Annotated in this window: 38 protein-coding genes and 1 riboswitch; of the genes, 24 read left to right on the forward strand and 14 right to left on the reverse strand. The window is 61.8% G+C overall.

The features are described from left to right. Positions 1-223: 223 nt before the first annotated feature. Positions 224-934: an HAD family hydrolase gene (locus CO670_RS28230; protein WP_097593279.1), complete on the reverse strand. Its 711-nt coding sequence runs from the start codon at positions 932-934 to the stop codon at positions 224-226. A gap of 229 nt (positions 935-1,163) precedes the next feature. Here CO670_RS28230 and rpiA point away from each other — a divergent pair, with 229 nt between their 5' ends. From rpiA to CO670_RS28245, 3 genes are all read left to right on the forward strand, one after another. Then, positions 1,164-1,862, forward strand: a complete 699-nt coding sequence (gene rpiA, locus CO670_RS28235) for a ribose-5-phosphate isomerase RpiA (RefSeq protein WP_097593281.1) — start codon at positions 1,164-1,166, stop codon at positions 1,860-1,862. 15 nt (positions 1,863-1,877) lie between these two features. Further along, a complete protein-coding gene (locus CO670_RS28240; RefSeq protein WP_097593283.1) occupies positions 1,878-2,435 on the forward strand; it encodes a DUF2059 domain-containing protein in 558 nt (185 codons plus the stop codon). An 85-nt stretch (positions 2,436-2,520) separates the two neighbouring features. Beyond that, positions 2,521-2,805: an acylphosphatase gene (locus CO670_RS28245; protein WP_097593331.1), complete on the forward strand. Its 285-nt coding sequence runs from the start codon at positions 2,521-2,523 to the stop codon at positions 2,803-2,805. 11 nt (positions 2,806-2,816) lie between these two features. Here CO670_RS28245 and CO670_RS28250 read toward each other — a convergent pair whose 3' ends face one another. Further along, positions 2,817-3,035 (reverse strand): hypothetical protein, encoded by a 219-nt coding sequence (locus tag CO670_RS28250; protein WP_097593332.1) that lies wholly within the window; start codon positions 3,033-3,035, stop codon positions 2,817-2,819. Positions 3,036-3,284: 249 nt separating this feature from the next. Here CO670_RS28250 and gor point away from each other — a divergent pair, with 249 nt between their 5' ends. After that, positions 3,285-4,670 (forward strand): glutathione-disulfide reductase, encoded by a 1,386-nt coding sequence (gene gor, locus CO670_RS28255; RefSeq protein ID WP_097593285.1) that lies wholly within the window; start codon positions 3,285-3,287, stop codon positions 4,668-4,670. A 113-nt stretch (positions 4,671-4,783) separates the two neighbouring features. Here the strand turns inward: gor and CO670_RS28260 are convergent, their stop codons facing one another. Next, complete coding sequence (locus tag CO670_RS28260; protein WP_097593287.1) at positions 4,784-6,073, reverse strand: vWA domain-containing protein; 1,290 nt, start codon at positions 6,071-6,073, stop codon at positions 4,784-4,786. A gap of 221 nt (positions 6,074-6,294) precedes the next feature. Here CO670_RS28260 and CO670_RS28270 point away from each other — a divergent pair, with 221 nt between their 5' ends. Beyond that, positions 6,295-7,668 (forward strand): 3-deoxy-7-phosphoheptulonate synthase class II, encoded by a 1,374-nt coding sequence (locus CO670_RS28270; protein ID WP_097593288.1) that lies wholly within the window; start codon positions 6,295-6,297, stop codon positions 7,666-7,668. Between the two features lie 58 nt (positions 7,669-7,726). Here the strand turns inward: CO670_RS28270 and CO670_RS28275 are convergent, their stop codons facing one another. Further along, entirely contained in the window at positions 7,727-9,565 is a 1,839-nt protein-coding gene (locus CO670_RS28275) for an ABC transporter ATP-binding protein (protein WP_097593289.1), read from the reverse strand. Between the two features lie 284 nt (positions 9,566-9,849). On the opposite strand from CO670_RS28275, the gene CO670_RS28285 reads away from it, so the two are divergent. Then, positions 9,850-10,248 carry a GFA family protein gene (locus CO670_RS28285; RefSeq protein ID WP_097593290.1) on the forward strand — a complete coding sequence of 133 codons (399 nt, stop codon included), beginning with the start codon at positions 9,850-9,852 and terminating at the stop codon, positions 10,246-10,248. Here CO670_RS28285 and CO670_RS28290 read toward each other — a convergent pair. Continuing rightward, positions 10,245-10,775, reverse strand: a complete 531-nt coding sequence (locus tag CO670_RS28290) for a DUF1003 domain-containing protein (protein ID WP_097593291.1) — start codon at positions 10,773-10,775, stop codon at positions 10,245-10,247. The two genes, CO670_RS28285 and CO670_RS28290, sit on opposite strands and share 4 nt — an antisense overlap. A 176-nt stretch (positions 10,776-10,951) precedes the next feature. On the opposite strand from CO670_RS28290, the gene CO670_RS28295 reads away from it, so the two are divergent. The 5 genes from CO670_RS28295 (at position 10,952) to CO670_RS28320 (ending at position 15,521) form a co-directional block, all read left to right on the forward strand. After that, positions 10,952-12,634, forward strand: coding sequence for an NAD+ synthase (locus tag CO670_RS28295; protein ID WP_097593292.1), 1,683 nt, complete (start codon positions 10,952-10,954; stop codon positions 12,632-12,634). A 61-nt stretch (positions 12,635-12,695) separates the two neighbouring features. After that, positions 12,696-13,526, forward strand: coding sequence for a TolB family protein (locus CO670_RS28300; protein WP_097593294.1), 831 nt, complete (start codon positions 12,696-12,698; stop codon positions 13,524-13,526). 93 nt (positions 13,527-13,619) lie between these two features. Then, entirely contained in the window at positions 13,620-14,030 is a 411-nt protein-coding gene (locus tag CO670_RS28305; RefSeq protein WP_245426050.1) for a hypothetical protein, read from the forward strand. A 988-nt stretch (positions 14,031-15,018) separates the two neighbouring features. Next, on the forward strand, positions 15,019-15,207 hold the full coding sequence (locus CO670_RS33485; protein ID WP_245426053.1) for a hypothetical protein: 189 nt from the start codon (positions 15,019-15,021) through the stop codon (positions 15,205-15,207). A 107-nt stretch (positions 15,208-15,314) separates the two neighbouring features. Then, the gene (locus tag CO670_RS28320; protein ID WP_097593297.1) at positions 15,315-15,521 is read left to right on the forward strand and encodes a hypothetical protein; all 207 of its coding nucleotides are present in this window, start codon (positions 15,315-15,317) and stop codon (positions 15,519-15,521) included. Positions 15,522-15,569: 48 nt separating this feature from the next. Here CO670_RS28320 and CO670_RS28325 read toward each other — a convergent pair whose 3' ends face one another. The 3 genes from CO670_RS28325 to CO670_RS28335 all read right to left on the reverse strand — a co-directional run bounded on the left by CO670_RS28325 (position 15,570) and on the right by CO670_RS28335 (position 19,490). After that, positions 15,570-16,637: a 3-deoxy-7-phosphoheptulonate synthase gene (locus CO670_RS28325; protein WP_097593299.1), complete on the reverse strand. Its 1,068-nt coding sequence runs from the start codon at positions 16,635-16,637 to the stop codon at positions 15,570-15,572. Positions 16,638-16,972: 335 nt separating this feature from the next. Beyond that, on the reverse strand, positions 16,973-17,557 hold the full coding sequence (locus CO670_RS28330) for a hypothetical protein (RefSeq protein WP_097593301.1): 585 nt from the start codon (positions 17,555-17,557) through the stop codon (positions 16,973-16,975). Between the two features lie 58 nt (positions 17,558-17,615). Further along, complete coding sequence (locus CO670_RS28335) at positions 17,616-19,490, reverse strand: methyl-accepting chemotaxis protein (protein ID WP_097593303.1); 1,875 nt, start codon at positions 19,488-19,490, stop codon at positions 17,616-17,618. A gap of 276 nt (positions 19,491-19,766) precedes the next feature. Beyond that, a riboswitch (cobalamin riboswitch) is annotated at positions 19,767-19,955 on the forward strand. 41 nt (positions 19,956-19,996) lie between these two features. On the opposite strand from CO670_RS28335, the gene bluB reads away from it, so the two are divergent. After that, positions 19,997-20,698: a 5,6-dimethylbenzimidazole synthase gene (gene bluB / locus CO670_RS28340; RefSeq protein ID WP_097593305.1), complete on the forward strand. Its 702-nt coding sequence runs from the start codon at positions 19,997-19,999 to the stop codon at positions 20,696-20,698. Here the strand turns inward: bluB and CO670_RS28345 are convergent, their stop codons facing one another. Next, on the reverse strand, positions 20,699-21,784 hold the full coding sequence (locus CO670_RS28345; protein ID WP_097593306.1) for a DUF2865 domain-containing protein: 1,086 nt from the start codon (positions 21,782-21,784) through the stop codon (positions 20,699-20,701). 216 nt (positions 21,785-22,000) lie between these two features. Between CO670_RS28345 and CO670_RS28350 the strand changes: the two genes are divergently transcribed. After that, positions 22,001-22,321, forward strand: coding sequence for a low molecular weight protein tyrosine phosphatase family protein (locus tag CO670_RS28350; RefSeq protein WP_097593308.1), 321 nt, complete (start codon positions 22,001-22,003; stop codon positions 22,319-22,321). Between the two features lie 31 nt (positions 22,322-22,352). Here CO670_RS28350 and CO670_RS28355 read toward each other — a convergent pair whose 3' ends face one another. Then, entirely contained in the window at positions 22,353-24,665 is a 2,313-nt protein-coding gene (locus CO670_RS28355) for an NADP-dependent malic enzyme (RefSeq protein WP_097593310.1), read from the reverse strand. A gap of 308 nt (positions 24,666-24,973) precedes the next feature. On the opposite strand from CO670_RS28355, the gene CO670_RS28360 reads away from it, so the two are divergent. Beyond that, positions 24,974-25,492 carry an AAA family ATPase gene (locus CO670_RS28360; RefSeq protein ID WP_280951379.1) on the forward strand — a complete coding sequence of 173 codons (519 nt, stop codon included), beginning with the start codon at positions 24,974-24,976 and terminating at the stop codon, positions 25,490-25,492. 134 nt (positions 25,493-25,626) lie between these two features. Here CO670_RS28360 and CO670_RS28365 read toward each other — a convergent pair whose 3' ends face one another. After that, on the reverse strand, positions 25,627-26,133 hold the full coding sequence (locus CO670_RS28365; RefSeq protein ID WP_176539041.1) for a tetratricopeptide repeat protein: 507 nt from the start codon (positions 26,131-26,133) through the stop codon (positions 25,627-25,629). Between the two features lie 258 nt (positions 26,134-26,391). Between CO670_RS28365 and CO670_RS28370 the strand changes: the two genes are divergently transcribed. After that, entirely contained in the window at positions 26,392-27,831 is a 1,440-nt protein-coding gene (locus CO670_RS28370; protein ID WP_097593333.1) for an FAD-binding oxidoreductase, read from the forward strand. 92 nt (positions 27,832-27,923) lie between these two features. On the opposite strand, the gene CO670_RS28375 is transcribed toward CO670_RS28370, so the two are convergent. Beyond that, positions 27,924-28,484 (reverse strand): TetR/AcrR family transcriptional regulator, encoded by a 561-nt coding sequence (locus CO670_RS28375; RefSeq protein ID WP_097593316.1) that lies wholly within the window; start codon positions 28,482-28,484, stop codon positions 27,924-27,926. Positions 28,485-28,712: 228 nt separating this feature from the next. Between CO670_RS28375 and CO670_RS28380 the strand changes: the two genes are divergently transcribed. Together CO670_RS28380 and CO670_RS28385 are read left to right on the forward strand one after the other, a co-directional pair. Next, on the forward strand, positions 28,713-29,891 hold the full coding sequence (locus CO670_RS28380; protein ID WP_176539042.1) for an efflux RND transporter periplasmic adaptor subunit: 1,179 nt from the start codon (positions 28,713-28,715) through the stop codon (positions 29,889-29,891). A gap of 5 nt (positions 29,892-29,896) precedes the next feature. After that, positions 29,897-33,049 carry an efflux RND transporter permease subunit gene (locus CO670_RS28385; RefSeq protein WP_097593317.1) on the forward strand — a complete coding sequence of 1,051 codons (3,153 nt, stop codon included), beginning with the start codon at positions 29,897-29,899 and terminating at the stop codon, positions 33,047-33,049. Positions 33,050-33,076: 27 nt separating this feature from the next. Here the strand turns inward: CO670_RS28385 and CO670_RS28390 are convergent, their stop codons facing one another. After that, positions 33,077-33,826: a phosphoglycerate mutase family protein gene (locus tag CO670_RS28390; protein WP_097593319.1), complete on the reverse strand. Its 750-nt coding sequence runs from the start codon at positions 33,824-33,826 to the stop codon at positions 33,077-33,079. Between the two features lie 183 nt (positions 33,827-34,009). Here CO670_RS28390 and CO670_RS28395 point away from each other — a divergent pair, with 183 nt between their 5' ends. Both CO670_RS28395 and CO670_RS28400 read left to right on the forward strand, forming a co-directional pair. After that, positions 34,010-34,822, forward strand: a complete 813-nt coding sequence (locus CO670_RS28395; RefSeq protein ID WP_097593335.1) for a UDP-2,3-diacylglucosamine diphosphatase — start codon at positions 34,010-34,012, stop codon at positions 34,820-34,822. A 165-nt stretch (positions 34,823-34,987) separates the two neighbouring features. Next, positions 34,988-36,205, forward strand: coding sequence for an MFS transporter (locus CO670_RS28400; protein WP_097593320.1), 1,218 nt, complete (start codon positions 34,988-34,990; stop codon positions 36,203-36,205). Here CO670_RS28400 and dgcA read toward each other — a convergent pair. Next, positions 36,157-37,140, reverse strand: coding sequence for an N-acetyl-D-Glu racemase DgcA (dgcA, locus tag CO670_RS28405; RefSeq protein ID WP_097593322.1), 984 nt, complete (start codon positions 37,138-37,140; stop codon positions 36,157-36,159). The two genes, CO670_RS28400 and dgcA, sit on opposite strands and share 49 nt — an antisense overlap. A 100-nt stretch (positions 37,141-37,240) precedes the next feature. On the opposite strand from dgcA, the gene CO670_RS28410 reads away from it, so the two are divergent. The 5 genes from CO670_RS28410 (at position 37,241) to CO670_RS28430 (ending at position 42,671) form a co-directional block, all read left to right on the forward strand. Further along, positions 37,241-38,410: an MlaE family lipid ABC transporter permease subunit gene (locus CO670_RS28410; protein ID WP_176539043.1), complete on the forward strand. Its 1,170-nt coding sequence runs from the start codon at positions 37,241-37,243 to the stop codon at positions 38,408-38,410. Position 38,411: 1 nt separating this feature from the next. Beyond that, the gene (locus CO670_RS28415) at positions 38,412-39,257 is read left to right on the forward strand and encodes an ABC transporter ATP-binding protein (protein ID WP_097593325.1); all 846 of its coding nucleotides are present in this window, start codon (positions 38,412-38,414) and stop codon (positions 39,255-39,257) included. 8 nt (positions 39,258-39,265) lie between these two features. Next, on the forward strand, positions 39,266-40,636 hold the full coding sequence (locus tag CO670_RS28420) for an MlaD family protein (RefSeq protein ID WP_097593327.1): 1,371 nt from the start codon (positions 39,266-39,268) through the stop codon (positions 40,634-40,636). A gap of 21 nt (positions 40,637-40,657) precedes the next feature. Beyond that, complete coding sequence (locus CO670_RS28425) at positions 40,658-41,269, forward strand: ABC-type transport auxiliary lipoprotein family protein (protein WP_097593328.1); 612 nt, start codon at positions 40,658-40,660, stop codon at positions 41,267-41,269. A 148-nt stretch (positions 41,270-41,417) separates the two neighbouring features. Beyond that, positions 41,418-42,671 carry a sensor domain-containing diguanylate cyclase gene (locus CO670_RS28430; protein WP_097593329.1) on the forward strand — a complete coding sequence of 418 codons (1,254 nt, stop codon included), beginning with the start codon at positions 41,418-41,420 and terminating at the stop codon, positions 42,669-42,671. Positions 42,672-42,750: the final 79 nt, after the last annotated feature.

The following is a 42,750-nucleotide window of genomic DNA, read 5'->3' on the forward strand; positions in this document are numbered from 1 at the left end:
CAAATCCACCTTGACAGCCAACACAGATTCTCATCCGGCCCTGCGGGCCACCTTCTCCCCGATGGGTAGAAGGGGGAGCAAGCGGCGCGCGCCTTGTAAAATCTGAGACGTTTTAATGGGAGCAGAGCATCGGAGGCTTGTCCCTTCTACCCAGCGGGGAGAAGGTGCCGGCAGGCGGATGAGGGGGCCGTAACCGCAGAGGCATCGGCTTGATCGCCAAGCCTCAAACCGCAACCTTCGCTGCAGAACCCTTCAGCAAATCTTCCACCAGTTCCGGCGTCAGTTCGTCGTAATGGGTGATGATGACATCCGGATCGAGGGTCGAGACGGGCACGTCCGAATAGCCGAAGGGCACGGCGATCGATGGGACGCCGGCGTTCTTCGCCACGGCGATATCGTTGATGCTGTCGCCGATCATCACGGCTCGGGAGAGATTGCCGCCGGCGCGCTCGATGGTGCCGGTGAGATGGCGGGCGTCGGGTTTGCGGTGTTCGAACGTGTCGCCGCCGGTGATGGCGGCGAAATAGTTGGTGAGGTCGAGCTTATCGAGCAGACCGCGCGCGAGGCTCTCCATCTTGTTGGTGCAGACGGCGAGGCGATAGCCGGCGGATTTCAGCCGGTCCATCGCGGCGACCAGGCCAGGATAGGGTTCGGTATGGCCGGGCATATTGCCGGCATAATGGGCGACGAAGCGCTCCACCAGCGGCGACAGGGCGTCTGCGGCGAGCGGATGACCGCGCAGGCGGCAGGCGCGTTCGATCATGACCCGCGCGCCCTGGCCGACGAGATGGGTGAGATCGTCATAGCTGACCGGTTCGAGGCCGAGCGCCGCAATCGTATGGTTCAGGCTTTCGACGAGATCGGCATGGGTATCGAGAAGCGTTCCGTCGAGATCGAAGACGACAAGCGCCTGATGAGCGGGGGCAGGGGTCAAGGGTTTGCCTCTTGAAGCGATGGGTCGTCATGGCGAGGGTCGCCTTCGGGAGCGACCAAGTCGCTCCTGAGGTATGTTATCGCGCGGCGGAAAGCAACGGCCTGGGGATGAGCAGGGAGGCCGCAGGCATTTGTTTCGGCTTTTCATTTTCCGTGATGATTTTGACTTTCGTTTGCCTGGCGAGGCGTGTAAACAGCACATCCAACGCAATATCAGGAGCTGGCGGCGCATGGATGCGCGCGAAATGAAGATCAAGGCCGCCGAGGCCGCACTTACCCATGTCGAAAGCGGGATGCGCCTTGGGATCGGCACCGGCAGCACGGCCGAAGAATTCGTCCGGCTGCTGGCGGAGAAGGTCGCCGGCGGCTTCAAGGTCGAGGGCGTCCCGACGTCCGAAAGGACCGCGCGGCTCTGCGTCGAACTGGGCGTGCCGCTGAAGTCGCTCGACGAGCTGCCGGCGCTGGATCTGACGATCGACGGCGCCGATGAGGTCGACGGGGCGCTGAGACTCATCAAGGGCGGCGGCGGCGCGCTGCTGCGCGAAAAGATCGTTGCCGCCGCTTCGCAGCGGATGATCGTCATCGCCGACGAGAGCAAGCTGGTCGACACGCTCGGCGCCTACGCGCTGCCGATCGAGGTCAATCCGTTCGGCCTCGTCTCGACCCGGATGGCGATCGAAAAGGTTGCGGCCCGGCTCGGCCTTTCCGGTGAGCTCAGCCTGCGCCAATCGGGTGACGGAGAGTTTACCACGGATGGCGGCCATCACATCATCGATGCATCTTTTGGCCGCATTCCTGATGCAGAGGCGCTTTCGAGCGAGCTGAATTCCATACCCGGCGTCGTCGAACACGGGCTCTTTATCAATATGGCGGCACTTGCGATCATTGCCGGTCCTGCGGGTGCGCGCACGCTGCAGGCAAACAGATAACAGGAGCATACACTCATGATGAACATTGCAGGTCTTGGCCGTTTCGCCGCTGCGACCATCGTTCTTTCCGGGCTTGCCTTCGGCTCCGCCGTCAAGGCGCAGGAAGTCTCCGATGAGCAGCTGAAGGCTGCGCGCGCGGCGATCGACGCCATCGGCGCCACGGCCCAGTTCGACAACATCCTGCCGGGCCTTGCCGAACGCCTGAAGGCCGGTCTCATTCAGGATTCGCCGAACTACCAGGATCTCATCTCCTCGACGGTCGATGCGCAGGCGCTGGCACTTGCGCCGCGCCGCGGCGATCTCGAGAAGGAAGCCGCACTCACCTATGCCAAGGCCTTCACGGTCGACGAGCTGAAGGCGATCGCCGCCTTCTACACCTCCGACGTCGGCAAGAAGCTGCTGCGCGACGGCCCGGTCGCTTCGCGCGAAACGGCGAAGGCCGCTGATATCTGGGCGCAGGGCATTTCCCGCGATCTGGAAAAGCAGAGCAATGCCGAGCTTTCCAAGGTCATCAAGGCACCGCCGCCGGCAACCGACAGCCCGGTCGCTCCGGCACCGGCCGCCCAGCAGTAAGGTCTGCCCGTCAGAATTCGCGAAAGCCCGGCATCGTCCGGGCTTTTTTGTTATGATGGATGCCGCAACGACCGGCGAGGGCAACATGTCCGATCAATACGAAGCTGTACGAGCGCGGATATCAGGCAAGGTCCAAGGTGTGGGATTTCGCATGTGGACGCGCGATGAAGCGTTGCGGCTCGGGGTGACAGGCTGGGTGCGCAACGACGCGGACGGATCGGTCGCTGCCCTGATCGCCGGACCGGATGGCGCGATTTCGGCGATGATCGAGCGGTTGAAGCGCGGCCCCGCGAGCGCATCTGTTTCAGGCGTTGAGACGGAAGTGACCCGGCTTGAGAAGATGCCAACGGATTTCCGCATCACCGGCTGACGACAAATGTCTCAGTCCCAATCCTTCGAACTCTTGGCCAATTGCCATACGCCCGTCTCATCCGGCTCCACGCGCTTATTGCCGCGGTAGAAGATCGGCTGTCCGGTTTTCTTGTCCATGGCGAAGCGGCTCGGCGTGAATTTCTCGTCCTCGTGGCCCTGAATGGCGAGGTTGAGCGCTTCCTTGAATTTGCCGGCCTTGCACAGGTTGGCGAAGAGAGTTTGATCCATGGTCTGCTCCGGCATGCTTTTCCGTTTCCCTGCATTGCCCTGCCAGCCTCGGCCGGCTGGGTCAACCGTAAACGGTAGCCCGGGTCAACCGTAAACGGTAGCCCGGGTCAACCGTAAACGGCGACCGGGTCGACTCCGAGCAAGATTCGGCAATGGAGAACGGGAAGACGCGGGAGCGGGCTTTTGTTTTGAAGAGGATCGCCCCTATATCAGGGACGTCCTTCCTGCGATTCCCTTCCGGAGCTTCTCATGTCTTCCTATGATTACGACCTCTTCGTCATCGGCGGCGGTTCCGGGGGCGTGCGCGGCGCCCGTGTCGCCGCCTCGCTCGGCAAGAAGGTGGCGATCGCCGAGGAGTACCGCTACGGCGGCACCTGCGTCATTCGCGGCTGTGTCCCGAAGAAGCTCTTCGTCTATGCCTCTCAGTTCCACGAGCATTTCGAGGATGCGGCGGGCTTTGGCTGGACGGTCGGCGAAAGCAGCTTCGACTGGAAGAAACTGGTGGCGGCCAAGGATGCCGAGATCGCCCGGCTGGAAGGCCTCTACAAGAAGGGCCTCGCCGGCGCCAATGCCGAGATCCTGGAAACGCGCGCCGAGCTCGTCGATGCCCATACGGTGCGACTCGTGAAAACCGGGCAGACGGTGACGGCGAAGACCATCATGATCGCGACCGGCGGCCGGCCGAACCCGCATGTCGCGCTCCCCGGTCACGAGCTTTGCATCTCCTCCAACGAGGCTTTTCATCTCGAGGAGCTGCCGAAATCGATCGTCATCGCCGGCGGCGGCTATATCGCCGTCGAATTCGCCAATATCTTCCACGGTCTCGGCGTCGAGACGACGCTGATCTATCGCGGCGCCGAAATCCTGTCGCGCTTCGACGAGGATCTGAGGCGCGGGCTGCACGAGGCGATGGTCGCCAAGGGCATCCGCATTCTCTGCCATGACACGTTGCAGCAGGTTTCGAAGGGCGAGGACGGGCTCGTTCTGGAGACGCTGAACAACGGTGCGCTGCAGGCCGACGTCGTCATGCTGGCGCTCGGACGCGATCCGAACACGGAGGGCCTCGGCCTCGAAGCGGCCGGCGTCGCCGTCGATGAGCGCGGCGCCATCATCGTCGACGATTATTCCCGCACCAACGTCGAAAACATCTATGCGCTCGGCGATGTCACCAACCGGGTACAGCTGACGCCGGTGGCGATCCACGAGGCGATGTGCTTCATCGAGACCGAATACAAGAACAATCCCACCCGGCCGGATTACGAGCTGATCCCGACCGCCGTCTTCTCGCAGCCGGAGATCGGCACCGTCGGCCTGTCGGAGGAGGAGGCGGGCAAGCGGTACGGCGAGCTCGAAGTGTACCGCGCCCAGTTCCGGCCGCTGAAGGCCACGCTTTCCGGCCGGCCCGAGCGGATGATCATGAAGCTGATCGTCGATGCGGCGAGCCGCAAGGTGGTGGGCGCCCATATCCTCGGCCATGATGCCGGCGAGATGGCGCAGCTGCTCGGCATCACGCTGAAGGCCGGCTGCACCAAGGACGATTTCGACCGGACGATGGCGCTGCATCCGACCGCGGCCGAAGAGCTCGTCACCATGTATGCGCCGAGCTATCGCATCCGCGACGGCCAGCGCGTCTAAAGCGCGTCGCGATCTTTCAGATTCGCTCCCTACGCTTTAGCTCTTTGTTTTTACGCATGTCGTTGCCGCAAAACCGCTGCACACTTTTGCGCGGCATGCTGTAGGCAAAATCCTTAACTGGTGATGCGCGGCGCGCGGATGACCTTCAGGAACAGCGCCTTCATCGCATCGGCGATACCTTCGGTCGGCGTCACCTCGAAATAGAGACCTGGCGAGGCGCATTCCTGCATCTTCGTCGGGATCTGGCTCTGGAAGGGGCTGATCCAGGTATTGTACCAGCTGTTTTTCGGCAGAGGCAGGTAGGTGGTGTAGAGCACGGCGATCCTGATGCCCTTATCCTTCAGCGGCTTGCAGAAGGAGGTGTCGATCGGCTCCTGGCATCGTTTGCCGGTGAGTCTCTTGGTGCAGCCCTTCGGCTTCTCGCTGTCGCCGACGCCGTCCGAAACGAAGAACAGGATCTTCTGCCGCGTCGTGGAGGTGCTGCCGTCGCCGGGGTTGGTGATGATGTCGTTCATCTGCGTCAGAGCGTTGTCGAAGCTTGTCTGCTGGTCGTTGTTGTAGCCCTGATACGGAATGGTCATCAGATCAACGGCGTCGGTATAGGTGCGTACCTGATCGAGATTGTCGGTCGGATCGGAGATGGTGGTGAGCTTGGCGTCTTCGGCCTTGGTGCCGAAGGTGTAGACGCCCATTTGGAATTGATTGGTGGAAACCCGCGTCGCTTTTGCGGTCTGCGTCAGTTCCTTGGTCGCCTGGCGCACGACGTCGATGCGCATGCTGACGCCGAGCTTCTTGGCGAGATTGTAGTAGTTGTTTTTGTTTTGCGTTTCGTGACAGGCGAAGGCGCAGCTGTCACTGGTGTTCTTTTCCATCGTTGAGACGTCGTTGGCGGTGGCACCGACGCCCATCGAGGGCGTGTTGTCGAGCAGGATGTAGAAATCCATGAAGGAGGCGGTCTGATATTCGGCCGTCGCCGTGCCCGAGATAGTGATCGAATCCCGGCCGAGAACGCGCATGAAGGTAGTCGGCACGGTCGCCGTGAAGGAAACTTGCGAGTTCAGCTTGTTGGCGGCCTTGGTGACGTCGATGCCGAGATCGACTTGAATATCGGTGAGCTCGCCCGACATCTGAGACATGAAGATGTTGCGGGCATCGGTTTTGCCAAGCGAGATCGTGCCGTTGCCACTCATCGTCATCGCGGCGGCGACCGCTCCGGATTTTTCGGCGATCGAACCGACGGCGGCGGCATCGGCGGCGGCGTAAAGCTGCGTCCTCAGGCTCAATGCATGGGCGAAATCCACAGCCATGCCGGCGGCGCCAAGCAGCGGCAGCATCAGCAGCGCAGTCATGATGCCAAAATTGCCCGAGCGGTCCGATATGAAACCGGGCGGAAGGATCGCCATCACATGTCCCCAATGTTGAAACTCTTTCCGCTTCTACATGCAAAGTCTAAAATATGGGGAAAGCGACATGGTATATTCCGGTTTAACCAGTGAATGCGGACTGCAGAGGCGAGGCTATAAGCTTGCGGCGATTGGCCTTTGCAAGGCTGATCTAAAAGTCTATAAGCCGCCAAATATTAAGACAGGGCATCCCGGCGATGGATGTGAGTGAGGTGAGTGTGATGGCAGAGAATTGGACCCCGAGCAGCTGGCGGCAGAAACCGATCCTGCAGGTTCCCGAATATCCTGATGCGGCCGCTTTGGCGGCAACGGAAGCCCAGCTCGCCAGCTATCCGCCGCTCGTCTTCGCAGGCGAGGCGCGCCGCCTGAAGAAGCATCTTGCCAATGTCGCAGAAGGCAACGGCTTCCTGCTTCAGGGCGGCGACTGCGCCGAGAGCTTCGCCGAACACGGCGCCGACAATATTCGCGACTTCTTCCGCGCCTTCCTGCAGATGGCCGTCGTCCTGACCTTCGGCGCACAGCTGCCGGTCGTCAAGGTCGGCCGCATCGCCGGCCAGTTCGCCAAGCCGCGGTCGTCGAACGTCGAGAATCAGGGCGACGTGACGCTGCCGGCCTATCGCGGCGATATCATCAATGGCATCGAGTTCACCGAAGAGTCGCGCATTCCGAACCCGGAACGCCAGGCCATGGCCTACCGCCAGTCGGCCGCGACGCTGAACCTTCTGCGCGCCTTCGCGATGGGCGGCTATGCCAACCTCGAAAACGTGCATCAGTGGATGCTGGGTTTCGTCAAGGACAGCCCGCAGGGTGAGCGCTATCGCAAGCTTGCCGACCGCATCAGCGAAACCATGGATTTCATGAAGGCGATCGGCATCACCTCGGAAAACCAGCCGAGCCTGCGCGAGACCGATTTCTTCACCAGCCACGAGGCGCTGCTGCTCGGCTACGAGGAGGCGCTGACCCGCGTCGACTCCACCTCGGGCGACTGGTACGCCACATCGGGACATATGATCTGGATCGGCGACCGCACGCGCCAGGCCGACCATGCGCATATCGAATATTGCCGCGGCATCAAGAACCCGATCGGCCTGAAATGCGGCCCGTCGCTGCAGGCCGACGATCTGCTGCAGCTGATCGATATCCTGAACCCGGCCAATGAAGCCGGCCGCCTGACGCTGATCTGCCGCTTCGGCCATGAGAAGGTCGCTGAAAACCTGCCGCGCCTCATCCGCGCCGTCGAGCGCGAAGGCCGCAAGGTCGTCTGGTCCTGCGATCCGATGCACGGCAACACGATCACGCTCAACAACTACAAGACCCGTCCCTTCGAGCGGATCCTGTCGGAAGTCGAAAGCTTCTTCCAGATCCACCGCGCCGAAGGCACGCATCCCGGCGGCATCCATGTCGAAATGACCGGCAAGGACGTGACGGAATGCACCGGCGGCGCCCGCGCCGTCACCGCCGACGATCTGCAGGACCGCTACCACACCCATTGCGATCCGCGCCTCAACTCCGACCAGGCACTCGAGCTCGCCTTCCTGCTTGCCGAGCGCATGAAGGGCGGCCGCGACGAGAAGCGTATGGTCGTCAACGGCTGAGACCAGGCTGAAACGAATAACGGAAAAACCCGGCGTGATGCCGGGTTTTTTATTGCCTTCAGATGCTCGCCTGGACACTGTGCAAGCTGGCGTAAACGCCGCCTTGCGTCATCAGATCGTCATGCGTGCCCTGTTCGACGATGCCGTCGCCCGTCAGCACCAGGATGCGGTCGGCATGACGGACGGTCGACAGGCGATGGGCGATGACCAGGGTGGTCCGGCCGTTCGCGAGACTGAGCAGCGCCTGCTGCACCGCCCGTTCGCTCTCATTGTCGAGCGCGCTGGTCGCCTCGTCGAAGATCAGGATCTCCGGATCCTTGAGGAAAGCGCGGGCGATGGTGACGCGCTGGCGCTGGCCGCCCGAAAGCTTGACGCCCCGCTGGCCGATATCGGTGTCATAGCCATTGGGCAAGGCCATGATGAAGTCGTGCGCATTGGCGGCGCGGGCAGCCGCTTCGAGTTCGGCATCGCCGGCGTCCGGCCTGCCGTAGCGCAGGTTTTCCGCAACCGTGCCGGCGAAGAGATAGACATCCTGCTGCACCACGCCGACATGGCGCCGGAGCGAGGCGAGCGTCACGTCTCTTACATCGGTGCCGTCGATGCTGATCGCCCCGGCCTCGACATCGTAGAAGCGCGGAATGAGGGCACAGAGCGTGCTCTTGCCGACGCCGGAGGGGCCGACCAAGGCGACGAACTCTCCAGGCGCGATTGTCAGCGACAGCCGCTCCAGCACGCTGGGGCCATCTGCCTCATAGCCGAAGGCGACGTCGGAAAAGCTGATCTCGCCTCTCGGCGCCGGCATCGGGCGGGCGCCCGGCCGATCGGTGATATCAGGCGCGATCTCCAGGATTTCCATGGCCCTGACGAAGCCGGTATAGCCTTCCTGCCAGAGCCGCACGAAGTTGGCGAGCCGCTGCACCGGATCGACCAGCACGGCGACGCAGAGCAGGAAGGTCAGCATGTCGGGAACGGTGAGATCCGCTGACAGGATACGCAAGCCCCCGACGATGATCACCAATATGGTAACCAGCTGGGCGAAGGTTTCGGTGCCGACCGAAAACCAGGCCTCGCTGCGGTAGCCATCGGCGCGGCTTTGCAGGAAGCGCTGGTTCTGCGCGTCGAAGCGCTGCCTCTCCAGCGCCTCGTTGGCGAAGGACTGGACGACACGGATGCCTGCCAGAGCATCCTCCACCCGCTCGTTGACGGCTGCAATCTGCTGTTTGCTGGCTTCAAGGGCGCGGTTCATGCGCCGGTTGAAATAGAGCGCATAGGCCACCGCGACCGGCGTGAGCAGCAGGATCAGGGTTGCCAAGGGCGGGTCGATGAAAAACAGCACCAGCATGGCGCCGCCATATTTCAGCACCGCGATGGAAAGATCCTCGGGACCGTGGTGGAAGAGTTCGCCGAGCCAGAGGGAGTCATTGGTGATGCGGCTCATCAGCTGCCCGGTGCGCTGGCGGTCGTAGAAGCTGAAGGAGAGTTTCTGGCAATGCTCGAAGAGCTCCTGCCGCACCGTCGCTTCAATGCGGGCGCCCATGACGTGGCCGCGATAATCGACGAAGAAGATCGCGGCGATCTGGACCGCCAGCACGGCCAGCATCACGCCGCCCATCGCCAGGATCTGGGTGAATGCCTGGGGCGCATCGGGCAGGGCCAGAAGACGGCTGGTGACGATATTGGCGCAAAGCGGCAGGGCCACCGCCGTGCCAGCGACGAGGATGGCGCAAAGCAGATCCGCCAGCAGCAAGGGCAGATGCGGGCGGTAGTAAGAGAGGAACTTGCGCATGCGCGACCAGCGCCGCTCGCGGTCGGCGGCATTCCAATCGTCGCGGAAGAAGTTCAGGAAGAGGTTATGACGTCGCGAGCTTTTCCTCGCGCGGGAGAACGGAGTGTGCATGAAGCAGAATGTCCTTGTGGGCGATGTTTCCTTTCTGTTCGGACAGGGTCGCTCTCATGTCAGTCTCCCAAGGTTGAATGAATTGAGCCGTCAGTATCACCGAGAACCGCCATCAATTCAACGCGGGGACGGGAGGAGATCGGCGAGTGTTGTCGACGGGCAACAGCGGAAGGTTGTCCCGCGGAGTGAGCGAGCTTCAAGATTTCTGATCTTTCGTTGAACGGAATGGATTTGACGCATGGTCCGAACGGCGGCAACCTTCTGAAAAAAATGGAGGAGTGGTCATGACCGAACGCCATACAGGCGGCTGCCTTTGCGGCGCCGTGCGATATTCGATTGCGGGCAAACCCGGCCCCGTCGTCGGCTGCCACTGCTCGCAATGCCGCCGGCAGACGGGGTTTTATTATGCCGCCGTCAACGTGCCGCGCACGGCTCTTTCGGTCGAAGGTGCGGAGGTGGTCCGCTGGTATCGGTCCAGCGGTGAGGCGCAGCGCGGCTTCTGTTCGAATTGCGGCTCGGCGCTGTTCTGGCAGGGCGACGAAGCGGTGGAGGTTTCGGTCATGGCCGGAAGCTTCGACGAACCGACCGGCCTTGCCTTCAGTCACCACATCTACTGCGCCGACAAGGGCGATTTCTACGAGATATCAGACGGGCTGCCGCAATACGACCGGTATCCCGTCTAGCTCTTGGCAGAAAGCGCGGCGGTGAGGCGAGCGACATCCTCGCGCAGCGCCGTCAGTTCGGTCAGCACGCTCATATCGATCTTCTGGTGCAGGGAGAGCACTTCGAGCTCGGCCTTCAGATTGACTTCATAATCCTTTGCAGCCTCGAAGCGGTCGCGCTCGGCCTGACGGTTCTGCGACATCATGATGATCGGCGCCTGGATGGCCGCGAGCATCGACAGGATCAGATTGAGGAAGACGAAGGGGTAGGGGTCGAAGGCGCCGGTTGCCAGAACGATGGTGTTGATCACGGTCCAGACGGCGAGGAAGGCCAGGAAGGCGAGGATGAAAGACCAAGAGCCGCCGACACGGGCGATGCCGTCGGCGATGCGCTGGCCGAACGAGGCTTCGGCGGAGAAGGCGGCGTTGACGTCGGTCGAGATGATCTTGCGCTCGTGCGCTTTCGCCAGCACACGCTTTTCGATTGCGCCGAGTTCGTCGGCCGGCTTGTCGAAATGATGGTGCACGAAGTTCGAAAGGTTATACATGGCCTTGTTTCCGGTGCTGTCGCTCTCGGCGCAGTATTCCGCTCCGCCCGCAAATTGCAATGCGTATCGAGTGCCGCGGCGCTCTGGCGCAGCTTCACAAAAATTTCGTCACTGCCAGGCGCCGCTTTCGGAGCGAACAGGTTGCCGTTGCGGTAGCTGCAGGCTAAATAAATGACATGACACAGGAAAACGCTCTCTCCGATATCTTCCGCATTGCGGTCGGCCAGCTCAATCCCACGGTCGGCGATGTCGCCGGCAATCTTGCCAAAGCCCGCGAGGCGCGCGCCGATGCGGCTCGGGAGGGCGCCGATCTGCTGGTTCTGACCGAGCTTTTCATCTCCGGCTACCCGCCGGAGGATCTGGTGCTGAAGCCGGCTTTCATCCGTGCCTGCTGGAAGGCGGTGGAAAGCCTGGCGGCGGATACCGCCGATGGTGGGCCGGGCGTTCTCATCGGCTTCCCCCGGCAGGATGAGACCGGGCGCTACAATTCCGTCGCCGTGCTCGACGGCGGCAAGGTGATCGCCGTGCGCGACAAGGTGGACCTGCCGAATTACGGCGAGTTCGATGAGAAGCGCGTCTTCATCCAGGGCGCCATGCCGGGACCGGTGAATTTCCGCGGCGTCAGGCTCGGCATCCCGATCTGCGAGGATATCTGGGGCGAACTCGGCGTCTGCGAGACGCTGGCCGAAAGCGGTGCGGAAATCCTGCTGTCGCCGAACGGCTCACCCTATTATCGCGGCAAGGTGGATATCCGCCATCAGGTGGTGCTGAAGCAGGTGATCGAGACCGGCCTGCCGCTGGTCTATGCCGCCCAGCTCGGCGGCCAGGACGAACTGGTCTTCGACGGCGCGAGCTTCGCCTTCAACGCTGATAAGTCGCTCGCCTTCCAGATGAGCCAGTTCGAAACCGCGCTGGCGGTGACGACTTGGAAACGGGGCGAATCCGGCTGGTATTGCGCCGAGGGGCCGATGGCGCATATTCCCGAACGCGAAGAGGCCGATTACCGCGCCTGCCTGCTCGGCTTCCGCGATTACGTCAACAAAAACGGCTTCAAGACCGTCGTGCTCGGCCTTTCCGGCGGCATCGACTCGGCGATCTGCGCGGCGATCGCCGTCGACGCGCTGGGCGAGGAGCGGGTGCGCACCGTGATGCTGCCCTACCGCTATACCTCGGAGGATTCGCTGAAGGATGCGGCCGATTGCGCCAAGGCGCTCGGCTGCCGCTATGACATCGTGCCGATCGAGGAGCCGGTGACGGGTTTCAGCAGCGCGCTTGCCGGTCTCTTCGAGGGGACGGATAGCGGCATCACCGAAGAGAACCTGCAGAGCCGCGCGCGCGGCGTCATCCTGATGGCGATCTCCAACAAGTTCGGCGCGATGGTCGTAACGACCGGCAACAAATCGGAAATGTCGGTCGGCTACGCCACGCTCTATGGCGACATGAATGGCGGCTTCAACCCGATCAAGGACCTCTATAAGATGCAGGTCTATGCGCTGGCCCGCTGGCGCAACGAAAACGTGCCGCCGAGCGCGCTGGGGCAGTCAGGCGAGGTGATCCCGCAGAATATCATCGACAAGGCGCCGTCCGCCGAGCTGCGTCCCGACCAGAAGGACCAGGATTCGCTGCCGCCTTACCCCGTTCTGGACGATATTCTCGAATGCCTGGTGGAGAAGGAGATGGCGGTGGAAGAGATCGTCGCGCGCGGCCATGATGTGGCGACCGTCCATCGCGTCGAACATCTTCTCTATCTTGCCGAATACAAGCGCCGGCAGTCGGCGCCGGGCGTGAAGATCACCAAGAAGAATTTCGGGCGCGACCGGCGCTATCCCATCACCAACCGGTTCCGGGATCGGGACTGAAACGATCGGGATCGCTGACGCGATTGGGATCACCGAAGCGATCGGAATATCGGGAGGAAACATGCGCAGCTCGGTCGAGATCTACAATGTCAGGACGGGCAGAGCCCGCGAGGTCTGGCAGACGGACATGCTCGTGGAGGCGCCGAACTTCGCGCCTGACGGTTCCTACCTGCTGCTGAACGGCGACGGGCTGCTCTACCGGCTGCCGCTCAATGGCGGCGAAGCCATCAAGGTCGATACCGGCTTTGCGGTCAACTGCAACAATGATCACGGCATCTCGCCTGACGGCACCGAGATCGTCATCTCCGACAAGACCGAATTCGGCAAGTCGTCGATCTACATCCTGCCGAGCGAAGGCGGGACGCCGCGGCTCGTCACCGAGAACCAGCCCTCCTACTGGCATGGGTGGTCGCCGGACGGGCGCCATCTCGCCTATTGCGGCATCCGCGACGACCTTTTCGACATCTATACGATCTCCGTCGACGGCGGAGTCGAGACGCGGCTGACGCATGGCGAGGGCCGCAACGACGGGCCTGATTATTCCGCTGACGGGCAATGGATCTATTTCAATTCCAGCCGCACCGGGCTGATGCAGATCTGGCGCATCCATCCCGACGGCAGCGGGCTCGAACAGGTGACCTCGGACAATCAGGGCAACTGGTTCCCCCATCCGTCGCCCAAGAACGACAAGGTGCTGATCCTGTCCTACGATCCCAGCGTTTTCGACCACCCGCGCGATCTCGACGTGCGGCTGCGGCTGATGGATATGGATGGCGGCAACCTGAAGACGCTGTTCGAGCTGTTCGGCGGGCAGGGCACGATCAACGTGCCCTGCTGGTCACCGGACGGTGACGAGTTTGCTTATGTCAGGTATTTTCCGGCGAGATTTTGAGAGCGGCGCACCGCCATTTGATGATGGGGCCGTGGGGTGACGGCTTTGCGGCTTCACTGTAGATGTTGCGCCTCGAGCAAGATCGGGAAAGCCATGATCAAAACTGCAGCGAAAAATGGAATGAAAGCAATTATAGCCACACTCGTCGTTTCGTGCCCAATCGCATGGGTGAGTTCGGCCGCTGCAGAAACGGTCAAAATATTGGTCGCGGGCGGAGAGGTCGCGCCGTCCAACATGGGTGACCGAATTTGGTTAACTCTTACGCTGGCCAGCTATAACGATTTGTCTAAATTCACGCGGCGCCAGGTCGGTAAGGACATAGATGTCCTAATCAACAAAAATGTTGTCTCATCGCCGCATATCATGGACCCGCTTCTATTTTTCGGAAAACCGCTCCAGATTCCAATACCTGCAGATGCCACACGTACTGAAAGCAAGGAAACAATCCACAAGCTAGTTTCCGGAACGTCGATCCTTGAACTCAGATCCCGTGATGGTCAATAGGCGAAGGCGGCACCGCGGAGGCTCATTCTCTCACCCAGTTAGTCTAGCAGGCCAGACTCTCTATAGACCTGGATCAGTGGGCCGCTTTTGGGATTGCTATCTCATCGGATGACTATGGGGCGGTGGCGCTACAGATCGCTACTGGCGACTACTGATGAGAGGTGCTGGGATGGACCCGCCTTAGTTTAGCGTTTCGATTGCAATCGAACGCGTTTTAGTACGGCCTCCACGCAGAGACATGTCAACGCACAGCCGTTGCAAACGGCGATCATGATGATGAGATAAAAAAGCAACGGTTGTTCTGCGGCTTTGATGATGGAAGTCTTAGTGTGCAGTTCCCCCTCATATAGCCATAGCAGCGGGATGCTTAGCGGCACGGGACAAAACAGCAGCAATCCGGTGATCGCTAACCGGGTCCAAAGCTTTTCGATCATACCTTTGCATTTGCCCTGCAGAGCTGCTCGCCTTGACACAAGTTTCTCCTGCCGCACGACACGGGCGCTAAACTGCTTGCCAGCCAGTATAGAGCGCACAGTTTTACACATCAATTTATGATGGGGTGGTCAGGCATCATCATAAAGCCTCACGCAACCCTTCTGAAATAGGCATTGGCCATAGGATGGGGAAATCGATGCCGAATATGCCTGCAATTTCGGCTGTCGACTTCGTATGCAGATTGGGGCGGTGGGGACAGGTTGTTCTCTATAGGGCTTCGCCATCTGATATTGTAGTGAGCCCAGATAGGTCCCGCCAATGAGGTTAAAGGAAGTCGATCGTGCGCGCCGTATTGTTCGGGACATTAGCCATCATAACCTGCTGTCCTATTTTACTCTTTGCCGCGTTTCCGGTGGAGTACCTACGGTTGTTCGGAAAATACTAAGGGTCTCAAGATCTAAATCAGATGGCGGTTCCCATCGCCAAATTCTATATTCAGAACGATATGAGATATGCTTGCGGTAACGAGACGTACTTCAGGAATTATAATGCCATGAGCTTTTTCGATGACCTGCCGCTTTCGCCGGAAGAGGAGCTTATGCTCCAGTCACAGGACAAGATTGCGCTCCTGTTTTTAAGTGACGTCGTTTATGACGAGGATGAATATCTCGACTCTATCCGAACCGTGACCGCTTATAATATGGTCGTCGCCTCTAAGTGCCTGCACAGGCGCACGTCGTGAAAAGCCCTCACCGGCGATCGAGCCAACATTAATGACGAGGAGGTGGGTGGCGAGATTGTACTTTAACACCGTCTCCAGTTTTTACCGAGCAGGGAAGCTTAATTTCAATGACACCTGAAGAAAGAGCGATCCTTAAGGCTCTGGCCTCCATGTGTGTTCAGTATATGGATGATGGTCGAAACGGGCTGGTTCACAAGTCCATGAGTGCCGGCGAAGGCGCGGTCGAAGTGCTGGCTTCCTATAGTCTGGTCAAACCGGAACCATGGGGCGGCTTCTGGACCGATGAGGGCCTGCGTCTTTTGGACGAAGATTGACCTGTGAATGGGCGGCGGGTGTCTGCCCGCCGCGCTTGATGCTGTCTATCAGGCTGCGACGGCTGCCTTGCGCCGTTCGCGGGCGGATTTTGCCAAGTCTTCCAGCACGGCGACCGACATGTCCCAGTCGATGCAGCCGTCGGTGATGGACTGGCCGTAGACGAGCGGTTTGCCGGGAACGAGATCCTGGCGGCCGGCGACGAGGTTGCTTTCGATCATCATGCCCTTGATCTGGCGGTTTCCGGCGGCGATCTGTCCGGCGACGTCCTTGACCACCCGCGGCTGATTCATCGGATCCTTGCTGCTGTTGGCATGGCTGGCATCGATGAGGATGCGCGGATCCACGCCGAGCTTGACGGCCTCGCTGACCACCGCCTGGACGTCGGCGGCCTCATAGTTCGGCCGCTTGCCGCCGCGCAGGATGATGTGGCAATCCTCATTGCCTCGGGTCGAGGCGATCGCCGCCTGGCCATCCTTGGTGACGGCGGGGAAGTGATGCGGCTGCGACGCGGCGAGGATCGCGTCGAGCGCCACGCGGACGCCGCCATCCGTGCCGTTCTTGAAGCCGATCGGGCAGGAGAGGCCGGAGGCGAGCTGGCGATGGATCTGGCTTTCGGTCGTGCGTGCGCCGATCGCGCCCCAGCTCACGAGATCGGTAATATATTGCGGCGTGATCGTTTCGAGGAATTCGACACCGGCTGGCAGGCCCATCGCATTGATGTCGAGCAGCAGGCGCCGGGCGATCCGAAGCCCTTCCTCGATGCGGTAGCTGCCATCGAGATGCGGGTCGTTCATCAAGCCCTTCCAGCCGACCGTGGTGCGGGGCTTTTCGAAATAGACGCGCATGACGATTTCGAGATCGCCGGAGAAGCGCTGCCGCTGCTCCGCCAGCCGTTCGGCATATTCGCGTGCCGCGGCAGGATCGTGGATGGAGCAGGGGCCTATGACGACGACCAGGCGGTCGTCCTCTCCCTCGAGAATCTTATGGATCGCATTGCGGTTGCTGGTCACCGTCTCGCTGACGGCAGCGGTTCGGGGGATTTCCGCGATGATATCGGCGGGTTTGGTCAGCGGGGTGATTTCGAGGATACGCAGATCATCGATGGTATCGGACACGGTATGGCTCCTGTTTGGTCATACCGAGCGGAACAAAAAAGCCGCCAGGTAGACTAGCGGCTGTTCGGGTTGTCGTCGCGTTGACTTCAGTTACGCATAGACCCGCATCCGCTGGGAGCAGCGGTACGAATAAAATCGCGAGGCGTAGACTGATGTGATCGACATGAGGCGTCTTTAGCGTGGCAGCCTCGCCTTGTCACGCAGAATCTGCAGCCGGACAATCGAGCCTCGGGATGCTCTTGTAAAGCACGCCGCAATCGGTCTGCCGATGCGACGTGCCTTCAAGCTATTGTTTCTGCATGCCTTTCTTCAAAGGAGGTATGCAGCCTGGCAAATCAGAGAGCGTCGACGTTCACGCCGATGGTGATGGCGCCGATCGGGGTGCCCTTGTCGTCGGAGATCGTCACGCTTGCCTGCGACTGCAGCGTCTGGGTCGATTCGTCCTTCTCGATTTCGTCGATGAAGACGGCGTCCTTGCCCGCTCCGAAGGATTTCTGGAACTTGGCTTCGTCGCCCTGCCAATAATCCGATGTGACGTCGCTCTGGCCGACATTCAGGCCCTTTGCGTCCATGACGAAGATCTCGGTGATCTTGCCGCCGGAAGCAGCCTTCTTCTCCTGAAGGAATTTGGACAGCGCATTGCCCAGCACGCCGTCGATCATCGAATGATCGGAGCCATCGACCTCGGCGCGCCACTTCTTGTCCAGGGCGTCGATATCGGCCGCGCTCAGATTGGCGTTGGTGGCGTCCTGCGCCTTGAGGGCATCGACGATGGCGGGGTCGCTGAGCCAGGGCGTGACGTCGCTCTTCACGTAGTCGGCGATCGGGGCAAGCTGAGCGGCATCCTGCGCCATGGAGACACCCATGGGCACGGCAGATGCGCTGCAGGCCAGAAGCAATGCGGTTACAACTCTTTTCATTGTGTTCCCTTCCTGATGATCGGTTGTTGAGGAATAAAATTATCGAAGGCAGATGGCGTCAGAACTCCTCCCAGGCGCCGGGAGCGGCGGCAACGGCGGCATTTCCTGCGTGCCGCTGCGTAACGACCCGTTGCTCGGTCCGAGGTTGGCGAACGGATTGAGCGGGCTTGGGCTGGCTGGCGGCAGAACCGGCGACGGTGAACCGGCCGGCCGAATCCTGCAGGAGACGGCCCTGTGTCAGCAGTTCCTGGCAGGCTGCGTTCGTTTCTTCGACCATTGCCGCATTCTGCTGGGTCGCCTGATCCATCTGGTTGATCGCGCCGTTGATTTCCTGCAGGCCTGTCGCCTGCTCGCGATAGGACTGGACGAGGGAGGCGATGCTGTCGCTGATGCGGTTGATCTGCTCCTCGATCTTCAGCAGAGCATCGCCCGTCTGGTTGACGAGCCCGACACCGGCGGCGACTTCCTGGCCCGATACATTGATCAGGTTTTTGATTTCCTTCGCCGCATTGGCCGAACGCTGGGCGAGTTCACGCACCTCCTGCGCGACGACGGCGAAGCCCTTGCCGGCCTCGCCGGCACGGGCGGCCTCGACGCCGGCGTTCAGCGCCAGCAGGTTGGTCTGGAAGGCGATCTCATCGATGACGCCGATGATGCGGCCGATCTGGCTCGAGGACGTTTGGATGCGGTCCATGGCGCCGATCGCATCCCGCACCACGGTCGCCGAGACATGAGCGCTGCGCTTGGTCTCCTCGACCAGCTGCCCGGCATTTTCAGCCCGCTGCGACGACGTCCTGACCGTCGAGGTGACCTCATCGAGGGCGGCTGCGGTCTCTTCCAGTGCCGCGGCCTGCTGTTCCGTGCGCCGGGCGAGTTGATCGGCGGAGGAGGCAAGCTCGCTGGAGCCGCCTTCGACGGCGACCGACGCCGTCTTGATCTCCGTCAGAGCGGCTGCAACCGCTTCGACCATGCGGTTGAAATCCTGCCGCAACTTATCGAATTCCGGGCCGAGATCGGCGAGCTTGATCGAGAAATCGCCTGCGGCAAGCCTTTCCAACGCATTGGCGAGCGTGTTCATGACCAGCCGCTGGGTGTTGCTCGCCTCTTCCGTCAAGGACGCGTTGCGCGCCCTTTCGGCATCGAGCGAGGCGCTCTGCTCGGCAGCAGCCCGTTCCCTTTCGACCTTGGCAATCGCTTCTTCACGGAAAACTTCCAATGCTCGCGCCAGGAAGCCGATTTCATCGCCATTTTGCTTGTAGGTGACGGGTGAGGCGAGGTCGCCTTTCTGCAGAGCACTGATCCTGGCGCTGAGAATCCGGAGCGGGCGGCCGACGAGGCTGCGCATGGCGAGAAGGAATGCGGCGACGGCGAGCGCGGTGATCACCGATTGGGTGATCAGCGAAATGAGAACCTTTTGCTGGACTTCGGAGGCGATCTTCTCGACGGACCAGTTAGTAACGACGTAGCCGGTGCTCTTGCCGGATTTGTCCAGCGGCAGCGGCGCGATGATCGTCACCACGCCGGACGATACGCCGGTGTCGTCGATCACCGTTTTATCAGGCTTGGCGCCGAGGCTTTTCTTCAAGTCGTCGACGGCAGGCAAGCCGGTGCTTCCGTCGCGCATCCAGCTGTCGACGGTGGCAAGGTCCGCGTTGAATGCGGCGAACTGGACGAGGTCGAGCGAAGGGTCGTCACGATAGAGCGAATAAGCGTCGCGAACGGCGTTCGCCTTGCCCCATTTGACGCCGCCTGCGGCGAGAGATGCGAACTGTTCCGCATCCTTGGCCCAGTTCGCCTTGGCGCCATCGACCAATGCCCGCGTTTCGTACATCCAGCTATAGGTGGCGAAGGCGGAAATGCCGCAAAGATTGACGGCGACGATGATGGCGGCCAGCTTTGCCGTCAGTGGCATCGTTTTCAGAAATTGGAACATGCCGCGGGGCCTCGAAATGCGGCTCAGTCGGATATGCTCCCGACCGGCGTATCAATACGGCATCCACGCTGGCGGCCGCAGCATGAGCACTCATGCCCATGTCCTCCTTGCAGCCCAAAACGCGCAATTGCAGTGTCTATTTTTTTTGTAAAGAAAAGATAAAGTGAAATAGCGGTCCATGCCTGCGGCTGTGTCACGGTCGGCACGCTCGAAAATTCGACGAGGCTTGTCGACTGACGTCTCTTCGAGCCCGGCTTGCCGTAGCGTCGGTTTCCTGAAATAGATGCGCCGTCAGGTGCCTGCCGTCGAGGCGGGAGAATCGGGAATCCGGTGTAAGCCCGGAACGTGCCCAACGCTGTAAGGCCGACGCCTGCCGCTTCATCATGCCACTGGCTTTTGCCGGGAAGGCTTGCGGCAGACGGATGACGCCAAGTCAGAAGACCGGCCTGGCGAGATAGACCCAACCCGCGCGGACGGCGGGCGGTTGCGTTGTTGGGGATTTGACGATGCGACCCTTTGACGAGGATGCCCTGTCAGTGGCATCCGGTTTTTCCATGGCCGAACGTGAGGCCGTCTATCACGCGATCATGACGCGGCGTGACGTGCGCAGCCAGTTCCTGCCCGATCCGCTGCCGGAGGATGTCGTGGGCCGCCTGCTGACGGCCGCCCATCACGCGCCCTCCGTCGGCTTCATGCAGCCGTGGAACTTCATTCTGGTCAAGAATGCCGAGGTGAGGGCGCGGGTGCGCGATGCCTTCATGAAGGCCAACGAGGAGGCGGCGCTGATGTTCGAGGGCGAGCGGCGGCAGGCATATCGTTCGCTCAAGCTCGAAGGCATCGTCGAGGCGCCGCTCGGCATCTGCGTGACCTGCGATCCCACGCGCAGCGGCAGCGTGGTGCTCGGCCGCACCCACAATCCGAGGATGGATTCCTATTCGACCGTCTGCGCCATCCAGAACCTCTGGCTTGCGGCGCGGGCGGAAGGGATCGGCATCGGCTGGGTCAGCATCTTTCGTGAAGACGATCTGAAAGCCATTCTCGGCATACCCGATCATATCGAAGTGGTCGCCTGGCTCTGCGCCGGCTTCGTCGACCGGCTTTACGACGAGCCGGAACTCGCGGTCAAAGGCTGGCGGCAAAGGCTGCCGCTCCAAGAGCTTGTCTTCCACGACGGCTGGGGACGGAGCGAGCGGCAGAGCCCGTCGTAATCACTGCTGCTGCGGCTGTGGGCCGGGTGTTGCCGGATTGGCAAGATCGATCGTGCCCTGGTCGCCGGCGAGGAACTGTGGCCCGACCTGGCGGACCTTGTTTTGCACGGGATCATAGGGACGTTCCGGAACGGATGGCTGCGGCACGGGCGCTATCGCAGTCTTCTCCGGCGGATTGGTGCGGATGGTGGTGATCGAGCCCTGCTGCGGCGGTTCGCTCACGGCCTGCTTGCCGCGCATCTCATTGTAATAGGCGGTGAGATTGCAGGCGCAGGCGTTTTTCTCGCCGGGCGCACGGTTCTTGTAGGCGAAGGCGTTTTTCATGGCGCTGTAGGGCGTGCCCGTCGCCACCGAGATCATGTTCGAGGCTTCCGTGCTTCTCACGTCGCGATAGAAGAGCTGCGTTTCGATGCCGGGGCACATCTTGGAGCAGGTCTGGGCATCGCGGCCGAAATCGACCGAAGTGGCGTTCGAACTGATCGGAAAGAAGCCGCCATCGCAGCTGCGCACGCAGATGGTGCTGACGGGTGAGAGCATCTCGGCCTGCGGCAGGCCGTAATACGGGTCATATTCGCCGCCGCCGAGCGGAATGAAGGTATCGCCGCGCATCGCCTGTTCCTCGATGCTCGGGGCGGGATCGTTGGCGCTGCGTTCGGACGGTGCATAAAAATTCTCGCTATTGCAGCCGTTGCGCTCCAGAGCAGCCATCAGTTCGCGGCGCGCGCCGTCATCGCCCTGGCTGCGCAGCTCGTCGCGGCGGTCCTGGAGATAGCGGATATTGTCGATCATCCGGGCTTCGGCCTGCGAGAGCTCGGCGCAATAATCGGCATTCTCACCGCCGATCACGACCATGCTGCCCGAGGTGCAATCATAGCTGCGCAAATCGTTGCGGACCTTGCGGAGCTCGAGGTTCTGCTCGGCAATCGCGCTGGCATATTGACGTGCTTCCGGCCCGTTATTGTTGCCGATCGATCGCGGCAGGTCGGCGAGACGGCCGCGCAGGTCGTTGCAGATGGCGCTGGACTGCGCAGCGGCAGGGGACGCCAACGCAAGAAGAAGTACGAGAGACAGGTTTCGGCGTTTCACGGCGTCGTCCCGGAATGAGCAAACGGTCGATGGGTCGATGCGACGTCACTTCGCCGCGCGTGTTCTCTTAGCGTGTTTCTCTTAAGAAGCTCAGAGAAATTCTTAGCGCATTTTCGCGATTTTATCCAGCGGCGGTGGTGATCGGCCTTCTGGTTTCGCTCTCTACGAGGAATTGTGCTATCGCGAGCCCAACTCCTCCTCACATGAGATCGAAACGTGAAAAACGTCCTTTTCGTATGCAGCCAGAACAAACTTCGCAGCCCGACGGCAGAACAGGTTTTCGCAGACTGGCCCGATATCGAGGTTTCCTCTGCCGGTACGAACAATGATGCCGAAAATCCCCTGTCGAGCGAGCTGATCGACTGGGCCGATATCGTTTTTGTGATGGAGAGAACTCACCGCACGAAAGTCCAGAGCAGATATAGATCAGCTCTCAAAGGCAAACGTCTGATCTGCCTACATATTCCCGATGATTACGACTTCATGGACCCCGGGCTCATCCGGCTGCTGAAGGCAAAGATCCCTCAGCATCTGTAAGTCAGTCCGCCGAGATCGCTCGGCAGCCGGCTCACGCCGGCTGCGATGCCTCGACGACGGCGAGGGCCGCCATGTTGACGACGCCGCGGGAGGTGACCGAGGGCGCCAGGATGTGGGCGGGCATGGCGGCGCCGAGCAGGATCGGGCCGACATGCAGGCCATCTGTCATCGATTTGACCACGCCGAGCGTGATGTTGGCGGCATCGAGGTTCGGGAAGACCAGCAGGTTCGCCTCGTCGTGCAGCGTCGTGTGCGGCATGACGCGCTTGCGCAGGGACTCGGTGATGGCGCTTTCGCCGTGCATTTCGCCATCGACTTCGAGATCGGGAGCGGCGTCGCGCACGAGCTGCAGGGCGTTACGCATCTTCGTGGCGCTTTCGGATTCGCGCGAACCGAAGTTGGAATGCGAGACGAGGGCGGCGCGCGGGGTGATGCCGAAGCGGCGGATTTCCTCGGCGGCCATCACCGTTGCCTCGGCGATCTCCTCGGCGCTCGGATTGAAGGTGACGTAAGTGTCGGTGAAGAAGGTGGCGCCGCGCTGCGAAATCATCAGGCTGAGCGCGGAGAAATCACGCACGTTCGGACGCTTGCCGATGATCTGGCGGACGTCGCGCAGGTGTTTCTCGTAGCGGCCTTCGAGGCCGCAGATCAGCGCGTCGGCCTCGCCGCGCCTCAGCGCCAGCGCGCCGATGACCGTGGTGTTGGTGCGCACGATGGTGCGGGCGGCTTCCGGGATGACGCCGCGCCGGCCGACGAGCGAGAAGTAGAGATCGACATATTCGCGGAAGCGCGGATCGTCTTCCGGATTGATGACCTCGAAATCCTGCAGCGGCCGGATGCGCAGGCCATAGCGCTTCAGACGCGTTTCGATGACCTGCGGACGGCCGATCAGGATCGGTTTGGCCAGGCCTTCCTCAAGCAGCACCTGGGCGGCGCGCAGCACGCGCTCGTCTTCGCCTTCGGAGAAGATGACGCGCTTGCGCTCGGCGGCTTTGGCCGCGGTGAAGATCGGCTTCATGACAAAGCCGGAGCGGAAGACGAAACGGTTCAGCTGATCGAAATAGGCGTCGAAATCCTGGATTGGGCGGCGCGCGACGCCGCTCTGTTCGGCGGCTTTGGCGACGGCCGGCGCAATGCGCAGGATGAGGCGCGGATCGAAGGGCGAGGGGATCAGGTAATCCGGACCGAAGACCGGGGTCTCGCCGGAATAGGCGCGGGCGGCGACATCGGACGGCTCTTCGCGGGCAAGTGCCGCGATGGCGCGCACGGCCGCCATCTTCATTTCCTCGTTGATCGTCTCGGCGCCGCAATCGAGCGCGCCGCGGAAGATATAGGGGAAGCAGAGGACGTTGTTGACCTGGTTGGCGAAATCCGAGCGGCCGGTGCAGATCATCGCATCCGGACGGGCGGCGCGGGCGAGATCCGGCATGATCTCAGGCGTCGGATTGGCAAGCGCCATGATCAGCGGCTTGTCGGCCATCTGCGCCAGCAGCTCCGGCTTCAGGACACCGGCGGCCGAGAGGCCGAGGAAGACATCGGCGCCGCCTATATTTTCGGCCAGCGTGCGCGTATCGCTCTTCTGGGCATAGACGGACTTCCATTCGTCCATCAGCTCGGTGCGGCCTTCATAGACGAGGCCTTCGATATCGTGGACCCAGATATTTTCGCGTTTTGCCCCGAGGGTCACCAGCAGGTTGAGGCAGGCGAGGGCGGCGGCACCGGCGCCGGAGGCGACGATCTTGACGTTCTCGATCGACTTGCCGGCGAGCTCCAGCCCGTTCAGGATCGCCGCGGCGACGATGATCGCCGTGCCGTGCTGGTCGTCGTGGAAGACCGGGATCTTCATTTTCTCGCGCAGGCGCCGCTCGACTTCGAAGCATTCCGGCGCCTTGATGTCCTCGAGGTTGATGCCGCCGAAGGTCGGCTCCAGCGAGGCGACGGTCGAGACCATCTGCTCGACGCTTGCGGCGTCGATCTCGATGTCGAAGACGTCGATGCCGGCGAATTTCTTGAAGAGCACGGCCTTGCCCTCCATGACCGGCTTCGAAGCCAGCGGGCCGATATTGCCGAGGCCGAGCACGGCCGTGCCGTTTGAGATGACGGCGACGAGATTGGCGCGGGACGTGTAGTCGGCCGCCGTTTCAGGATTGTCGCGGATGGCAAGGCAGGGGGCGGCGACGCCCGGGGAATAGGCGAGCGCCAGGTCGCGCTGGTTGCCGAGCGGCTTGGTCGCCTGGATCTCGAGCTTGCCGGGGCGGGGATAGCGATGGAAGAAGAGCGCCTGCTCGTCGAGATCGCCGCCCGGCAGGTTCTTTTCCGTCTTGGATTTATCCTGATGATCCATTGCCGCCTCCGTGCACGTCTTTTTCTGGAGTTCCCTCCATACATCAATCGGATACGGGCGACAGTATGGAAATGGCGGCGGGGAGAAGTTTTCGTGTGGTGGGCGGCGAAGCAGGTGTGTCACCGCACGCGAATGCCGCGGCCACCGCCGTCAGCCAAGCCGTGAACCATGCCCGTCTTGCCCCCCAAACGGAACGATCCTATAAGATAGACTATGGCAACACATCTCTGATTGGCCGCGCCTTGTGGCATTGAGCGAAGCGCAGTCCTGCACGACACCGCGGGGCCACCGCCACTTGTCAAACCAAGATCAGAGATTTTCCAATGCCTACGCTCTACCTCACTTGCGGTCTTCCCGGTTCAGGGAAGACGTCGCTCGCCAAGATTATCGAACATGAAGCATCTGCCCTCCGTCTGACTGGAGACGACTGGATGCACAAGCTTTACCCTGGCATCTCTACTCCAAAAGCCGAAACCGGTCCGTGCCGAGGTAGAGTCGAGAGCTTACAATGGCTGATCGCTCTGCGTGCCATCAGGCTTCGGTGTAACGTTGTCGTGGATTGGGGCGTGTGGTCGCGGGCAGAACGCGACGCCTGCCGGAACGAAGCTCGTGCGGCTGGTGCCCGGGTCGTTCTCTGCTTCCTCGACGTTCCCTTTGATGAGCTCTGGGACCGGGTCTCCCGACGAAACGCCGAGCTTCCCGTCGGCGCGTTCGACATCTCGCGACCGGATCTGCTCAGGTGGTCGAAGCTATTCGAGCCGCCAACCGCCGAGGAGTTGGCGCTTTACGATCGGCAAACCCATCAAGCCATCACCGCGCATACATGACACGCCACAAGTCAAGGTATCTTCAGTCTGCTTAGTAGGCGGGTCCGCCGCGTATCGATGATCGGCGCGTGTACCGAACGGCATCTTCTGGGCGCCGCGATCTGGCGCGACGGGCAATCAGGCGGCACTTTCACTTATCTTAACTGTTTAAGTACGCTCGCAGGAAGAAGAGCTTTAAGGCCGATATCGGCTTTATCTTTCCAATATTTCGCCTTTTCGGCGTCTTTGGGGACGCCCGTACCCGCCTCATACATCTCGCTGAGATAGAGCTGGGCTAGCGTTACATCTTTGTCTGCTGCCTTTTGAAGCCAAAAGGCAGCTTGGCCAGCGTTTGCAGGAACACCGCGTCCCTGGAGGTACATGCCTCCCAAGGCGAATTGGCCTGGAGGAAAGTCCTGTTCAGCCGCCTTTCGAAACCAGGCAACCGCCTGATCATCGTCTTTGGTTACGCCGCGCCCAGACGCAAACAATGATCCGAGAGCCGTTTGTGCCTGCGGATCACCAGCCGCAGCTTGTGGCTGCCAAAGCGCGAAAGCTGTAGCGTAGTCGCGCTGATCGTACGCTGCCTGGGCTGTATCGGCCGCCCTCGCTCCCGACCAAATCGAAAGAAAAAATACAAATATATATATTAGTCTTCGCATGCTTTTCTCCGAAGCCATTTTCTATGCTGCTAGAGGACGGATATCGAGAAGGCCAGAAGCAAGTGCGCCAATTAAAGGTTGGGTCGGCAAATTTTTCCCCAGATGGTTACCTCGTTACAAACTACGATGTGAGGCTGACTGCGGGATCAGCTTTGCGACTGTGTTTAGCTAATCCTTTTGGAAAACTTGTTTGACGGCTGCAGCGAGCGCAAAATGCCGGCCGCGACGGTGCGGGGCGCCGGTCGCATGGAGGAAATCATGGACAATCTGAACCTGACGACCCTGCAAAGGGGTCAGACGATGGTCAATGACGTGGCCATCGATGCATTTGCCGCCGGATTTCGCGGCAGTCTCCTGACCGGTAAAGACATGAATTATGATGAGGCGCGGTCGATCTGGAATGCGATGATCGATCGCCGTCCGGGCCTCATCGCGCGCTGCGCAGGGGCGGCCGATGTCGTGCGCGCCGTGCGCTTTGCACGTGACAACAGCCTGCTCGTTTCGGTGCGCGGCGGCGGGCACGGCATTGCCGGCAATGCCATGTGCGAGGGCGGTATCGTCATCGATCTGTCGCCGATGAAATCCGTGCGGGTGGATACCGAGACGCGCCGCGCCAGGGTCGAGCCGGGCGCCACGCTTGGCGACGTCGACAAGGAAACGCTGGCCTTCGGGCTGGTGCTGCCGACCGGGATCAATTCCACGACCGGCATTGCCGGACTGACGCTCGGCGGCGGTTTCGGCTGGCTGACGCGGAAATTCGGGCTGACCCTCGACAATCTGATTTCGGTGGATGTGGTGACGGCCGATGGGGAGCTGGTCAAGGCGAGCGAGACGGAAAGACCGGACCTCTTCTGGGCGCTGCGCGGCGGCGGCGGCAATTTCGGCGTCGTGACCTCCTTCGAATTCCAGCTCAACCCGCTCCATCCAGAGGTCTTGGCCGGGCTTGTGGTGCATCCCTTCGCCGATGCGGAAAAGGTGCCCCGCGAATATCGGCAGGCGCTGGAAGAAGCACCCGACGAGCTGACCTGCTGGGTGGTGATGCGCCAGGCGCCGCCGCTGCCCTTCCTGCCGGCCGAATGGCACGGCAAGGAGATCGTGGTGCTGGCAATGTGCTATTGCGGAGATATTGCCGCGGGCGAAAAGGCGACAGCCAGATTGCGCGGCATCGGAAAGCCGATCGCCGATGTCGTCGGTCCTGTGCCTTTCGTCGGCTGGCAGCAGGCATTCGATCCGCTTCTGACGCCGGGGGCGCGCAATTACTGGAAGAGCCAGGATTTCGCCTCTCTCTCCGATGCGGCGATCGACATCCTCCTCAATGCGGTGCGCAAGCTGCCGGGGCCTGAATGCGAGATATTCGTCGGCCATGTCGGCGGTGCGGCTGGCCGCATCCCGACCGAGGCCACGGCATTTCCGCAGCGCAGCTCGCATTTCGTCATGAATGTGCATGCGCGCTGGCGGGAAACCGGGATGGATGCAAGCTGCATCGGCTGGGCGCGCGAACTCTTCGAGGCAACCAAGCCGCATGCGGTCGGCACCGCCTATATCAACTTCATGCCTGAGGACGAGACCGATCGGGTCGAAATGGCTTACGGCGCCAATTACGCCCGTCTTGCCGAAATCAAGCTGCGCTACGATCCGAACAATCTGTTCCGAATGAACCAGAACGTGAAGCCGGTGGCGGCCGTGCGGGCTGCCTGAGGAAAGCGCGTAAGCTTGTTGACGTCTCCGCCGCGCGTTCGGTCTGGCGCGCGGCGATTAATGTCCTCAAGCAGTGACATGCTCGTCGCCCGTCATTCCCCGGTGAGATCAATCAATTCCTGCAGCAGAGCCGTGTCGTCGGACGCGGCTTGATCGTCGGGCCGCAGAACATGGGTCAGCCATGCGCCGTCGGCGGCGAGGCGCACGACTTCGAGGCGTGTCCCTGTGTCGGTCGCGGCGTGTCTGGTGAGCCGGTCGCTGATCCATTTGTGCCAGAGGCTCTTGGAATAGGGATCGGCAAGGACGGTCATGGTCTGCGCCGACCACGGGCTGCTATTGAGGGCGCGGTCGGCAAAGAGCGTGCGCACGTAGGCGCGGGTAAAGGTGCCGTGGCCGCCCTTGTCCTTGTCCAGCTCCTCGTCGATTTCGCGGTCGAAGCTTTCCATCATGCCGTCGAACACGGCCTCGACGAGGGCCTGCTTATTGGGGAAATGATGGAACAGTCCCCCCTTGGTCACGCCGGCTGCACTGGCGACCGCCTGCAGGCTGACGGCGGCCAGACCATGCTCGAGCGCCAGTTTCGTGGCGCAGTCGAGAAGAGCCTGCCGCACGACATCAGGCTGTTTCTTTCTGTTGCGGGGGCTATCTACCAAGGCATGACCCGTGTTGACGAAGAGCTTATGGGCGAGGGCGCCCCAGAGTCAGTAGCACTCCCGGGGCCGCGGCACCATGGGCTCTTCCGGTGTGACAGTGCTATCATACCGACCGGTAGGTATCTTGCAAAGCGAAAAAATATCCGCTACCTGTCGGCTCAGGAGGCCCGCCGAACGTCATTTCGGCGGGCTGTCTTTTTTAGATTATAGTGGCCATCCAGAAGGCTGATGAACATGCTTCTTCGAACCAAATCACTGCGTCATGCGCTGATCCTGGCGCTTTTCATCGGCGCCGGCCTGCCGGTTCACGCCCAGGAAGGCGGCGCGATGCCGCCTGTCGCCGTCAGCGTGATCAGGCTGGATGCCCGACCGGTTCCCGTCGTCAGCGAGCTGCCCGGCCGCGTTGCGGCGACGCGCGTCTCCGAGGTGCGGGCCAGGGTCTCCGGCATTTTGCAGGAGCGGGTCTTCGAGCAGGGCAGCCTCGTCCACCAGGGCGACGTGCTGTACCGGATCGATCCGGCGCTGTTCCGGGTGCGCGTGGCAAGTGCGGAAGCCAGCCTCGAACGTGCCAGGGCGACGCAACTGAATGCCCGCCAGCAGCTGGAGCGCCAGAAATCGCTGCGCGATCGCGATGTGGCGAGCGGCATCGAATATGATGCGGCCGCCGTCGCGCTGGCGCAGGCGGATGCCGATGTCGCGTTGGCGCAGGCGGCGCTCGACGAGGCGAAGATCAATCTCGGCTATACGGAGGTCCGTGCGCCGATCACGGGCATCATCGGCGGCGCGCTGGTGACGGAAGGCGCTCTGGTGACGGCCGATGCCGGCGATGCGCTGGCGCTGATCCAGCAGATCGATCCCGTCTATGCCGATTTCACCCAATCCTCCGGCGAGCTGCTGGCGCTGAAACGGGCCGTCGAGAGCGGCGCGCTTGCATCGACGGAACCAGACAAGGCCGATATCAAGCTCGTCTTCGACGATGGCACGGTCTATGGCCAGGCCGGAAAGCTGCTGTTCAGCAGCGCCAGCGTCGATACGACGACCGGCCAGGTGACGCTTCGCGGCGAATTCCCCAATCCCAAGGGCGATCTGCTGCCGGGGCTTTACATCAGGGTGCGCATCGAGCAGGCGATCCGCGAGAATGCGATCGTCATCCCGCAGCGCGCCGTCGTTCGCACCGCCGAAGGCAAGGCGCAGGTCTATGTGGTCGAAGAGGGCGATGTCGCCCAGCCGCGTGATGTGGAACTCGGCCAATCCTCCGGCAATGAATGGGTTGTCGAGAGCGGCCTGTCGGCCGGCGAGCGCCTGGTCGTCGATGGCGTTCAGAAGCTGCAGCCGGGCGCGAAGGTCGCGCCGGAAGAGCAGCGAGAAGGCCAAGTGGCCTCCGGCGAAGCCAGGAAGCCGGAGTAAGATCGATGGCACGTTTCTTTATCGATCGCCCGATCCTTGCCTGGGTCTTTGCGATCTTCATCTCTATCGCCGGCCTGATCGCACTTCCGTTCCTGCCGGTCGCCCAATATCCGAAGGTCGCACCGCCGCAGCTCAGCATCAGCACCAGCTACCCCGGCGCATCGCCGCAGGACATCTACCAGGGCGTCACCCGCCAGATCGAGGAGGAGCTGAACGGCGTCGAAGGGCTTTCCTATTTCGAATCGACCTCGGATACCTCAGGCGCGATGACGATCACCGCGACCTTTGCGGCCGGCACCGATATCGACCAGGCTTCCGTCGATGTGCAGAATGCCATCCGCCGCGTCGAGCCGAGGCTGCCGCAGACGGTCAAGGACCAGGGAATTACGGTCGAGGAGGCATCGTCAGGCTTCCTGATGTTCATCTCGCTGACCTCGACGGACGGAAAGACAGATGAGGTGGCGCTCGGCGACTATCTCAACAGGAACGTCATCGGCGAACTGCGTCGCCTCAACGGCGTCGGCCGCGCGCAGCTCTTCGCCTCGCAGCGGGCGATGCGCATCTGGATCGATCCCGACAAGATGGTCGGCCTCAACCTCACCGCATCGGATATCAGCGCGGCGATCACGGCGCAGAACGCGCAGGTTGCGGCCGGCCAGATCGGTGCGGCGCCCAATCCGATCTCGCAGGATCTGACGGCGACGGTGCTGGTCAAGGGACAGCTGACCGACACCAAGGAATTCGGCAACATCGTGCTGCGCGCCAATGCCGACGGTTCGATCGTCCGGCTGCGCGATGTCGCGCGCATCGAGGAGGGCAGCGAGAGCTACAGCTTCTCTACCCGCCTGAACGGCCAGCCGAGTGCGGCCATCGCCATCCAGCTGTCGTCGACGGGCAATGCCGTCAATACGTCCAACCTGGTCAGGGCGAAGATGGAGGAGCTGTCGCGCTTCTTCCCCGCTGGCGTCGAGTATGCGGTTCCTTACGATACCAGCCCATTCGTCTCCGCATCGATCGAGAAGGTGGCGCATACGCTCGCCGAAGCCGTGGCGCTCGTCTTCATCGTTATGCTGATCTTCTTGCAGAGTCTGCGTTACACGGTCATTCCGACGCTCGTCGTGCCTGTCGCGCTGCTCGGGACGCTCGCGGTGATGTTTGCCGCCGGCTTCTCGATCAACGTGCTGACAATGTTTGCGATGGTGCTCGCCATCGGCATTCTCGTGGATGACGCCATCGTCGTCGTCGAGAACGTCGAACGCCTGATGGCGGTGGAGGGGCTGTCGCCGAAGGAAGCGACCAAGAAGGCGATGCGGCAGATCACAGGCGCGATCCTCGGGATCACGCTGGTGCTCTCCTGCGTCTTCGTGCCGATGGCCTTCTTCCCGGGCTCCACCGGCATCATCTATCGCCAGTTCAGCCTGACCATGGTCGTGTCGATCCTGTTCTCGGCCTTTCTGGCGCTGTCGCTGACGCCGGCGCTGTGTGCCACCTTCCTGAAGCCGATCAAGGGCCATCACGAGAAGAAGGGCATCGCCGGCTGGTTCAACCGCAATTTCGACCGGCTGACCGGCCGCTATGCCCGCACCGTCGGCGGACTGGCCAAGCGCTCCTGGCGCATGATGGCCGTCTATGTCGCGCTATTGGCCGGCCTCGGCTATCTCTTCGTCAACCTGCCGAGCAGCTTCGTGCCGGATGAGGATCAGGGCTTCCTGATCGTCGATGTGCAGGGCCCGCCGGAGGCGAGCCGCAACCGGACGGTGGCATCGCTGGAGAGCATCGAGGCGATTTTCCGGAAAGAGCCGGCCGTCGAGAATATCGTCGCGATCCAGGGTTTCAGCTTTTCGGGGCAGGGACCGAATGCGGCGCTCGTCTTCGTGACGCTCAAGGACTGGGCCGAGCGCGGCGAGGGCAATTCGGTTCAGGAGATCTCCAACCGCGTCAACATGCAGCTGTTTGCGTTGAAAGATGCGACGTCCTTTGCCCTGTCGCCGCCGCCGATCGAAGGTTTCGGCACGACCAACGGCTTCACCTTCCGTCTTCAGGACCGTGGCGCGAAGGGGCAGGCGGCTCTCACCGAGGCGGCGGGAATGCTGCTCGGCAAGGCATCGCAGAACCCGGTGATCGCGGGCGTCCGCCCGGAAGGCATGCCGGATTCGGCGCAGCTGGTGCTTGTCATCGACCGCGAGAAGGCGAACACCTTCGGCGTCGCCTTCGCCGACATCAACAGCACCATCACCGCCAATCTCGGCTCGAGCTACGTCAACGACTTCCCGAATTCGGGCCGCATGCAGCGCGTCATCGTGCAGGCGCAGGACAAGAGCAGGCTCCAGGCCGAAGACCTGATGAAGCTCAACGTGCGCAATGCCAGCGGCGGCATGGTGCCTTTGTCGTCCTTCGCCATCGCCGAATGGCGCAAGGGACCGGCGCAGATCGTCGGTTACAACGGCTATCCGGCCGTTCGCCTCTCGGGCGCTCCGGCGCCGGGTTATTCGTCGGGTGCGGCGATCGCCGAAATGGAGCGGCTGGCTTCGGAGCTTCCCGAAGGCTTCGGCTTCGAATGGACGGGGCAATCGCTGGAGGAAATCAGATCGGGCACGCAGGCGCCGATCCTCTTCGGTCTCAGCATCCTCTTCGTCTTCCTGCTGCTGTCGGGACTTTACGAGAGCTGGTCGATCCCGCTGTCGGTGATGCTGGTCGTGCCGCTCGGCGTGCTCGGCTGCGTGCTCGCGGTGATGAGCCGCGGCATGTCGAACGACATCTACTTCAAGGTCGGCCTGATCGCGATCATCGGCCTTTCAGCCAAGAACGCGATCCTGATCGTGGAATTCGCCAAGGACGGCTTTGCCGAGGGCAAATCTTTGATGGATGCCGCGATCGAAGGGGCTCGTCTCCGCTTCCGGCCGATCATCATGACCTCGCTCGCCTTCACGCTCGGCGTGGTGCCGCTGGCGATCGCCACCGGTCCGAGTGCGGCGAGCCAGAACGCCATCGGCACGGGCGTGCTCGGCGGCATGATTTCGGCAACGGTGCTGGCGATCTTCTTCGTCCCGGTCTTTTTCGTCTTCGTGCTGCGCCTGCTGAGGACGAAGCGGCCGGCGGCGATGAACGAAGAGGCCTCGGCAGGCGAGGAACCGGCGACGGTGACGTCGCCGATATAAGATCAAGAACCGGCGGATTGCCTTGGGCTATCCGCCGGTTTTCGGCGCGAGCGTCACGTCGGCGCCATGGGCGTCTCGCAACTCATTTTCCTGTCCCGGCTGGCGGTCTGCGGCCTGATGCAGCAGGATCGTGTCGTAGCCTTGCCGGCGCGTCCCCTCGATCAGCGCGACGTCGGCATTTCCGGGATTGTCGGAGCGCTCGAACCAATCGACGGAATGATGCAGAAAATTCATTTCGACGGCGCGGTTGGTGACACCATGGCCGACGATCGCCACATTGTGGTCGCCGCTTTCGGCCTCGCGCATGACGGTCTGGAGGAACAGGCGCACCCGCTGCGCCACATCCGCGCGGCTTTCGCCATCCGGCGGCCGCGCATAGAACTTGCCGCTGTTATTGCGCAGCCTTGCCCATTTTTCGAATTCCTCCGGGAATTTCTGCTTCTGCTCGGCGTGATCGTAGATTTCGGTGAAGAGGCCGAAATCCTGCTCGCGCAGCAGATAATCCTCTCTGACATCGCCGACGAAACCTTCCGGCAGCGCTTGAAGCAGCGCATCCTTGCTCTGGCGGGTCCTCAGAAACGGCGAATACCAGATATGCAGCTTCTGGAAGCCCCGGCTCGGCAAGCCCTCGAGATAGGAGGCGATGACGGTGCCGGCCTCCGCCGCCTGGCGATAGCCCCATTGCGTCAGCGGCACGTTGTGATCGCCGAATTGGCGATACGCGCGCTCGTCGATGTTGCCGAGGGATTCGCCGTGGCGAACGAGAAAGAGACGCATCAGCCATCCCGCATTGTCCGATAGGAATCGGCGCCATCATGGACGTGCTGCATGCGCAGGGCAACATGCCATGCAGGGCGCGCAATTGCAGGGCTTTTCCCCAGTCTGTCATCTTCCTGAAACACGAGTCTGGTTTTGGAAGGCTAGTTGAAAGATGGGGCACGGGCATTGTTCGTGACAGACATGATGGAACCCAGACATTTCCGCACGATCTTCATTTCCGATGTCCATCTCGGCTCGAAGGCCGCGAAGGCTGATTTCCTGCTGGATTTCCTGCGCTACCACGAAGCCGATACGATCGTGCTCGTCGGCGACATCGTCGATGGCTGGCGCCTGAAGCGCAGCTGGTACTGGCCGCAGGTTTGCAACGACGTCGTCCAGAAGCTGTTGCGCAAGGCACGCAAGGGCACCCGCGTCGTCTACATCCCCGGCAATCACGACGAATTCCTGCGCGACTTCCCGGGCATGCATTTCGGCGGCATCGAAGTCGTCGAGCGCATGATGCATGACGGCGCCGACGGCAAGAAATACCTGATCCTGCACGGCGACGAATTCGATGTCGTCGTCCGTAACGCTCGGCTGCTCGCCTATCTCGGCGACTGGGCCTACGATACGGCGATCCGCATCAACATCCTGCTGGCGGCAGTCCGCCGCCGCCTCGGCATGCCCTACTGGTCGTTTTCCGCCTGGGCCAAGCTGCAGGTCAAGCATGCGGTCAATTTCATCGGCGAATTCGAGCGTGTCGTGGCGGAAGAAGCCCGCAAGAGCGGCGCCGACGGCGTCATCTGCGGCCATATTCACCACGCGGTGATCCAGGACATGGACGGCATCCGCTACATCAACACCGGCGACTGGGTGGAAAGCTGCACGGCGGTGGCCGAACACGAGGACGGCACCTTCGAGCTGATCACCTGGCGGGCACTTGCCAGCACCGTGCCGGCGCTTGTTGCCGTCGAGCGCGCCGAAGACGCGGAACTCGCCCCGCAGGCAGCCTGATTTCGGCGCCGTCGCTTCCCGCGGCGGCACGGCAGCAATTCAGCCGTTACCGCCAGGTGACAGGCCCTATTTATTTTCTAAAACGTTTCCGGACGGCTATTTCTCGCAATAGTCGCCTCCAGGGTGGTGTGTTAGGACAACAACCAGTTTCCTTCAGGTCCACCCATGATTCCCGCTCAACATCTCCCGGGTGAGGGAGCGCCGCCGCGCTTCCGGCTGCTCAGCGCGCTTTCCTATTGCGCGCCGCTGCTGGTCAACGGCGTCGTCCTGCCGTTCTTCCCCATATGGCTCGAAACCCACAGTTTCAGCGATCATGAGATCGGCATCATCCTTGCCATACCGATGGTCGTCCGCGTGCTGGTGGCGCCCGTGGTCGCGATGATCGCCGACCGCCTGAAGGAGCGCGCCGACGTGCTCCTCTGGTCCGGCTCCCTGTCGCTGCTGACGGCGATCGCGCTTTACTGGACGACCAGCTTCTGGCCGGTGACGATCGTCTTCGCGCTGCAGGGCGCCACTTTCGCGCCCTATGTGCCGGTGGTCGAATCGATCGTCATCTCCGGCGTGCGCCGCTGGGGTCTCGACTATGGGTCGATGCGCGTGTGGGGCTCGGTCGCCTTCATCGTCTCGACCCTGGTCGGCGGCCAGCTGATTGGCCGCTGGGGCGGCGGGATGGTGCTCGTCGTCATGGTGTTCGGTTTCACCATGACCGTCGTGATGGCGATCTTCTGTCCGCGTATCGGACCGACGCGCCGGCGCGGCCAGCCGATCGATCTCCCGGCCGCCACCGGCAGCGGCTTGCGCGAGCCGCATCTGCTACTGCTCCTGATCGGCGTCGCCATCCAGCAGTCGAGCCATGCGGTGCTCAACGCCTTTTCCTCGATCTACTGGCATCAGCTCGGCTTTTCCGGCACTGAGGTCGGCCTGCTCTGGAGTGCCGGCGTGGCGTCCGAGGTGACGGTATTCTTCCTGTCGAAGCGTCTCAACCGCCGCTTCAACGCCTGGACGCTGATCCGCTTCGGCTGCGCCGTCAGCGTCTGCCGATGGATCCTGTTTCCGATGAATGCCGGCTTTGCCGGCTTCTTCCTGCTGCAATGTTTTCACGGCTTCACCTATGCCTTCGTGCATACGGGCGTGCAGCGGCGGATCGTGGCGACGGTGCAGGAGACGCAGGAATCATCGGCGCAGGGCGCCTATTTCTTCTATGTCGGCATGGCGATGGGGCTGATGACCATCGCATCGGGTTATCTCTACGCCTGGCTCGGGCTCGTCAGCTATTACGTCATGGCGCTCGTCGCGCTTTCCGGCCTGGGGCTCGTGATCTACGCCTATTACCTTCAGCCCCAGAGGGTGCTTTCCGGTGGAAAGACCAGGGAAGCGCCATAATGCAGGCCGGGCTCGCGGTCGCGGGCGAGCAGCAGCGGACCGTCGAGATCGACAAAATCGGCATTCTGGGCGAGCAGCACCGCCGGCGCCATGGCAAGCGAAGTGCCGACCATGCAACCGATCATAATGGAAAAGCCGAGCCGCTCGGCTTCCGCCTTCATCGCCAGGGCTTCCGTCAGGCCGCCTGTTTTGTCGAGCTTGATGTTGATCGCGTCATAGCGGTCGGCAAGGCTTGCGAGATCGCCGGTGTGATGAACGCTTTCGTCGGCGCAGACGAGCAATGGACGCCGGATTTCGGCAAGCAGCGCATCCTGGCCGGCGGGCAAGGGTTGCTCGACGAGGGCGACACCCGCTTCCGCGGCGATCTGCAGGTGCCGTTCCAGCACTGCTTCCGGCCAGCCCTCATTGGCGTCGAGAATGATGGCGGCATCGGGTGCGGCCGCACGGACGGCGCGGATGCGGCTTTCATCGTCGCCGGTTCCGACCTTGACCTTGAGCAGAGCGCGGCCGGCGTGTTCGCGCGCCTGGGCGGCCATCACCTCCGGCTCGCCGAGCGAGATGGTGTAGGCGGTGGTGAGCGGCTTGAGCGCGGTGAGGCCGAGTCGAGCGGCGACGGCTTGGCCGGTGCGTTTTGCTTCGAGATCCCAGAGAGCGCAATCGACGGCGTTGCGCGCCGCACCCGGCGGCATTGCCGACAAGAGATCGGCACGCGAGATGCCGGCTTCAACAAGCGGGCGCGCGGCCTCGATCTGGGCGAAGACGCTCTCCATGGTCTCGCCGTAGCGGCGGTAGGGCACGCATTCGCCGTGCCCCGTGGCGCCTTCTTCGGTGAGGGTGCAGGTGATGACCTCGGCCTCGGTCTTTGCTCCGCGTGAGATGGTGAAAGCTCCGGCAATCGGAAAGGAATTCATCTGTATATCGAGGGTGCGCGGCATTATTGCTATCCTGCGAGCATGGAAATTGGACGTTGCTTCTGTATATTGTCGCCGGTCGGCGAACGATCCGCTTCGCGAGTCGGCAATGTCGCCGTAAGCCTTGAAAGACACAAGTATCTTGAACGCCGAGAATCGCAACGCCGCCTCGCTTGAAGTGGACGACCATGCCGATGGTTCAGGGCAGCACGTGCGTCTCAGCGGCAACTGGCGCAGCGCCTATGTGCATTTCGTTCTGCGCGATTTCGAGAAGCTTCGGCGACAGAAGACCGGCGATCTGACGCTCGATCTCTCGAATATTTCCGACATCGATACCGCCGGCATCTGGCTGCTCTGCCGGCTGAAAAAGGAAGAGGAAGCGGCCGGGCGCGCTGTCCGCTTCGAAGGTACCAATCCGCATATCGACGAAATGCTGGAGATGTTTTCCGAGGAGCCGGCCAAGGCGGAACCGGAGCAGAAGGAAAAGGTCTCGCTCGCCGCGCGCATCCTGGCGCCGATCGGCAAGATGACCTACGACGTCTGGGACAATCTGGCCGCCTCAATGTATATCCTCGGCTCGGCGGTGCGCGGCGCACAGATGAAGCTCGGCCGCGGCAGCGGCGTTTCGCCGGCCTCGATCGTCAACCAGATCGACCATATGGGCGTGCGCGCGGTTCCGATCATCCTGCTGATGTCGTTTCTGATCGGCGCGATCATCGCCCAGCAGGGCGCCTTCCAGCTGCGCTATTTCGGGGCTGAGGTTTTCGTCGTCGATCTCGTCGGCATCCTGCAATTGCGCGAAATCGGCGTGCTCCTGACATCGATCATGATCGCCGGCCGCTCGGGCAGTGCGATCACCGCCGAAATCGGCTCGATGAAGATGCGCGAGGAGATCGACGCGCTGAAGGTCATGGGGCTGAACCCGATCGGCGTGCTGATCTTCCCGAGGCTGGTGGCGCTGACCATTGCGCTGCCGCTTCTGACCGTGCTGGCGAACTTTGCCTCGCTCGCCGGGGCTGCCGTCGTCGCCTGGGGCTATTCCGGAATCACCTTCGCCAACTTCCTGGCGCGCCTGCACGAAGCGGTGACGCTGTCGACCGTGCTGTCGGGCATGATCAAGGCGCCGTTCATGGCGCTCGTCATCGGTATCGTCGCCGCCGTTGAAGGGTTGAAGGTCGGTGGCAGCGCCGAATCGCTCGGACAGCACGTGACGGCCTCCGTGGTGAAGGCGATTTTCGTCGTCATCCTGATGGACGGGCTTTTTGCGATGTTTTATGCAGCGATCGATTTCTAGTATGGCGGGCAGCGTGGACGAGCAACCGATCGAAAGCGAAGGACAGGGCAGGGATATCGTGCTCTCGGCGCGCGACGTCACCGTTGCTTTCGGTTCGAAAGTGGTGCTCGACAATCTGAACCTCGATATCTATCGCGGCGAAATCCTCGGATTCGTCGGTGCGTCCGGCACCGGCAAATCGGTGTTGATGCGCACGGTGCTGCGGCTGCTGCCGCGCCGTTCCGGCACGATCAAGATCCTCGGGCAGGACTTCGACGAGCTCGACGAACCGCAGCGCAATGCGCTCGACATGCGGCTCGGCGTGCTGTTCCAGCAGGGCGCGCTGTTCTCGTCGCTGACGGTGAAAGAGAATATCCAGGTGCCGATGCGCGAATATCTCGACCTGCCGCGCTCGCTGATGGATGAACTGGCGCATCTGAAGATCCGCATGGTCGGGCTTGCTGCCGATGCCGCCGACAAATATCCGTCCGAACTATCCGGCGGCATGATCAAGCGCGCAGCACTCGCCCGCGCGCTGGCGCTCGATCCGGAACTGGTGTTCCTCGACGAGCCGACTTCGGGCCTCGATCCGATCGGCGCGGCCGAGTTCGACGAACTGATCGCCAACCTGCGCGATAGTCTGGGATTGACTGTCTATATGGTCACACACGACCTCGATAGTCTGTTTTCGGTCTGCGACCGTATTGCCGTGCTTGGAAAGAAGCGGGTAATGGTGGAAGGCACGATCGACGACATGCTGGCCTATGACGATCCGTGGGTGCAGGCCTATTTCAAGGGTAAGCGGGCGCGATCAATCGTGCCGCAGGACAGTGGCGCGCGGCACGGCAACGGCAGCGGCGGGAAGTGACCGGATAGATGGAAACCAAAGCCAACTACACAATTGTCGGTTTTTTCACGGTGCTGGTGATCGCGGCGGCCTTCGGCTTTGTCTACTGGATGGCCGAATATGGCCGCGGCGGCCCGATGACCGAGCTGATCGTGCGCATTCCGGGCTCGGCCAACGGCCTCAGCGTCGGCTCGCCGGTGCGCTTCAACGGCATCCAGGTAGGCTCGGTGCAGACGCTGTCGATCGATGCCGACGATCCGCAATATTCGCTGGCCTTCACACAGGTGCGCACGGATGCGCCGATCTATCCCTCCACCAAGGCCGCGCTTGAAATCCAGGGCCTGACGGGCGCTGCCTATATCGAGCTGTCCGGCGGGCGCAAGGGCGAGGAAAGCATCCTCCAGCATGCGATCGACACCGGCAAACGCGCCGTCATCATCGCCGACCAGTCGAGCGTCACCAATCTTCTGGCGACTGCCGACAAGATCCTCGATCGCGCCAACGACGCGGTCGGCGAGCTGCAGGGTTTCATCGAGGATTCGCGTGGGCCGCTGACCGAGACCTTCAAGAATGCCGAGACCTTCTCGGACGCGCTGGCGAAGAATTCCGACAATATCGACGCCTTCCTGCAGAGCGTCGGCGAGCTCTCCAATACGGTGAAGGCCGTCTCCGGCCGGGTCGATTCGACGCTTCAAGCTGTGGAATCGCTGGTCAAGGCGGTCGACGCGCAGAAGATTGACAATATCGTCTCCAATGCCGAGAAGATCACCGCGAACGTCGCGGATGCTTCCGGCGATCTCAAGGGGGCGATCCAGAAGTTCGACGAGACGGCCACGACCTTCAACAATTTCGGCAAGCAGGCGCAGGCGACGCTCGACCGCGTCGATACGCTCGTCGCCCAGATCGATCCGGCGAAGGTGAAGGGTTCGGTCGACGACATCTCGCAGGCGACCAAGGATGCCCGCGCCGCCGTCGCCTCGATCCGCGATGTCGCCAACACGGTGTCGGCGCGCCAGAAGGATATCGACCAGACGATCCAGGATGTGTCGCAGCTTGCCAACAAGCTTAATTCGGCCTCGACCCGCATCGACGGCATTCTCATCAAGGTCGATGCGCTGCTCGGCACCGACAACACGCAATCGCTGTTCACCGAGGCGCGCGCGACGCTCGAATCCTTCAAGAAGGTCGCCGACAACCTGAATGCGCGCATCGGGCCGATCGCCGACAATCTGCAGAAGTTCTCGAGCGGCGGTCTGCGCGACGTGCAGACGCTCGTCAACGACATGCGCGGCACCGTGAACAATCTGAACGATACGATCACCAACTTCGACCGCAATCCGCAACGCCTGATCTTCGGTGGGGACACGGTCAAGCAATATGACGGCCGGACGCGGCGTTAACAGGGAAGTCAGGGGTAGCTTATGGTCGCATCGCATCTGTTGTCGCGCCGTTCATGGATCAGGGGAACGGTGATCGCGCTGCCGCTCACGGCGCTGATCCTTTCCGGGTGCGGCACGTCGGCCAAGAACGATACCTATGATCTTTCCGCTTCCGTCAGCGGCGACGGCCCGGCGGCCAAATCCCGCCAGATCCTGATCGCCGGCCCGACGGCGCTGAGGGCGCTCGACAGCGAGCAGATCGTCATCCGCGTGTCGCCGTCGGAAATCCAGTATCTGTCGCGGGCGCAGTGGGGCGACAAGCTGCCGCGCATGGTGCAATCCAAGCTGCTCGAAGCTTTCGAGAATTCCGGCAAGCTCGGCGGGGTCGGCATACCGGGGCAGGGGCTGGCGATCGACTACCAGGTCGTCACCGATATCCGCGCCTTCGAGATCGACGCCTCGAACGGCAACCAGGCGGTGGTCGAAATATCCGCGAAGATCCTCAACGACCGCAACGGCGCGGTGCGCGCCCAGAAGGTGTTCCGCGCGACGTCGCCGGCCGGCGGCGACAATGACGGCTTCGTCAAGGGCCTCGACCGCGCCTTCTCCGCGGTTGCTTCCGAAATGGTCACCTGGACGCTGCGCTCAATCTGAGATGGCTCCTAGGCCGTCTCCGCTTCGATATCGAGGGTTGTGAAGCCTGAAAAATTTGAGGCCGATGCAGTCCGGGGCCGCCATCGTATTCAATTTCTTCACAAATTTGTGGAACCCATCATGTTAACGCTGTCAGGAGGCATGCTGCATGGTGGTCGCACGCGTATTCGGAAAGTCGTCGTCGGAAGCCATCCAGCGCGAAAACGAGCGGCTGGCTGCGCTGCAGCAGCTCGATCTCCTCGACACGCCGAGGGACGAAGGCTTCGAGCGGATCGTACGCCTGATAAAGCAGATCTTCGCCATCGACATCGGCATCGTCTCCCTGATCGACGGGCATCGGCAATGGTACAAGGCCTGTTCCGGCCTGTCAGCCGACGAGGTGGCGCTCGATGACACGTTCTGCCGCTGCGTGGTGGACTGTGATGAACCAGTCATCGTGCAGGATGCAACCAAGGATTCACGCTTTGCGCGACATCCTTCGGTGACCGGCGCGGATCATATCCGCTTCTATGCCGGCGTTCCCTTGCGGACGAAGGCCGGGCATATGATCGGAACGGTATGCGCGATCGACCGCAGGCCGCGATCGTTCGGCAATAGAGACCTTGCCATTCTCGAGGAACTGGCGGGAGCGGCGATGGACCGCATCGAGCTCATGCAGTCTGCCGCCACCGACAGCCTGACGGAGGCGATGACCCGGCGTGCCTTCAAGCAGGAGGCCGATCAGCTGATTTCGCTTGCGCTGCGGCATCAGCACGACCTGTCATGCATCGTCTTCGATATCGACCACTTCAAGCGGGTCAACGATACGCATGGACATGCCGCGGGGGACGCGGTTCTCAAGGCGGTTGCGTCGATCTGCAAGGCAACGCTTCGCGTCGGCGATCTCTTCGGCCGCATCGGAGGCGAGGAATTCGCCGTCGTCCTGCCGCATGTCGATCGGGAAGGTTCGGTTGCGGTCGCAGAAAAGCTCAGAGCCGCCATCGCCTCCCAGCCGGTTTTCGGCGATCACGGTTCCCTGCACGTGACGGCCAGCCTTGGAACGTCGGCGCTTTCCATCGTCAGCAAGGACATAGAGACGCTGCTCGCTCAGGCGGACGCGGCGATGTATCAGGCCAAACGTGACGGACGGAACCAGTGCGTGTCGTGGAGCTCTATCCACGCCGATAACGCGATCGGCGCTCGGCGGCGGGTGCTGAAGGCGGGCTCGATATTGTTCAACGACCGGCGCTCGACCATCGACTGCACCGTAAAGTCCATCGGTTCCGAGAGCGCCGGGATTTCAGTTTCCAATACGACGGGCATTCCCTCGGAATTCATTCTCGCCATCAAGGGAGAAGGATTCGAAACGAATTGCCGGGTGATCGCGCAGGACCGGCAGCACCTGGAAGTGGCTTTCCGATAAAGCATGGTGCCGAAAAGTGCGAGCGGTTTTCGGCAACCTGTTCTAAGTGTTTAGTCCCGGCATTTGATGGATAGGGTCG

Source organism: Rhizobium sp. J15 (assembly GCF_002531825.1).
Lineage (GTDB): Bacteria > Pseudomonadota > Alphaproteobacteria > Rhizobiales > Rhizobiaceae > Rhizobium.

Excerpts from the sequence above, each read along its gene's own strand:
- rpiA (WP_097593281.1), top strand. The coding sequence starts at position 1,164 with ATGGATGCGCGCGAAATGAAGATCAAGGCCGCCGAGGCCGCACTTACC.
- CO670_RS28240 (WP_097593283.1), top strand. The coding sequence starts at position 1,878 with ATGATGAACATTGCAGGTCTTGGCCGTTTCGCCGCTGCGACCATCGTT.
- CO670_RS28245 (WP_097593331.1), top strand. The coding sequence starts at position 2,521 with ATGTCCGATCAATACGAAGCTGTACGAGCGCGGATATCAGGCAAGGTC.
- CO670_RS28250 (WP_097593332.1), bottom strand. The coding sequence starts at position 3,035 with ATGGATCAAACTCTCTTCGCCAACCTGTGCAAGGCCGGCAAATTCAAG.
- gor (WP_097593285.1), top strand. The coding sequence starts at position 3,285 with ATGTCTTCCTATGATTACGACCTCTTCGTCATCGGCGGCGGTTCCGGG.
- CO670_RS28260 (WP_097593287.1), bottom strand. The coding sequence starts at position 6,073 with ATGGCGATCCTTCCGCCCGGTTTCATATCGGACCGCTCGGGCAATTTT.
- CO670_RS28270 (WP_097593288.1), top strand. The coding sequence starts at position 6,295 with ATGGCAGAGAATTGGACCCCGAGCAGCTGGCGGCAGAAACCGATCCTG.
- CO670_RS28275 (WP_097593289.1), bottom strand. The coding sequence starts at position 9,565 with ATGCACACTCCGTTCTCCCGCGCGAGGAAAAGCTCGCGACGTCATAAC.
- CO670_RS28285 (WP_097593290.1), top strand. The coding sequence starts at position 9,850 with ATGACCGAACGCCATACAGGCGGCTGCCTTTGCGGCGCCGTGCGATAT.
- CO670_RS28290 (WP_097593291.1), bottom strand. The coding sequence starts at position 10,775 with ATGTATAACCTTTCGAACTTCGTGCACCATCATTTCGACAAGCCGGCC.
- CO670_RS28295 (WP_097593292.1), top strand. The coding sequence starts at position 10,952 with ATGACACAGGAAAACGCTCTCTCCGATATCTTCCGCATTGCGGTCGGC.
- CO670_RS28300 (WP_097593294.1), top strand. The coding sequence starts at position 12,696 with ATGCGCAGCTCGGTCGAGATCTACAATGTCAGGACGGGCAGAGCCCGC.
- CO670_RS28305 (WP_245426050.1), top strand. The coding sequence starts at position 13,620 with ATGATCAAAACTGCAGCGAAAAATGGAATGAAAGCAATTATAGCCACA.
- CO670_RS33485 (WP_245426053.1), top strand. The coding sequence starts at position 15,019 with ATGAGCTTTTTCGATGACCTGCCGCTTTCGCCGGAAGAGGAGCTTATG.
- CO670_RS28320 (WP_097593297.1), top strand. The coding sequence starts at position 15,315 with ATGACACCTGAAGAAAGAGCGATCCTTAAGGCTCTGGCCTCCATGTGT.
- CO670_RS28330 (WP_097593301.1), bottom strand. The coding sequence starts at position 17,557 with ATGAAAAGAGTTGTAACCGCATTGCTTCTGGCCTGCAGCGCATCTGCC.
- CO670_RS28335 (WP_097593303.1), bottom strand. The coding sequence starts at position 19,490 with ATGTTCCAATTTCTGAAAACGATGCCACTGACGGCAAAGCTGGCCGCC.
- bluB (WP_097593305.1), top strand. The coding sequence starts at position 19,997 with ATGCGACCCTTTGACGAGGATGCCCTGTCAGTGGCATCCGGTTTTTCC.
- CO670_RS28355 (WP_097593310.1), bottom strand. The coding sequence starts at position 24,665 with ATGGATCATCAGGATAAATCCAAGACGGAAAAGAACCTGCCGGGCGGC.
- CO670_RS28365 (WP_176539041.1), bottom strand. The coding sequence starts at position 26,133 with ATGCGAAGACTAATATATATATTTGTATTTTTTCTTTCGATTTGGTCG.
- CO670_RS28370 (WP_097593333.1), top strand. The coding sequence starts at position 26,392 with ATGGACAATCTGAACCTGACGACCCTGCAAAGGGGTCAGACGATGGTC.
- CO670_RS28380 (WP_176539042.1), top strand. The coding sequence starts at position 28,713 with ATGAACATGCTTCTTCGAACCAAATCACTGCGTCATGCGCTGATCCTG.
- CO670_RS28385 (WP_097593317.1), top strand. The coding sequence starts at position 29,897 with ATGGCACGTTTCTTTATCGATCGCCCGATCCTTGCCTGGGTCTTTGCG.
- CO670_RS28390 (WP_097593319.1), bottom strand. The coding sequence starts at position 33,826 with ATGCGTCTCTTTCTCGTTCGCCACGGCGAATCCCTCGGCAACATCGAC.
- CO670_RS28395 (WP_097593335.1), top strand. The coding sequence starts at position 34,010 with ATGATGGAACCCAGACATTTCCGCACGATCTTCATTTCCGATGTCCAT.
- CO670_RS28400 (WP_097593320.1), top strand. The coding sequence starts at position 34,988 with ATGATTCCCGCTCAACATCTCCCGGGTGAGGGAGCGCCGCCGCGCTTC.
- dgcA (WP_097593322.1), bottom strand. The coding sequence starts at position 37,140 with ATGCCGCGCACCCTCGATATACAGATGAATTCCTTTCCGATTGCCGGA.
- CO670_RS28415 (WP_097593325.1), top strand. The coding sequence starts at position 38,412 with ATGGCGGGCAGCGTGGACGAGCAACCGATCGAAAGCGAAGGACAGGGC.
- CO670_RS28420 (WP_097593327.1), top strand. The coding sequence starts at position 39,266 with ATGGAAACCAAAGCCAACTACACAATTGTCGGTTTTTTCACGGTGCTG.
- CO670_RS28425 (WP_097593328.1), top strand. The coding sequence starts at position 40,658 with ATGGTCGCATCGCATCTGTTGTCGCGCCGTTCATGGATCAGGGGAACG.
- CO670_RS28430 (WP_097593329.1), top strand. The coding sequence starts at position 41,418 with ATGGTGGTCGCACGCGTATTCGGAAAGTCGTCGTCGGAAGCCATCCAG.